This is a genomic window from Streptomyces sp. B15, from assembly GCF_018070605.1.
GTDB classification, from domain to species: Bacteria; Actinomycetota; Actinomycetes; order Streptomycetales; family Streptomycetaceae; genus Streptomyces; species Streptomyces smyrnaeus.
The window spans coordinates 1-55808 of the sequence record NZ_JAGPXJ010000023.1; the positions used below are offsets into that span (position 1 = coordinate 1).

The window sequence follows — 55808 nt, forward strand, 5'->3', positions numbered from 1 at the left end:
GAGTGCGGTGGCCCTCGGGCAGCGTCGGATGGGAGTGGTCGAGCAGGGCGAGTTCGTACTGCGGGGCGTCCGGGCGGTGGAGGCTCACGTACCAGTCCGCCTCGAAGGTCACCTCGAACCCGAAGTGGTGGACGTAGAAGTGGCGCGCCGCGGCGACATCGCGGGTGGCGATGACCGGGTAGAAGCTGCCGAGCTGGATCTGCATGACCTGTCTCCAGTTGTCCGTGGACCCGTTTCACATACCTCGGGTATGTGAAACGGGAGGTTAGCATACCGGGGGTATGTGAAACAGGAAGGTGGACCACGGATGGCTGTCACCAGGGCCGAGCAGCGAGCGGCGACTCGGCGGGCACTGCTGGCCGAGGGGCGGCGGCGGTTCGCCGCCGACGGCTACCACGAGGTGGTTCTCGCCGAGGTGGCGAAGGCGGCAGGGGTCACCAAGGGGGCGGCCTATCACCATTTCGAGAGCAAGGCGGGGCTCTTCCGGGCCGTGGTCGCCGAGGTGCAACGCGAACTCGGTGAGCGGGTCGCGGACGCCGCCGAGCAGTACGACGACCCATGGGAGCGGTTGCGGGCCGGCTGCCGGACCTTCCTCGCCGCCGGCGGCGACCCGGTCGTGCGCCGGATCGTGCTGGTGGACGCGCCGGCCGTGCTCGGCTGGGACGAATGGCGGGCCATGGACGAGGACAGCTCCGCCCGGCATCTGGCGGAGGCGCTGGAAGACCTTGTGCGGACCGGAGTCGTCGCCGAGCAGCCGCTGGAACCGCTGGCACGCCTGCTGTCCGGGGCGATGAACGAGGCGGCACTGTGGCTGGCCCGGTCGGCGGGGCCGGAGGCGGCGGCGCAGACGGAGCGGGCGTTGGACCGGTTGCTGTACGGGCTGCGCCGCGACGTCGATTGAGGTCGTCCGCCTTCTCGGCGAGGGCGCCTTCGGACCCTTCGCCGAGAACGCGGACCGCAGCTTGCGCCACCCCGGCCGGTTCCGGGCCTCGGCGGGGCACCGGGGCGTCGGCCTGCGCCGACACGCCCGTGACCACGGAGTTTCGACGGGGGAACGGTGTTAGGTGTCACCGCAGTGGGTTACGTGGGGTGCGGGACGGGTGCGCACTCCTGTGACCCGCCCTGTTGACTGAGACCGGCAGGAATCGACCGAGAGGGAGCGACGACCATGGCCAACGGAACCCCCGGCGGCGAGACGATGCAGGCGATGACCTACGACCGGTTCGGCGGGCCGGAGGTGCTGTCCGCGACGCGGCAGCCGCTGCCCAAGGTGGGACCGGGGGAGGTGCTGGTCCGGGTGCGGTGCGCGGCGGTCAATCCGGTCGACTGGAAGATCATGGCGGGCGGGCTGGAACCCCTGATGGACACCGTCTTCCCCTTCGTGCCCGGCTGGGACGTGGCCGGCGTCGTCGAGCGGGTCGGCATCGACGTGCCCGAGTTCTCCGTCGGCGACGAGGTGATGGCCTACGCCCGCAAGGACTATGTGCACGGCGGAACCTTCGCCGAGTTCGTCACCGTGCCCGTACGGTGCCTGGCCCGCCGTCCCTCCTCGTTCGGGTGGGAGCAGGCGGCGGGTCTGCCGCTGGCAGGTCTCACCGCATATCAGACGCTCACCCGCCTCGGCACCCGCGAGGGCGAGACGGTGCTGATCCACAACGCGGCCGGGGGAGTCGGCTCACTGGGGGTGCAGATCGCCCGCGCCCTCGGGGCCCGTGTCATCGGCACCGCCTCACCTGCCAACCACGACCGGCTGCGGGAACTGGGAGCCGAACCGGTCGCATACGGCGACGGCCTCACCGACCGGGTCCGCGAGCTGGCACCGAAGGGAGTCGACGTGGTCGCCGACTTCGTCGGCGGCGTCCTGGACGCCACATTGGGCGTCCTGGCCGACGGCGGACGGCATGCCTCCATCGCGGACAACACGGTCACCGAGTCCGGCGGCCAGTGGATGTGGGTGCGCCCCAGCGGCAGCGACCTGACCGCACTGGCCGAGCTGGCCGACGCGGGCAAGCTGACGGTCCGGGTGGCCGAGACGTTCCCGCTCACCCGGCTGGCCGACGCGTTCGAACTGAGCCGGTCGGGCCATGTGCACGGGAAGATCGTGGTGACCCCCTGACGAGGCGTGCCGTGTCCGCCCCCCGGCGGACACGGCACGCGACACGGACGAACCTGCAGCGGGACCTCAGCTGCCGTTCCCCCCGCCGGGCGCCGCGGGGAAGGTGCGGCCCACGGTACGGCGGCGTGCCGTCCAGACGGCGGCACCGCCGAGAACGGTCAGTGCGGCGGCCGAGCCCGCCAGCGCGCCCGAAGGCAGCCCGATGCCGGTCGAGGCCAGGGAGGCCGCGCCGTCGCCGCCGCCCACGCTGCCTGCGCCACCCGCCGCGGCCGGCTCGGAGCCACCGTCCGTACCGCCGTCGGTACCGCCGCTTCCGGTCTCCCCGCCCCCGCCCGCCCCGGGCAGCGCGGCGTCCTCGTCCAGGGAGACGGCCACCGTGACCGGATCCAGCGCGTCACCGGCCTGGTAGAAGCCACCGAACGCCTCGGCTCCGGCCGCCGTGAGCGTGGCGGGCGCCTTCTGCACGGAGACGATGTCCTCGCGCGGGGTCAGTGCGCCGCTGTCGAGCTTCAAAGAGGCGACGGTGACGGCCTTGTCCGTCGAGACCTTGCCGCTCGCGCGGTCCTTGGAGCGGACATCGGCGACCAGGCTGCCCTTGGCGCCCTTCGCCCGCACCTTCAGGTGGGAGAAGGTCAGATCCAGGCTGTAGGCGCTGCCTTCCTTGTGGCCGAGGAAGCGCACTCCACCGTCGAACGAGGCGTTCAGGGCGCCGTCCGCGAACGTGCCGCTGCCCTTGGGGAAGCGGTAGCCGCCGTCGGTGCTCCTGGCGCCGTCGGACGTCTCCACCTTGCCGTTGGCGATGGGGCCCGTGACGTACTTGCGGAACGACGCCTTGACGCCCCAGTCGAGGTTCCCGTCGGCGATGGCGCCGGAGGCAGGCTGCTTCGTACCGCTGCTTGCTCCTCCGGAAGCCGAACCCGAACCCGAGCCGGTCCCCGTACCGCCGTTGCCGTCACCTCCGGAGCCTCCACTCGCGGTGCTGCCACCGGAACCGGACCCCGACCCGGAGCCGCCCGATCCGGAAGTCGACCCGCCGGCTCCGGATCCCGCCGAACCCGAGCCCGAACCCGAGCCCGAGCCGGCCCCGGCGCTTCCGCCGCCCCTGCCCGGGGTGACCTTCAACGTCACCGGATCGAGCTTCTCCCCCTTCTGGTAGTAGCCCTCGAACGCGCCGGACCCCGCCTCGGTGAGCGTCGCCGGGATGTCGGCGAAGGCCATCGTGCCGTCCTGGCCCGAACCGGGTGTGACCTCCGAGAGATCGAGCGTGGCCAGCTGCACGTCGTCCTGGGTCCTGTCCGGCTTTCCGTCACCGTCCTCGCCCGTCCCCGTGGCGACATCGGCGCTCAGAGTGCCGCTCTTGCCCTTCGTCTCCATGGAGAAGTCGGAGAGCTTGATGTCGAGCGCGCCGTGATGGCCGTACAGATGGACGCTGCCGTGGAAGGAGGTGGTGACGGCGTGGGTGGTCATGTCGTAGCTGCCCGAACCGTCGGTGAAGCGGAACGAGCCGTCCGCGTTGGTCCGGGCGCCGTCCGCGACAGTGATCTTCCCCTTGGCTATCGGTCCGTTCAGGTAGTCGCGGAACGACTTCTTGATGCCCCAGTCCAGCGTGCCGTCCGTCAGCGGGATCGCGGGGGCGGCCTCCGGTGCGGCCGTCCGCGCGGTGCCGGAGGCCGCGACGGCGGGCAGCGCGCAGGTGGTGACCGCGGCGACGGTCGCCGTCGCGGTTGCCAGGAGGAGGGCGCCGGTACGCGGCCGACGGCGCGGGGGAGAGGTGGTGACGGTCATGACTGCTGTCTCCAGAAGTGTGTCGAGGTGTGTCCGGGGTGGCCCGGGGAACGGTGCGAGTGGTGTGGGAGGCGTCTGAGGCGCGGCACGGGGCGGGAAGCGGCGACCTGAACGCAAGGGGGCGGCCCGGGTGGGTCCGGCCCCTCCGGGCGGCGGTGCCGCTGTCAGCCTTTGCTCTGCTGCCGGGCACGCCGTTTGCGAACGACGACGAACACGCCCGCGGCGGCCAGGAGTACGGCCGCCGAGGCGCCGCCCGCGACCAGCGGGGTCGCGGAGGATGCGGCGGAGGCGGACGTGCTGCCGGCGGATTCGCCGTTCTCGGCCCGCTGCGGATCCGCACCGTGCGCGGAGGTGCTGCCGCTGCCCAGATCGGGCAGGGCGGGCAGGTCCGCCTCCTCGTCGAGGGCGACAGCCAGCGACACCGGGTCCATCCTGGTGCCCTTGGCGTACATGCCGTCGAACGCCTGGGCGCCCTGGGCGGTGAGTTCGGACCGCACCTCGGTGAGCCGCACCAGTCCGTCGTCGGGCTTCAGCGCCTTCTTCCCGGCGGGGAAGGTGACCAGGGGCTGGTCGCGAGCAGTGCGTCCGTCGCGGGTCACATCGGCGCTCAGGGTGCCCTTGCCGTCGGCGACCCGTACGGAGACGGAGGCCAGCCGCAGGTCGAGACGCTTGCCGGTGAAGCGGACCGCACCGTCGAATGCCGCGTCGAGGGTTGCCTCGTCCCGGTCGTAGTGGCCCTTCCCGGCGGGGAAGCGGAAGAGCGCCCCACCGTCCCGTGCCCCGTCGGTCAGCTTCCAACGGCCCCTGGTGACCGAACCGGTGACGTACTCGCGGAACGTGCGGCGTACACCCCAGTCGACGGCCGCGTCGGCGAACCGCCCCCGCTGTGGCGCACCGGCCTCTTCAGCCTTCTTCTCCCTCTTCCCCTTCTTCGCGCCGGAGGTGTCGCCCTTGTCGTCGCGCGGCGCGAGGTCCACGGAGAGGCTGACGGGATCGAGCGGGGTGCCCGCCTTGTAGTAGCCGGCGAAGGCGGTGGCGCCTTGGGTGGTGAGGCGTGCGGGGACCTGGGTGAGAGCGAGCGGTCCGGTGCCGCCGCGCATGTCGACCTTGCCGAGGTCGAGCGAGGCGAGCGGCACTCTGGCGGAGTCGGTGACCTTTCCGGTGCTCTTCGCCTTGCTGCGGATGTCGGCGTACAGGGTGCCGGTCCTGCCGGTGACACGCACGGCGGGTCGAGTGATGGTCAGGTCGAGCTGGTTGCCGCCGCCGGGCTTGCGGTGTCCGGTGAAGTGCACTCCACCGGAGAAGGAGGCGTCGAAGGCCCCGGACCCCGGGTCGTAGTCGCCCCGCGCCGAATGGAAGCGGAACCGGCTCTCGCCCACGGTGGCCGCGCCGCCGGTCAGGGACCAGCGGCCCTGGGCGATCGGCCCGGTGACATAGCTCTGGAACGAGGATTTGATGCCCCAGTCCAATCGTCCCCCGGAGACGGTGCGTTCGGCGGCCGGTGCGTTGGGCGCGTTCAGTGCGTTGTTCGGCGCGGACCGGGCACTTGGCGCGTTCGGCTTCATGGCCGCCGCAGGGGCCGTGGAGGCGGTCGCGCTCGTCGATACGGCGACTGACAGCGCGCTCAGCAACAGGGCCACCGCGAGGGCTCGGGGCCGGGCGCGGCGCACTCGGGTGCCGGGCCGGGGTCTGGAATGCATCGGTACGTCTCCAGAAGACCGGAGGGGATGGGGCGGGCGGGCGACGCAACTGGGCGTCGGGGCCCGGTGGTCCAGAGAAGGCGGGCTAGCATCTTAGGTAAGGCTAACCTAAGCCATATCGGGCTCGCCTGGAAGTCCCCACTTCCGACTTCCGTACGGCCCCGGCGGGCCCCGACCGGTGAAAGGCGCACAAGTGCCCCAACGAACCCGAGTGCCGGGCGTGTTCGTCGCCGCCCTCGCTCTGGCGCTCTCCCTCAGCGGCTGCGGCGACGGCCTCGGTCGGCAGTCCGACGGGACCGACTCCGCAGGCAAGCACGGCTCCGCCGGGGCCACACACGCCGACCGCGTGGAACCGCTCTCCGGCCCGCCGCCCGCTCCGGAGCTGCCGGTACGCGTCGAGTCCGCCGACGGACGCACCGTCACCGTCCGCAGTGCCGCCAGGATCGTGCCGCTCACCGGCTCCCTCTCGGAGATCGTGTACACCCTCGGGCTCGGCGACCGGGTGGTGGCCCGGGACATCACGGCGACGTTCGCGCAGGCCAGAAAGCTTCCGGTGATCACCCGCGCGCACGATGTGTCCGCCGAGGGCGTGCTCTCCCTCAAGCCGACCGTCGTGCTCGCCGAAACCACGACCGGGCCGGACGAGGCCGTCGACCAGATACGGGACGCGGGCATTCCCCTCGTCGTCGTCGAGCCGGCACGCGAACTCGCCGACGTGGACACCCGGATCGCCGATGTCGCCCGCGCCCTGGGGGTCAGCGCGACGGGTGAGCGGCTGCGAAAGCGGACGGGCAAGCGGATCGACGCCGTCCGCAACGACATTCCCCAAGGCGGCGGCGCACGCGGCGCCGAGGAGAAGGGCGGCGACCGACCACGGGTGGCCTTCCTCTATCTGCGTGGCTCGGCCTCCGTCTACCTCCTGGGCGGTTCGCGCTCCGGTGCCTCCTCCCTCATCGAGGCGGCGGGTGGCTTGGACGCGGGCAAGGAGTCCGGTCTGAAGAAGGACTTCACCGCCATCACCAGCGAAGCTCTCGCCAAAGCCGCGCCCGATGTGATCCTGGTGATGACCAAGGGCCTGGACTCCGTGCACGGCGTCGAAGGCCTGCTGAAGATTCCCGGCGTCGCGCAGACCCCCGCGGGCCGGCACCGGCGTATCGCCACCATCGACGACGGAGTGCTGCTCAACTACGGCCCGCGCACCGACCAGGTGCTGAGGGACCTCGCCGCCCAGATCCACGCGAAGGGCGGCCGGCCATGACCGCGCCGCCCCGGGCGCGGGCCGCAGGTGGGGCGGCGAAGTCGACCGGGGCGAGCGCAGCAGGGCCGAGCGCCGCGGGGTCGGGCGGGCCGGCGTCGAGTGTCGCCGCGCCGGGTGCCCCGCCGCGCACCCGGCGCGGTGCGGCCACCACGGTGACCGCCGCCCTCGTCGCCGCCCTCCTGCTCCTGGCGCTGCTGTCGGCGGGCATCGGCGCCTACACCATCCCCGTCAGCGACGTCCTCGGGTCCCTTCTGCACCGGGCCGGGGCGGGCGGTGCCCCGCTCGACCGCGTTGCCGAAAGCGTGCTGTGGAACGTCCGGTTGCCCCGTGTCGTGCTCGCCGTACTCGTCGGGGCCTCCCTCGGCTGCGCCGGTGCGCTGATGCAGGGGGTGTTCGGCAACCCGCTCGCCGAGCCCGGCGTCATCGGGATCTCGTCCGGCGCCGCAGTCGGCGCCGTCGCCTCCATCGCCCTCGGTCTGACCTTCCTCGGCAACTGGACGGTGACCGCCTGCGCGTTCGTCGCGGGCCTGGCCACGGTGCTGCTGGTGTACCTGCTCTCCCGCTCCGGCGGCCGTACGGAGGTCGTCACCCTCCTCCTGACCGGAATCGCCGTCAACGCGTTCGCGGGGGCGCTCATCGGGCTGAGCATCTTCTTCGCCGACAACGCACAGCTCACCCAGATCACCTTCTGGCAGCTCGGTTCGCTCGCCCAGGCCACCTGGCCCAAAGTGCTGGCCGTACTGCCCTGCGCACTGGCCGGACTCCTGGTCGCACCACTCTGCTCCCGCCGCCTCGACCTGCTGGCGCTGGGCGAACGGCCCGCACGGCACCTGGGGGTGGACGTCGAGCGGCTGCGGCTCACCCTCGTGCTGGTCGTGGCGCTGCTGACGGCGGCGGCCGTCGCGGTGGCCGGCATCATCACCTTCGTCGGGCTGCTGGTCCCGCATCTGCTGCGGATGGCCGCCGGTCCGGGGCACCACTTTCTGGTGCCGGGCAGCGCGCTGGGCGGCGCCGTGGTCCTGGTCGGTGCCGACCTGGCGGCACGCACCGTGGCCCAGCCCGCCGAACTCCCGCTCGGCGTCCTCACGGCACTGCTGGGCAGCCCGTTCTTCTTCTGGCTGCTGCGCAGAACCCGCCGCAGACAGGGCGGCTGGGCGTGACCCGGCCGATCAACTGCCCCTCCTGTTCGCTTCTTTCACCGACTCCGCCGACGCCCTTTCGGACGACGCCCCCGCCGAGACCTGCCCCACGGCCGACCCGAGGAATCCCATGCCCCGACTGCCCCTCAGCTCACGGCGCCGACAGGACCTGACCCGGATCCGCCCGGCCCCCGGAGAAGCCGCCGCCGAAGCATGCGCAGCCGCTGTACGGCTGGGTGGCAGGCGCGTGCTGGACGGCGTCGACCTCTCCCTGACGGCCGGTGAGGTGCTGGCTCTCGTCGGCCCCAACGGCGCGGGCAAGTCCACCCTGCTCTCCGCACTCGCCGGCGACCTGCCGCTGGAGTCGGGCACCGTTCGGTTGGGCGGGCGCGAGCTGGGTGAGTTCCCCCCGCGCCAACTCGCCGTCCGCCGCGCCGTACTGCCCCAGGCCGCCGCGCTGGCCTTTCCGTTCACCGTCGCGGAGGTCGTCCAGATGGGCCGCGCGCCCTGGGCCGGCACCCCGCAGGAGGACGAGGACGAGACGGCCGTCACCGAAGCGATGGCCCGGACGGAGGTCACCGCGTTCGCCGACCGGCCGTTCTCCGCGCTCTCCGGTGGTGAGCGGGCCCGCGTCGCCCTGGCCCGGGTCCTGGCCCAACGCACCCCGCTGCTTCTGCTGGACGAGCCGACGGCAGCGCTGGACCTGCGCCATCAGGAACTGGTCCTGGCCCTGTGCCGAGCCCGCGCCGCCGCGGGTGATGCCGTCGCCGTCGTCCTGCACGATCTGAATCTGGCGGCTGCCTACGCCGACCGCGTCGCCCTGCTCGACGCCGGCCGGCTGACCGGTGTCGGCCCGCCCGCCCGTGTGCTCACCCCCGAAGCGCTCACATCGGTCTACCGCCACCCGGTCGAGGTGCACGAGCATCCCACCTCGGGCGCCCCGCTTGTCCTCCCCACCCGTGAGCCGGGTGCGCATCAGGGGTAATTGCGAAGGCGTCGCACCTGGTCAGAGCCGGTAAGACAGCTGTAGCCGCAATCGGCTTTCTGTGCCACCGTGGCTGTCATGGAGGGGATGGAGCACCACCACACTCCGGGGCACCACCACGGGCCGGACGCCTCCCGGAGGCCCCGAACGGCCCGGCTGCGCCACCAGTTGGCCCATCTCGGCAAGCCGCACAGCCATGAGGCGGCGGACAAGGTGGACGCGGCCATGGAGACCTCTCGGGACGGGATGCGCACGCTGTGGATCTCGCTGGCCGTCCTCGGCGTCACCACCGTCGTGCAGGCGGTGATCGTCGTCTTGTCCGGGTCGGTGGCGCTGCTCGGGGACACGATCCACAACGCCGCCGACGCCCTGACCGCCGTACCGCTGGGAATCGCGTTCGTACTGGGGCGGCGGGCGGCCAACCGCCGCTACACCTACGGCTACGGCCGGGCGGAGGACCTGGCCGGCATCCTCATCGTCGCCACCATCGCCGCCTCGGCGGCCCTGGCGGCGTGGGCGGCGGTGGACCGGCTGCTGGAGCCCCGGCAGATCACGCACCTGTGGGCTGTCGCCGGCGCGGCACTGGTCGGGTTCGTGGGCAACGAGTGGGTCGCCCGCTACCGCATCCGCACCGGCCGGCGCATCGGCTCTGCCGCCCTGGTCGCCGACGGACTGCACGCCCGCACCGACGGCTTCACCTCGCTGGCCGTACTGCTGGGCGCGGGTGGTGCCGCGGTCGGCTGGCGGTTCGCCGACCCGCTGGTCGGACTGCTGATCACGGCCGCGATCCTGTTCGTGCTGCGGGACGCCGCCAGGGAGGTCTACCGGCGGCTGATGGACTCGGTCGACCCCGCCTTGGTCGCCACCGCCGAAACGGCCCTGGGCGCGGTGCCCGGGGTGCGGGGCGTGGGACAGGTGCGGATGCGGTGGGTCGGCCACGCGCTGCGCGCCGAGGCCGACATCGTCGTCGACGCGCACCTGACGGTGGTGGCCGCCCACCGACTGGCTGTCGAGGCCGAGCACGCCCTGATCCACGCGGTGCCCCGGCTGACCGCCGCGACCGTGCACACCGACCACACCCCACTCGGCAGCGACCCGCACGCCCCCCTCGCCCACCACGCCGCCCGCCCCACCGCGGCGGCCCACAAGGCTGCCGCCAGGACCTGAGAGGACACCGAACACGCAGGGAGGGGCAGGCCCGAGGCCCCGCGGCAGCCCCGGAGCCCGGCGGGGCGCTACCGAGTGGCCGTGTAGCGCCAGAAGGCGGGAACGGTGGCGACCAGCACCGGCATGGCGACGGCCACCACCACCGTGAACACTCCCTGCATACGGCCCCGCATCTCGTCGGTCGCCGCGGACTGCGAGATCGCGCCGCGGAAGACCATGGAGACCATGTCGGCGGCGCCCGCCACGGCGAGCAGCACGGCAGCGAGCCACAGCGGGCAGGAGAGTCCGAACCCGGCGATGGACAGTCCCCACACGGATATCGCGAGGACGACCATCACGCCGTGCCGGTGCACGCGCGAGTACAGCCCGGACAGCAGTCCGCACAGCAGCGCGCCCGGAGGGAGGGAGCCGTGCGCCCAGCGGCTCCACCCGCCGTTCAACGGCTCCGGCGGTGCAGTGCGCGGTCGGGGCGGCCGAACCTGTCGGCGGCCAGGGCCGCCTGGTGCCAGTGCGGGTAGATGAGGTCGGGGGCGCTCACCTTGTCGAGGCGTTCGAGGTCGGCGGGGTCGAGACGCACATCCACCGCGCCCAGGTTGTCCCGCAGTTGCTCGTCCTTGCGGGCTCCGACGACGAGGGTGGTCACGCCGGGCTGCGCGAGCAGATACGCGAGGGAGACCTGGGCGGGTGAGACACCGTGCGCTGCGGCGATGTCGACGACCGTCTCGATGGTGTCGTACAGCTTCTCCTCGTTGCGCACCGGCGGCTCCGACCACTCGGTCAGATGCCTGCCGCTGTCGGCCTGTTGTCCGCGCCGGTACTTGCCGGACAGCAGCCCGCCGGCCAGCGGGCTCCACACCATGATGCCGAGCCCCTGGTCGAGCGAGAGCGGCACCAACTCGTACTCGGCGTCCCGGGATTCGAGCGAGTAGTAGATCTGGTTGCTGACGAAGCGCTGGTAGCCGTGTGCGTCCGCGGCGCCGAGCGCCTTCATCAGCTGCCAGCCGGAGTAGTTCGACACTCCCAGATAGCGGACCTTCCCGGCGCGGACCAGGGAATCGAGTGCCTCCATGGTCTCTTCCGGCGGAGTGAGCCCGTCCCACTCGTGGACGTGGTAGATGTCCAGGTGGTCCGTGCCCAGCCGGCGCAGGCTGCCTTCGACCTGGCTGAGGATGTGGTGGCGCGACAGCCCCTGGTCGTTGGGGCCGTCTCCCACGGGCATGCGCACCTTCGAGGAGAGCAGCAGGCGCTCACGGCGCCCCGAGATCACCTCCCCGAGGATCTCCTCGCTGAGCCCCGCGGAGTACATATTGGCCGTGTCGAACAGGTTGACACCCGCGTCCAGACACATGTCGACCTGGCGGCGCGCCCCGGCGACATCCGTGGAACCGACGTTCCCGAAGAAGTCCCGGCCACCGAACGTCATCGTCCCCATCGTCAGGACCGACACCCGCAGGCCGGAACGGCCCAACTGCCTGTACTCCATCCAGTTCTCTCCACTCCGTGTGCGCTTCCGCCGTGCGGCGGCCGGCATTCGGCGTCTACCACGTCCGCACCCGACTCATTCGTTCAAGCTTCAAGTTCGCAGCCCGTAGGGCTGTCGGCGGGCGTGCCGCCGGGGCACCGCGCGGCAGTCGGCAAGAATTGCTCATGAAAGTCATTTCCATTAACCTGCCCGAGGTCGTCAACGCCTCAGGAGGGCTTCTCGTGGCTGTACCCAAGCGGAAGATGTCCCGCAGCAACACCCGGCACCGCAGGTCCCAGTGGAAGGCCGGGGCGCCGCAGCTCGTCCCGGTCGTGGTCGACGGCAAGGTCCACCGGGTGCCTCAGCGGCTGGTCAAGGCCTACGAACGCGGCCTGCTGCGGCCGGAGGGCTGAGCGGCGAGATCCCCGGCGGGGCCCGCCATGGCGATCAGGTCCGGTTCCGGCGGCCGTTCATCTCCAGCGCGAACCGGCCGGAGCGGCCGTTCGCCGGCAGGCGGGCTGCATGTGCGGCGCATCGGCGGGGTTCCCGCCAGGAACGCGGGGGTCCCGCCGTGCTCAGGTCGGGTCGGCCGGCAGGGCGGAGCAGGGGTGGACTTCGATCCGCATGGGCGGCTCGGCGGGAAGGCCGATGATCTCGTCGCGCAGTTCGTCGGCGAGAGGGCTGTTCTCGTAGGCGTCCTTCGCCTCGCGGCTGTGGAACACTTCCATGTTCCACAGCACGTCCGGGTCGGCGGACGCGCAAGAAGCCCGAGCGGGGCCCGGCCCTCTGACCCGCGAGCAGATCATCGAGGCTGCCATCGGCCTGCTGGACACGGCAGGCGAGAGCGGACTGACCTTCCGGGCGTTGAGCGAGCGCCTGGCCACCGGTCCCGGCGCGATCCATTGGCATGTGGCAGCCCGGAACCGACCGCGAGGCCTGCATGGACGCCGTGACGGCCATATGGCAGCAACTCGGCCCACAGGAACACCCCTTCACCCGGGCTGTCGCGGACCCCGGGCAGCTCGACCACGACGACCGCGCGCGATTCCTCGCAGGCATCGACCTCATCACCGCGGGCATCACGGCCGGGCACGCACACTGATCAACGTCTGCGTCGCCTGCCGACGTCCGGCCGTCGCGAGTGCGGGCGGCGGGCACACATCATCCCCGGCGGCGAATTGCGAGCCGGGGATTTCCTTGGCTATGCTCGGTTTTTCTGTGTGTCCACACAGAAAAAGCCCCTGAGAGGGGCGACCAATAGAAGCACCGTACCGGGCAGGGAGCCGTTTTGTCAAACCGGGGAAGCGCCGAGCTGCAGCACGAGCAGGAGTACATCGATCACCTTTACGCGCGGGTCGATGCACTGCGTGGGCAGGCTGCTTCGGCCGTCGAAGAGGCGCAGCGGCCGGACGGCAGCACCCAGCAGGCACGCGTCGAGCGGGACGTACGCGTCGCCGAACGCTCTGGGCTGCTCGCCGCGCTGAACGCCGTGGACGGCTCACTGTGCTTCGGCCGAATCGACCTGACCGACGGCGACTCGCACCACATCGGCCGCATCGGTATCCGCGAGGACGACGCCGAGCGTACGCCGGTCCTCATCGACTGGCGTGCTCCGGTGGCCCGCCCCTTCTATCTCGCCACCGGGCACACCCCCATGGGCCTGCGTCGGCGGCGGCACATCTCCACGTACGGCCGCACCGTCACCGAGCTGCACGACGAATTGCTCGACCTGGGCGACCAGGAGCGCACCGGACACGAGGACCCCAGCGGTGACGCCGTACTGCTCGCCTCTTTGAACGCGGCACGCACCGGCCGGATGAACGACATCGTGCGCACCATCCAGGCCGAACAGGACCGCATCATCCGCGCCCCGCACCGCGGTGTCCTGGTCGTGGAGGGCGGACCAGGCACCGGCAAGACCGCCGTCGCGCTGCACCGGGCCGCGTTCCTCCTCTACGAGCACCGGGAACTGCTGGCCAGGCGGGCCGTGTTGATCGTCGGCCCGAATCCGGCCTTCCTCTCCTACATCGGCGAGGTGCTGCCCTCGCTCGGTGAGACCGGTGTGCTGCTTTCCACTCCCGGCGAGCTGTACCCGGGCGTCGAGGCACGCGGCTCCGACACTCCGCGCGCCGCCGCTGTCAAAGGCGGCACCGAGATGGCCGAGGCGCTGCGACTGGCCGTACGCGACCGGCAGCAGGTGCCGGAACCGGGCGAACCCGTCGTGGTGCCGCACGACGACGGCGACCTCCTTCTCGACTGGCATCTGGTCGACGAGGCGCGCGAGGCGGCCCGCGCGACCCGGCTCCCGCACAACCTGGCCCGCCCGCACTTCGCCTTCCGCATCCTCGACGCGCTCACGGCGCAGCTCGTCGAACGTATCGGCACCGACCCCTACGGCGGACCCAATCTGCTGGGCCCGGACGACGTCGCGCAGCTGGGCAAGGCCATCGCCGCCAACCCCGAGGTGCACGAGGCCATCGCGCAGCTGTGGCCCGAACTGACGCCGACGGAGTTCGTCGCCGACTATCTGGCCGAGCCCACCCGTCTGTCCGACCAGGACGCGGCCGCGATCCGTCGCCCGGTCACCTCGCCCGTGGACTGGACGCCGGCGGACGTGCCGCTGCTCGACGAGGCCGCCGAGCTGCTGGGCGAGGACGACAGCGCTCAGCAGGCGGCGGCCGAGGCCGAGCGCCAGGAGCGCATCCAGTACGCGCAGGGAGTACTGGAGGTCGCCCGCGGTTCGGAGTCGTTCGAGTTCGAGGACGGCGAGTCCGAGATCCTCGCCGCGCACGACATCATCGACGCGGAGCGGATGGCCGAGCGCCACGAGGAGGCCGACCATCGGACGGCGGCCGAACGCGCCGCCGCCGACCGCTCCTGGGCCTTCGGCCACATCATCGTCGACGAGGCGCAGGAGCTGTCCCCGATGGCCTGGCGGCTGCTGATGCGGCGCTGCCCGTCCCGCTCCATGACCCTGGTCGGTGACCCGGTCCAGACCGGCGACGAGGCCGGGGTCGGTTCCTGGGAGGACATCCTCGCCGACTACGTCGGTGACCGCTGGGAGCACACCCGGCTCGGTGTCAACTACCGCACCCCCGCCGAGGTGATGGACCTCGCCGCAGCCGTCGTACGGGCCGAGCGTCCCGGTTTCGAGCCGCCTTCCTCGGTCCGCACCACGGGCGAGCGGCCGTGGGCCCGGCGGACGTCGGACGACCTGCCGGTCGCCGTCGCCGAGGCGGCGACCGCCCAGACCCCCGACGAGGGCCGCCTCGGTGTCATCGCACCCCGCCGCCTGCACGAGGCGCTGGCCGACCGGCTGCCCGGTGTCGTCGCGGGCGCCGAGCCGGACCTCACCCGGCAGCTCGTCCTGCTGGACCCGCGCCAGGCGAAGGGCCTCGAATTCGACCGCGTCCTGGTCGTCGAGCCCGCCGAGTTCGGCACCAGCGACCTGTACGTCGCCCTCACCCGGGCCACCCAGGGCCTCGGCATCCTGCACCGGGCTCCACTGCCGAGCGCACTGGCCGAAGCGCTGGGCGCTCCCGATGCGGAGCACCCCGCCTGACCCCTCGTCGGGGCGGCGAGCGTGGGCGTGGCGGGACAGGAGGGCGGGGGTTCGGGGCGGCCCGAAAATTTCGGTTCCGTCCCACTCCGCTGACCTGGCACCGCGTGGACCGTAGTCTCCCCACCGACCACGCCGCCTCCCCCGAGGAGTGACTCACGTGAAGAGCCGCAGAACCGTACTGAAAGGAGCGGCCGGTACGGCCGCCGGGATCGGGCTCACCGCGCTCGGTACGGCCCAGGAGGCCCGCGCGGCCGGCGGCGGCGCCGCACCCGCGTACCGCAACCCCCTGGTGCGGCAGCGTGCCGACCCGCACATCGTGCGGCACAGCGACGGCTACTACTACTTCACGGCGACCGTTCCCGAGTACGACCGGATCGTGCTGCGCCGTGCCAGGACCCTGGGCGGGCTCGCCCAGGCCCCCGAGACGGTGATCTGGGAGAAGCACGGCAGCGGCGAGATGGCCACCCACATCTGGGCGCCGGAGATCCACTTCATCGACGGGACCTGGTACATCTACTTCGCCGCCGGCCGCTCCGACGACGTGTGGGCGATCCGGATGTACGTGCTGGAGAACACCGCCCGCAACCCGCTCCAGGGCCGGTGGAGCGAGCGGGGCCGGATCGCCACCCGGTGGGAGAGCTTCTCGCTGGACGCCACCACCTTCGTGCACCGGGGCACCCGCTACCTCGCCTGGGCACAGCACGACCCCTCCCAGAACAACAACACCGACCTCTACCTCTCCGCGATGGACAGCCCCTGGAGCGTCACGGGCCCGCAGGTGCGCCTCTCCCGCCCGGAGTTGCCCTGGGAGACCATCGGCTTCTCCGTCAACGAGGGGCCCGCCGTGCTCCGACGCAACGGGCGGGTCTTCATGACCTACTCCGCCAGTGCCACCGACGCCAACTACTGCATGGGCCTGCTCACCGCGCCCGACACCGCGGACCTGCTCGACCCCGGCTCCTGGACCAAGAGCCGGCAGCCCGTCTTCACCAGCAACGACAGCACCAGCCAGTACGGACCCGGCCACAACTCCTTCACCGTCGCCGAGAACGGACGGACCGACGTCCTCGTCTACCACGCCCGGCAGTACAAGGAGATCGAGGGCGACCCGCTCGACGACCCCAACCGGCACACCCGCATCCAGACCCTGGGCTGGAACGCCGACGGCACCCCCCACTTCGGCATCCCGGTCGCCGACCACCCGGCAACGCGGCGCCCCGAGCAAGGGTGAGCGCGCCCGCCGGTCACCCCCCACCCCTCCCGGAAAGAGGGCGCCCCCCATGAGCCGTAGAGACAACACACACCGCCGCAACGGGCTGAGCCGTCGCCGTCTCCTCAAGGGCACGGCGCTCGGCGCGGGCGCGCTCGCCGTGCCCGGTGTCGCCTACGCCACCACCGTGGACAGCGGGGCCGGGAAGACCGGCACCCCGTCCCGGACCGGGGCCGCCGCACTCACCCACCCCGGCATGCTGCACGGCGCGGACGACTTCGCACGGATGGCCGAGAAGGTCCGGGCGGGCGCGGAACCCTGGAAGAGCGGATGGGAGCGGCTGACCGCCAACCCGCACTCGACCGCCGGATGGACGCCACGACCGTTGGAGACCGTCGTGCGAGGCGGCGACGGCCAGAACTACCCCCAGCTGTACAAGGACATCCACGCCGCCTACCAGAACGCCCTGCGCTGGAAGGTCACCGGCGAAAGGGCACAGGGCGACACCGCACGCGACATCCTCAACGCCTGGTCCGCGAAGCTGAGGACCGTCACGGGCAACGCCGATCGCTTCCTCGCCTCCGGTATCCACGGCTACCAGTTCGCCAACGCCGCCGAGATCATGCGTGGCTACGACGGCTTCGACCTGGCCCGCTTCCAGGAGATGCTGGCCGGCGTCTTCTACCCGCTGTGCGACGCCTTCCTCAGGAACCACAACGGTGCCTGCGTCACCAACTACTGGGCGAACTGGGACCTGTGCAACATGGCCGCCGTCATGGCCATCGGCATCCTCAACGACGACCGGGCCAAGTTCGACCAGGCGGTGGACTACTTCCACCACGGCGAGGGCAACGGCTCCCTCGCACACGCCGTACCCTTCCTGCACGAGGGCGGGCTCGCCCAGTGGCAGGAGAGCGGCCGCGACCAGGGCCACTCCCTCATGGGCATCGGTCTGATGGGCACCGTCTGCGAAATGGCGCTCAAGCAGGGCATCGATCTGTACGGCGCCGACGACAACCGCTTCATGAAAGCGTGCGAATACGTCGCCAAGTACAACCACGGCGAGAGCGTGCCGTTCCGTACCTACTCCTGGGGTACCGGGCAGAACTGCGCCCACCGCGAGCAGACCGTCGTCTCCGAAAGCGGCCGCGGCCAGACCCGCCCCGTCTGGGAGCGGGTCTACCACCACTACCACTACCGCAAGGGACACCGAACGCCGTATCTCTCGCTGCTGGCGCGCAAACAGAGCCCCGAGGGCGGTGGTGGCGACCACGGGCCCAACAGCGGTGGCTACGACGAACTCGGCTTCGGCACCCTCACCTACGTACTGAAGGCTTAGGAGTCACCGGGCCGGGCGCAGATGACGCCGGGTTCCGGCCCGGCCGTCCGACGTGCTCCGCTCGATCCGGGCCGCCGACGTGCGATGGACCTTGACCGACTGCCGCAGCAGAGGGCAACTCTCAGGACGGCGTTCGGTAGCGGGCGGCCATCGCCTCGGCGCGGACGCGCAGCGAGGTGCGCAACCACTGCGGGGCCAGGGCCTCCGCGTCCATGGCGAGCTGCCACAGTGCCCATTCGGCGTGTCTCGCATCCTGGAAGGCCACCTCCAGCCGTAGCCGGCCTTCCGAGTCGGTTTCTTCGGCGCGGACGGCCAGTGCGGTCTCCAGCAGTTCCTCCCGCCGCGCCGGGTCCATCCGTATCAGCACGGTGACCTGGTCGCCGCCGGCGCGGAACCGCGTGCTGCGTTCCTGCCAGGCGCGGTCCAGATCGATCCGGTCCGGTCGCTGCGCGGGTTCGTCGAGCTCCTCGGCGGCCAGGATCCGGGACAGCCGGTAGGTGCGGTCCGCGCCGGCTCTCGTGGCCAGTAGATAGCCCCGGTCGCGCACGGTGACCAGACCGACCGGGTCCACCGTGCGCCACTGCGGTGTCCGGCCCGTGGCCGCGTAGTGGATGCGCAGCTTGTGCCCGGCGAGCACGGCGCGCCGGACCTCGGCCAGCATCGTGTCGGGCACCTCCTCAGTGACCACGCGGCGCGAGAGGAGGTCGGTCTCCGGGTCGATGAGCAACCGCTCGGCCACACCTGCCGCGGTGTCCCGGTGGCTTTCCGGCAGCGCGTCGACCACCTTGAGCATGGCCGAAGCGAGCGCCGAGCCGAGGCCGAATGCCTGCGCGCCGCGCCGCGACCCGGCGATCACCAGGGCGAGGGCCTCGTCGTTGCTCAGTCCCGTGAGTTCGGTCCGGAAACCGGGCAGCAACCCGAAACCGCCGTGCCGACCGCGTTCGGCGTAGACCGGGACGCCGGCTGCGGACAGCGCCTCGATGTCGCGCAGCACGGTGCGGGTGGACACCTCCAGCTCGCGGGCGAGCGTGGCCGCGGACAACTGACCACGCTGGCGCAGCAGCAGCACCAGTGAAACCAACCGGTCGGCGCGCATGCGGCAAACCTATCGGAATACGTGACACAGGGCGTCACGGTTCGCTGGAAGGCTCACAACACGACGTCAACAGGGGCGGTCACCGCACCGATGGGCGTACGCACTGTCGAGGAATCGAATTGGAGCTGATGTGGCTGTGGAGCGAACGGCGGTCAACCCGTGGGCGTGGTCGGTGGAGATGGGGTACAACCAGGGTGAGATCGTCTCCGGGCAGACCCGGACCCTGTACTGCGCCGGACAGACGGCGATGAGCGGTGACGGCGAACCCCGTCATCCCGGCGACATGGCGGCGCAGCTGACGCTGAGCCTCGACAATCTGGAGGCGGTTCTCAGCGAGGCGGGCATGACCCTCGCGCATCTCGTCCGCCTCAATGTCTACACCACCGACGTCGATCTGCTTTTCCAGCACTACGCCGGGCTGGCGTCGCGGTTGGGCGCCGCCAAGGTGGCGCCGGCCACCACGATGCTCGGAGTGACGCGGCTGGCGATCCCCACCTTGATGGTCGAGCTCGAAGGGACCGCCGTCGCGCCCGTGGCAGTGTCGTGAAGCGGTGATCGGCTCTTCCACCGCTCCTCCCGCCCCGCAAAGGCAGCGGCTCGACCGTGCTGGAAGACTTGCGGCATGGACAGGGGGCGTGAGGCGCGGTGGGAGAAGGACGCGATGACGGTGGAGATCGTGTTCGCCCTGGTCACGGCCGCTTTGCTGGCCGCGGTGGTATGGGCTGCGGCACTGGGTCTCGCGCTGCTCCTCGGCCTCTCCGGCTCGACGCGTCAAGGCGTGCTGACGGGAGGCACGCTGGTGGGGGCAGCGTTCGGAGTGTGGCGTCTGGTGCGGGTGCTCCGTCGGTTCGATGTGCAACGCCGCAAAGGAAACTGACCTTTCCGGTCTTTGCCGGCCAGGTCCCCACCTTCGGTCGAGCCCCCGCCCGCGGCGCTCCCGGACACCGGGCCCACGAGCGCCGGACATGGTGGGTCGACCGTGTTGTCCGCTGATGTCGGCCGGTATTTCGAGCGGTTCGAAATACCGGCCGAGCGGTTCGAAATACCGGTCACAAAGAATTCTGGCGGTTTCCAGGACTACAACGCATACCGAAGCGGCCGTAATGTGTGGTGCGTTCGCCCAGCTGTCCGCTTTCCGCGCGCACCATCGAGTGCGTCGCACAGCGCTGCGCCCGTTCAGGGGCGGAAAGAAAAGAGAGGAGAGCGATAATGACGCGCACCGAGCCGCGCTCGGCGGGACCCACTCTCGCCGTGGTGGCGCGCGCGGCGGCCGTCTCGATACCGACGGCCTCCAAGGTGGTCAACGGCCGCGAGGACGTGGCTCCCGACACCCGCCGCCGTGTCACCGAAGCACTCCATGCGCTGGGATATGTACGCCGCCCGCGCCTCACCCCGCGCCGGCCGCCACCGGTCGTCGACCTGGTCGTGCACTCCTTGGACAACGCCCGGTCGGGTGCCGTGCTGCGCGGGGTGGAGGAGGCTGCGCACGAGGCGGGCCTGGAGGTGCTGGTCTCCGCGGGTCCGGCCCGCACCCGGGGCGGCAGACCGGAGCGCGGCTGGCTCGACAGACTGGCCCTGCGCGGTACTTCGGGAGTGCTCTTCCATCTCGCCGAGCCGGCCCCGACCCACCACGCCTGGCTGGAACAGCACCGGATCGCCTACGCCATGGTCGACCCGGTGGCCGACCCGCCGCCCGGTGTGCTCTCCGTCGGAGCGGCCGACGAACGAGGTGCGCTCGGTGCGGTCGAACACCTGCTGGGGCTCGGACACGCCAGAATCGCCGTGATCGGCGGCCATCGCCGTACGCGGTGCAGCCGCGCACGCGTGGCGGGCTACCGCACGGCGCTGGTCGCTGCCGGGGTGGGCCCGCGTCCCGAGTACGTCCGCTACGCCGACTTCGACACCGGCCTCGCGCGTCGGCGGGCCCGCGAGCTGTTCGCGCTGGAGCAGCCACCCACAGCGGTCTTCGCCTGCTCGGACCCGATGGCCCTCGGTGTCTACCAGGCCCTGACCGAGCTGGGGTTGCGGGTTCCACAGGACGTGAGTGTCGTCGGCTTCGACGATCTGCCGGAGGGGGAGTGGGTGACGCCCGCTCTGACGACCGTACGGCAGCCGCTCGGTGAGATGGCGGCCACCGCGCTGCGGCTGCTGCTGCGGGTGCGCGAGGGGCACATACCACCGGGCACCACGACCGAGCTGCCCACTCGGCTCGTGGAACGGAACAGCTGCGCGCCGCCCCCGGACGTCTTCGTTTGACCAGAATCTCGAACAATGACCGTCGAGCCGAACGGCACGGTGACACTTGTCCGGGCAGGGTCAGCCCTCGGCGCGGCGTGCGAGCAGTTCCGGGGCGAGTACGGTGACGGTGCGTCCCCGAAGCTCGATCAGCCCGTCCCGTCGGAGGCGGGCCAGCGCGCGGTTCACGGTGACCCGGGTGACCCCCAGCAGATCGGCGAGGGCCTGCTGGGTGCCGGGCAGCGGTACCCGCCCGCGGGGCAGGGCGGCGGCCTGCTCCAGCAGCCAGGCCGACAGCCGGGCCTGGGCGGGCAGGGTGGCGGTCGCGGCCAGCTGTCGCTGCTGCGCTCGGGCGTGCCCGGCCAGAACGCGCAGTACATGAGCCCGTACCGAGGCCGCGTCGTCGACCAGGCCCAGGAACCGGTCGCGCGGCAGGCTCCGTACGGCGCACGGCGTGAGCGCGTCGAGGGTGGCGGTGTGCCCCGCTCCGTCGATCACGGCGACCTTGTCCAACGCGCAGGGCCCCGCCCATTCCCCGAAGCGGAGCACGCGTCCGGCGCCCGTCGTGGCCGTGGCGGCCACCCGGCCGCGCAACAGCAGGAGGAGGTGAGTGGCGGGATCGCCTGCCCGGCGCAGCGGCTGCCCCGCCGGTGCGGTGTGCGGTACGGAGTCGGCCCACACCTGCCGCAGCGTGGTGTCCGGGAGGGAGGCGAGCAGGGGGATACGGCTCAGCGAGCGCCACTGCTCGGGTGTATCAGTCGATACATACAAGGTCACCTCCCGACCGTACCGTCAGCGGCATGCTGATTCTCGAACTGGCTTTCACCGACAGCGCGGTACGACTGGCCGCACGCCCCGCCCACCGGCAGCGCCTGACGGAACTGCACGCGCAAGGACAGGTACTGGCCGCCGGGCCGTGGGCGGACGACAGCGGAGCAGTACTGATCTTCGATGCGACCCGCGCCGAACTGGACGCGATCATGGCGGCCGATCCCTACTACACGACACCCGGCGTCCAGGTCGTGAGCATTCGGGACTGGACCCCGGTGGTGGTGCCGAGTACGCCGGGCACCGGGGGCGGCCCCGCACGGTGACGGGCCTCCCGTGGGCGACGCCGAACCGTTCGTCGCGTGCGCCGCCCGTGGCGCCCGGCGAAGTCCCGGCCCGGTGGGTCCGGCTACCGGTCGAGCAGTCGGTCGAGGACTCGGCCCCCGCCCGCCGGCCCACCAGGCGGGATACGGCGTTCGGCGTATCGACGCGGGTGCGCAGCCGGGGCTTCCAGCCGGCCGGGGACTCCAGCCGGTGCCCGGGGAACTCCGCGTTGTGTGCGGCGATCAGATCCACGGGGCGGCCGTTGACGACATTGCACTCGGCCGTGAGCGGCGCCTCGCTCCACTTCTTGAGGAGACGCCTCGCACTGACGCCGCCCGCCAGGGTGAAGGCGTCCGTCTCGGCGACGAGCCGCGACTCCTTGCCGATTCCCGGGCTGTAGCTGTAGGACGCGCGTCTCGCGTCGATCACATAGTGGTTGTTGTACACGTCGACCTTGCCGAGGCGCACCCGGGGTGCCCGCTCGACCAGGCCGGAGAACAGATTGTGGTGCAGTGTCACCCGCAGGCGGCCCCGGTCGGTGCCGGCGGCGCTGTCGCTGTTGCCGATCGTCAGCGTCTTGTCGTGGTCCGCGAAGACGTTCCACGGGACGGTGACCTGGTCGGCACCCCGGACGATGTCCAACTCGCCGTCGTGCTGCTGGTAGAGGCGGCCGTAGTAGGAGGGCAGGGCCCTGTCGGGGTAGCAGCCGTCGGTGAACGTGTTGTGGTCGAGCCCCACATGGGGGCGCCGTGCACCACGGCGCTGTCGTACTCGGAGTTCCAGTTGCCCGAGTCGCCGTCGGTGGGGTCCCAGGTCCTCCGTCCATGGGGCTTATGTGACGGATGGGGCTCGTGTGGCCCGTGGGGCCTGTGAGATAGGGCATACCGCTCAGCGGTGCAGGCTGTCCGGACGGCCGAGTAGTCTACGGAAGATTTTCGGAACCTTGTCCCTCGGTTGGTGCTGCGTGCACCAGCTGTGATCTTCCCGAGGACGCCGCGTGGATTCGCTCAACTCGTTCATATTGGACGTCAACGACGTCTTCTGGACCTACCTCCTCATCCCCCTGGTGGTAGGTGCCGCGCTGTACTTCACGCTCCGTTCACGAGGGGTGCAGTTGCGGCTGCTGCCCGAGATGGTGCGGGTGCTCGGCGACAAGAGTCAGCCGGCCCCGGACGGCCGCAAGCAGGTGTCGTCCTTCGGCGCCTTCACCATCTCCGCCGCCGCCCGGGTCGGCACCGGCAATGTCGCCGGCGTGGCCGCCGCGATCACCGCGGGCGGTGCGGGCGCCGTCTTCTGGATGTGGGTGATGGCCCTGCTGGGTGCCTCGTCCGCGTTCGTGGAGGCCTCCCTCGCCCAGCTGTACAAGGTCCGCAACCGGGACAGCGACGGCAAGGAGTCCGGTACCTACCGCGGCGGACCCGCGTACTACATGCAGCGGGGCCTCGGAAAGCGCTGGCTGGGCCTGGTCTTCGCGGTCGTCATCACCCTGACCTTCGGCTTCGTCTTCAACGCCGTGCAGTCCAACACCATCGCCTCGGTCGCCCAGGGCTCCTTCGGGGACGACTTCCCCGTGGCGGGCGCGGGCGTGGCCGTCGTGGTGCTGCTGGCCTTGGTGATCTTCGGAGGCGTCCGGCGGATCGCGACGGTCACCCAGCTCGTCGTGCCGGTGATGGCCGTGATCTATCTGCTGCTCGGCCTTGCCGTCGTCATCCTCAACATCACCGACGTGCCGCGCGTCTTCGGGGACATCGTGGGCGGTGCCTTCGGCTTCCGCGAGGTCGCGGGCGGTGCCGTCGGCGCGGCGATCCAGCAGGGCATCCGGCGCGGGATGTTCTCCAACGAGGCCGGTCTGGGCTCGGCCCCCAACGCGGCGGCGACCGCCGAGGTGTCGCACCCCGTCAAGCAGGGACTCGTACAAACGCTCGGTGTCTTCTTCGACACGCTGCTGATCTGCTCGATGACCGCCTTCATCATCCTCACCACGAACCCCTCGCTCTCCGAGCGCGGCGGCGCCGACCTGACGCAGTCGGCACTGGAGGACACGCTCGGTGGCTGGGCGGGACACGTGCTGACGCTGGTCGTCTTCCTGCTCGCCTTCTCCACGCTGATCGGCAACTACTACTACGGCGAGTCCAACATCCAGTTCATGACGGGGACGGCCAGCCGTTGGGTGCTGCCCGGCTACCGCGTACTGGTGCTGGGCGCCGTCTTCGCCGGGGCGCTGGGCTCGGTGGACGTGGTGTGGAATCTCGCCGACGTCTTCATGGGCGGTATGGCGCTGGTCAACCTGGTGGCGATCCTGCCCCTGTCGGCCATCGCCTGGAAGCTGCTGGACGACTACCTCACCCAGCGGCGCCAGGGCCTCGACCCCGCCTTCTTCCGGGACCGGCTGCCGGAGCTGCCGGGTGAGATCGAGTGCTGGGACGGAAGCCGCAGCACCGGCAAGGCGGGCAAGTCCGGCGAAGTGGCGTCCGGCGAAGCGGGTAAGAGCGTTCCGGTGCGGGAGGCGTAGGCCGCGTCCTCCCGGTCACCGCGCTCCGCGCCGCGTGGTGTCCGGGAGACGATCGATCGGTCACCACACCGTCGGGGCGGCAGCGCCCGGGAGGAACCCGGACCCTGCCGCCCCGACGGCGTTCCACGGGCGTCCTTCGGCGTAGCGGCCCGCGGAAGACTCGGACCGCTACGAGAGCTCGTCGGCGACCACGGAGGCGGCCTCGGACACCAGCTTGTCGTCGTAGTCGGCGTCCCGCTCCGAGCGCTTGGACATGACCGTCACCACGAGCGGAGCCTTGCCGGGCGGACGGACGACGGCGATGTCGTTGCGGCTCGCGTACCGGCCCGCGCCGCTCTTGTCGGCGACGGTCCAGTCCTTCGGGAAGCCGGCATTGATCAGCGTCTTCCCGGTGGGGCTCTCGCGCATCCAGGTGCTGAGCTGGGCGCGCTCCTTCTTGTCGAGGGCGTCACCGAGTGCGACGGCGCGCAGATCCTCGGCGAACGCGCGGGGCGTGGTGGTGTCCCGCTTGTCGCCCGGTGTCGCCTCGTTGAGCTCCTGCTCGTAGCGGTTGGCGTGGGTGACGTCGTCGCCGAGGTCTTCGAGGAAGGCGTCGAGTGCCTTGGGCCCGCCCAGCTCGCGCAACAGCAGGTTGTCAGCGGCGTTGTCGCTGTACCGGACGGTGGCCGCGCACAACGCCCGCAGGGTCATCCCCTCGTCCACATGCTTGCTGGTGACGGGGGAGTGCGGGAGCAGGTCCTTCTTCTTGTAGGTGATCACCTTGTCGAGGCCGCTGAGCGAGTGCTTGTCCAAGATGGCGGCGGCGGTGAACGCCTTGTGTGTCGAGGCGTAGGCGAAGCGCTCGTCCGCGTGGTAGGAGATCTCCTGGTTCGACCCGGTGTCGACGGCGTGGACGCCGAGCCGCGCGTCGTACTTCCGCTCCAGCTTCTTGAAGGCCGCAGCCACCTCGCCCCGTGTCTTGTCGGGCGCACCGGAGTCCGAGGACCCGGCGGACGACTCGGCGGACGACTTGGCGGAGGAGCCGGCCGGGTCGTCGCTGCCGCAGGCCGCCAGCGGCAGCAGGAGCGCGAGGCTGCCGAGTGCGCCCAGGGCGGTGCGCCGGGCTGTGGTGGTGCGCATGGTGGTCGATACCTCCGACTGTCCGAAACCGGTCTCCTTCGGGGCGCGGCGCGGCACGGCGAGCAGCGCTCGGTCGCGTGGCGCTGCGCCCTGCCGGTCGCCCGCCCCGGCCTCGCAGCCTGCCGCCTCGTACGTCATGCCGTCCAAGACCGGATCGCGCGGGTTGATGCGGGATCCGCATACCTGAGGCCGGGACATAGGGTGGCGTCGTGGATCTTGTGGGTGCCTGTCGTGCGTTCGTACATGTCAGTGAGCGCGGCAGCTTCACGGTGGGCGCGGCGGCCGCGCACATGTCGCAGTCGGTCGCCAGCCGCCGTGTCGCCGCACTGGAGCAGCGCCTCGGCGAGCGGCTGTTCGAGCGGAGCTCGCGCCGGGCCCGCCTCACCCCGTTCGGGCGTGAGCTGCTCCCCGCGGCGCGACGGCTGGTGCTCGCCGCCGAGGAACTGGAGCACGAGGCGGCGACAGCGCAGCGCAGGCCGGTCCGGCTCGCCGTCCCCGACACCTGTCCCGCGCCCGCCCTCGCCCGGCTCGCGGCGGCGGCGCTGGACCACGGCATCACCCTGGACCTGCGTACCGCGGCCCCCGGGGTACGCCCCCACCTGGTGCGCTCCCAGCAGGTGCGGGCCGCGCTCGTCGCGGTGCCGCCGGACCAGGCGCGCTGGCGCGTACCGCTCGGGCTCGCCGGTGTCGCCCGGCCCCGGGCCCGGCGCCTCTACCTGGAGACCCTCCGCCCCCGGCGCACCGACCAGGGTCCACCGCGCCGTGTCTGGCTGCAGCCCGAGGACGACGTGCCGCACATCCGGGACCGGGTGACGCGGCTGCGGGACGCCGTCGGGCTGCGCCCCGCGCAGCTCTCCGTCGCCACCAGCCTCACCCAGGCGGCCGCCGAGGTGTTCTCCTCGGCGGATCTGCTGCTGTGTTCGCCCCTGCAGGCCCGGGAATTCACCCTGCACTGGCGCCCGCTGGGGGAGATCGAAAGCCTGGAGCGGACGTTCGGCCTCCTCGCGGCGGAAGAGGGCGACGCCGAACGCCTCGACACCCGGCTGGGCGACGACCTCGCGCACTGCTTGGGGGCGGGCGGGGAAGCGGGGACGGCGCGGACAGCGGAGACGGAGAACGTATGAGGGCCGACCGGTTGCTGCGCGAACTGCGCCAGGACCTGCGCGACGGCGGCCTGACCGGCTCGTTCCTGGTCCGCGACCTGCGCACGGGACAGGAGCTGGGCATCGACCCGGACACCGAGCTGCCCGTCGCCTCCCTGGTCAAGGTCCCCCTCGCGGTCGCCACACTCGACCGTATCCGGCGCGGCGAACTCGACGGGGCCCGGCAGCTGGAGGTGTCGCCGGGCGGCGCCACCAGGCCCGGCCCCATCGGGATCACCCGGTTCCGGCACCCCGCCCGGGTCGCCCTGGAGGACCTGATCTATCTGAGCACCTCGCTCAGCGACAACGCCGCCGCCAACGCCCTGTTCGGCCTCACCCCGCCCGCCGCCGTGGACGCCGTGCTGCGCGGGATCGGCGTCAAAGGCATCACCGTGCGGCACGCCCTCGACGAGTTGACGGACACCCCCGCCGAGCAGCTGCGGGCGGACGCCACCCATCTGGCGCACTCCCTCGCCATCGCCGCCGGTACCGGCGGCCACGGCCACCAGCTGCCGCAGCTCGACGTCACCCGCACCAACGCCGGTACGGCGCGGGCGTTCGTGGACCTGCTCCAGGCCCTGTGGACCCCCTCGGCCGTCCACCCGGACGTGGCCGCACGCATACGCTCCCTCATGGCCGACAACGTGGTGCGCCAGCGGCTCGCCCCCGACTTCAGCTCCGACTCCGCCACCTGGGCGTCCAAGACGGGTACGCTCCTCAACCTCCGGCACGAGGTCGGCGTGGTGCAGCACGCCGACGGTGCCGTCTTCGCCGTCGCGGCGCTGACCGAGTCCCAGGTGGCCGCGGCGGCGCAGCCCGGTGCCGAAGCCCTGATGGCCCAGGTCGCCCGCGAACTGCGGGACCACCTCCGGCACGGCTGAACGCCGGCACCCGCCGGCGCTGCCGACCCGACCGCTGAGGGGCGCAACGGTACGGGACTCTCCCGAATTCTGCGCGAAGTTGCATCAAGTGGCGCTGTTTCGAGCAGTTTCGAGCTCTTGACACCGGGTGTTGGAGGTCGGTTTACTCCGTTGCACGTCGTAGGCGAGTTCTCGACGTCAGAGGTACGCCCAGCCGGTATGCGGTGCGCCGTGAGCCCGGACTGAGTCGCCAGGACCCCTGTGTGTCCGAGGCGGGGACGTGCCCTCCACCCCCTGGAGTTCGACGATGCATTCCGACCGTCGACGTCCGTACCGGGCTCTCGGCGCCGCCGCCGCTGCCGCGACCTTGCTGCTGGCGGCCGCGCAGGCGAACAGCTCCTCGGCCTCGGCCGACACCGAGCCCGTGGCCGAGCCCCGGGCGGCGCAGGACGTGACGCTTCCTCCGGCACACGCCGGGTTCGACTACCAGATCGGCGGCCCGTACACGCCCCCCGAGGGCGTGCGGGTGGTCAGCCGCGACCACTCCGTGCAGCCCGCCGAGGGGCTGTACAACATCTGCTACGTCAACGCCTTCCAGACGCAGCCCGGCGCCGAGGACAGCTGGGACTCCGACCTGCTGCTGCGCGACAAGTCCGGCGACGTCGTCTACGACGGCGAATGGAAGGGTGAGGCCCTCCTCGACATCCGGACACCGGACAAGCGCAAGCGGATCGCCAAAAAGGTCAACGCCTGGATCGACTCCTGCGCCGCCAAGGGCTTCCAGGCCGTCGAGCCGGACAACTACGACAGCTACGACCGGTCCAAGGGGCTGCTGACGACCGGTCAGGCCCAGGACCTCATCCGCAGGCTGTCCGGCCACGCGCACAGCAAGGGACTGGCGATCGGCCAGAAGAACGCCGCCGAACTGGCCACGTCCCGCAAGGACAACGGGCTGGACTTCGCCATCGCCGAGCAGTGCGGCGAATGGAAGGAGTGCGGCACCTACACCAAGGCGTTCGGCGACGAGGTCTTCGTCATCGAGTACACCGCCGACGGCCTGGCGACCGCGTGCGAGGGCTGGAGCGACCAGCTCAGTATCGTCCGCCGGGACCTGGACGTCCGCACCCCGCCGGACGACGGCTACGTCCGGGAGACCTGCTGACGGCTGCCGGTCGGCACCGCCGCGTACCTGTTCCCGGCCCCGGCCCACGCCCCGGCAGCGCTCCGCCCACGGCCTCGCCACGACCCTGCCCCCGCTGAGATGACGGGCGGCCGGGGCCCGCTGCGCCGAGGGCCGGCCACGCCCGCCCGCACCCGCCGCGGACCGTCCGGCGAACCGCGTCCGGCCGCGCCCGTACGCCTGCCGGCGACTGCGCCCGAGTACCCCGGGCCCGCGCCCCCGCACCGCGTGGTCCCGGCTCCCGCGTCGGGAACGCGCTCCCCTTCGCGTTCCCGACGCGGCCCCGCACTTCCCCGCATGTCCCGCGGCCCAGCCGCCGCCCGCACCCCTTCATCCGGAGGTACAGATGGCCGTACCCCTCAGCGCCCCCGCCCCGTCGCCCTCCCGTCGCCGGGTGCTGCGCCGAGGTGGCGCGCTGGCGCTCACGGCGCTGGCCGGGGCCGCTGTGCCCGGCTGCGGCGCCGGTCCGGACGACGGCGTCGGTGCCGACGGCCGGGTCACCATCGAGCTGTGGCACGGCCAGGCCGACACGGCACGGGCCGCGCTGCGACGCCTGGTCGCCGACTTCGAGCGCAGCCACCCGCGCATCCGGGTGGACATGGGGGGCGGGGTGCTGGCCGACTCGATGCTGCAGAAGATCACCGCGGCTCTCGCCTCGGGCGCCTACCCCGACATCGCCTACGTCTTCGGCTCCGATCTGGCCAACGTCGCCCGCAGCCCGCAGGTCGTCGATCTGACAGACACCGTGGGCTCCGCCGCTACGCCGTGGAAGAGCTACTGGGCCCCCGCCCGCGAGGCCGTCTCCCTCAACGGCCGGGTCCGGGCGGCGCCGGCCCTGCTGGACGCGCTGGCCGTGGTCTGCAACAAGAAGCTCTTCGCGCGGGCGGGCGTGCCGCTGCCCCGGGCCGGCTGGCGGTGGCACGACTTCGTCTCCGTCGCGCGGAAGCTGACCGACAAGGGGGCCGGCCACTTCGGTACCGGCTGGCCCGGCGCCGGTGACGAGGACACCGTCTGGCGGCTGTGGCCCATGGTCTGGGACCTGGGCGGAGACGTGATCGCGGACGACGGGCGCAGTATCGGCTTCGCGAAGGAGGGGGTGCGGGCGCTGGAGGTCGTCGAGGACCTGGTCAGGCACAAGAGCGTCTACGTCGACCCGAAACCCGGCGGCGAGCAGATGTACCAGGTCTTCCAGGGCGGCCGGATGGCCATGGCGATCACCGGCCCCTGGCAGCTCCCCGACATCCGGAAGGCGGGGATCGACCACCATGTGGTGCCGCTGCCCAGCTTCTCGGGCCGGCCCGCGACCATCTCCGGACCCGATACCTGGACCGTCTTCGACAACGGGTCCGCACGGGTGCGCGCCGCCCGCACCTTCGTGGACTGGCTGATGCGGCCGGCCCAGGACGTGCGCTGGGGTGCGGAGGCAGGCAGCCTGCCGCTGAGCAGGCATGCGCAGGAACTGCCGCGCTGGCAGCGCGAGACCCGCCGCAGCGAGGGCCTCGCCACCTTCACCAAGGCGCTGGAGGGCGCCAGGGTCCGCCCGAACCACCCTGCCTACCCCGAGATCTCCCAGGCGCTGGGGCAGGCCCTCATCTCCGTACTGCTCGGCCGGAGCAGCCCACGCGCCGCGATGCGCGCCTGCGCCGACGAGGCCGACGCCGCCCTCCTGATTCCCCGCTGAGGAGCCCCGATGCCACACCATCCCGCGCCGCTGACACTGGCGGACCCACCCACCGACCGGTCCGACCCCGGCCCCGGAGCCCCCGCACCCGGACCGGGGACCGCACACCGCGGATGGCGTACCGGCCGTCTGCGGGACGCCCACCGCAGGGAAGCGGCCACCGCATGGGCCTTCGTCTCGCCCGCGGTGCTGATCATCCTGGGGCTCAGCGTGCTGCCCGTGGTCTGGTCGCTGCTGCTGTCGTTCCAGGCCAACGACCTGGTCACCCCGAGCCGTTGGGTGGGGCTCGACAACTACCGGGCGCTCGCCGCCGATCCGCACTTCAGCCAGGCGATCCGCAACACCCTGCTGTTCACCGTGCTGTTCGTGCCGCTGAGCCTGGTCGGCGGTTTGGCGCTGGCCCTCGCGCTGAACCGGCGGATACGCCTCGTCGGCCTCTACCGCACACTGATCTTCGTGCCGTTCGTGGTCTCGGCGACGGCCCAGGGGGTGCTGTTCTCCTTCATCCTCGACCCCGAGTTCGGCGCCGCCAACTCGGTGCTGTCCCGGCTGGGCCTGTCCCCGCAGGGCTTCCTCACCGACCCCGGACAGGCGCTCGCCGTTCTGGTGGGCATCACGCTGTGGAGCGGCACCGGGTTCTGCGTCGTCGTCTACCTCGCCGCGCTCCAGGACGTCCCCGAGTCGCTGATCGAGGCGGCGCGGCTGGACGGCGCGGGCCGCCGGCATGTGCTGCGGCACGTCACCCTGCCCGCGCTCACGCCCGTCACCGTCTTCCTGGTGCTGTGGCAGACCATCCAGTCCCTCCAAGTGTTCGACCTGGTGTACGTCACGACCAAAGGCGGGCCCCTCGGCTCCACCACGGTGATCGTCTACTTCATCTGGGAGCAGGCGTTCAAGAGCTTCACCGCCGGATACGGCGCGGCAGCCGCCTATGTACTGGCCTTCGCGCTGTGTCTGATCGGTGTCGTGACGCGGGTCGTCCGTGGCCGTACGCACCCGCAAGGAGCCGCACGATGACCCTCGCAGCGCCCCGTCCCGGCACACAGCCGCGCAACGCGGCATCCGAAGCGGCACCGGGCCTCGGACGGCGGCGCCCGCGGTTGCCCTTCAGCGCGTGGCATCTGCTGCTGGCGCCGCTGGCCCTGCTGTTCGCACTGCCGCTGGTGTGGCTGCTGCTCAGCTCGGTGATGAGCGACGCCGAGATCAACCGGTTCCCCCCGGCACTGTGGCCCTCCGGCATCGACCTGGGCGGCTACCGGTACGTGCTGGGCAACGCGCTGTTCCCGCGCTGGTTCCTCAACTCTCTGATCGTCTCGGCCGTCGCGGTCGCCGCCAACCTGCTGTTCGGATCGCTGGGCGGCTACGCCTTCGCCCGTATGCGGTTCGCCGGTTCCAAGGTGCTGCTGGTCCTGATGCTGGCGACGATGGCCGTGCCGTTCCAGCTGACGATGATCCCGACGTTCCTGGTGATGAAGCGGCTCGGCCTCATCGACACGCTCGGTGCGCTGATCGTGCCGTCACTGGTCACCCCGTTCGCCGTCTTCCTGCTGCGGCAGTTCTTCCTCTCGCTGCCCCGCGAACTGGAGGAGGCGGCCTGGCTCGACGGCTGCTCACGGCTTCGCGTGCTGTTCACCATCGTGCTGCCGCTGTCCCGGCCCGCGCTGAGCACGGTGGCCGTACTGACGTTCCTGACCACGTGGAACGACCTCACCTGGCCGCTGATCGCCCTCAACCACGACACCCAATACACCCTTCAGCTCGGCCTCACCACCTTCCAGGGGCAGCACCACACCCGGTGGTCCGCCGTGATGGCCGGGAACGTGCTCACCGTGCTGCCCGTGCTGCTGGCCTTCCTCGGCGCGCAGAAGTCGTTCATCCGCTCCCTCACCTCCACCGGCCTCAAGGGGTAACAGCAACCATGCCGCACAGCCACGATCTGGTCGTTCTCGGCGACGCCAACCCGGATGTCGTCGTCGGACCGCTGGACGAACCCCTCGCCTTCGGGCAGCACGAACAGCTCGTCGACTCCGGGGCCCTCACCCTCGGCGGCTCCGCCGCGATCACGGCCTGCGGGGCGGCCCGGCTGGGGCTGTCGGTCGCACTCGTCGGCCGCGTCGGCGACGACGAGGCCGGGCACTTCGTACGGGACGCGCTCGCCGCACGAGGCGTCGACACCGCGGCGCTCGGCGTGGACCCCGAACTGCCCACGCCGCTGACCGTCGTCGTCACCCGCGGCGACGGGCCCGGCAGCGACCGGGCCATCCTCACCAGCCCGGGCACCCTGGCCACCACCAGCAGCTCCGATGTGCCGCCCGGGCTGCTGGCCGCCGCCCGGCACGTCCACGCCGCCTCCTACTTCCTCATGCCCCGGCTGGCGCGGACGCTGCCGGCGCTGCTGCGTACCGCCCGCTGTCACGGCGCCACCACCTCGCTGGACACCAACGACGATCCCGCCGGCCGTTGGGACCCGGACGGGATGGCCGCGCTGCTTCCCGTCACCGACTTCCTGCTGCCCAACGCCGCCGAGGCCGTCGCCCTCGCCGGTACCGGCAGCGGCGGCTCGCCCGCCGAGGCCGCGGCGCGGCTGGCCGCGCGCGGGCCGGTGACCGTCGTCAAGAACGGCGCGGACGGCGCCCTCGCGCACGACGGCCGCGGTCTGGTGCACACCGGCGGCATCACCGTCACCCCGCGCGACACCGTCGGCGCGGGCGACAGCTTCGACGCCGGGTTCATCGCCGCGAACCTCGCCGGCCTCCCGCTCCCCGAAGCACTCGAACTCGCCTCCGTGTGCGGCGCCCTGTCGACCCGCGCGCACGGCGGCACCCCGGCCCAGCCCACCTGGGAGGAAGCCCGTGCCCATACGGCGGCCCCTCTCGCCACCACCGACTGAGAGAGCATCATGACCACCAGCACCACCCCCAAGATCAGCTTCATCGGCGCCGGCAGCGTCGTCTTCACCCAAGGGCTGCTCGCCGACCTGTTCGCCTTCCCCGAGCTGCGCGGTGCGCGCATCGCCCTGCACGACATCGACCCCGAGCGGCTGGAGACGGCCGTGGCCGCCGCTCGGCAGATCGCGCACGCGCGTGGCGCCGACCCGCACATCACCGCACACGCCGACCGCCGCGCAGCGCTCACCGGCGCGGACTTCGTCATCAACAGCGTCCAGGTCGGTATGGGCGAGGCCACCCGCACCGACTTCGAGGTACCCGCACGCTTCGGGGTGCGGCAGACCATCGGCGACACCCTCGGCATCGGCGGGATCTTCCGGGGACTGCGTACCTTCCCGCTGCTCAAGGCACTCGGTGAGGACATCGCCGAGGTCTGCCCCGACGCCTGGCTGCTCAACTACACCAACCCGATGGCCATGAACGTCCAGTACCTCGTCCAGGCCACCGGGCTGACCCGGGTGGTGGGCCTGTGCCACTCGGTCCACTGGACCATGCACGGCCTGTCGGAGCTGGTGGGCGTCCCCCTCGAGGAGGTGACCTACCGGGCCGCGGGCGTCAACCACCAGGCGTGGGTGCTGGAGTTCCGCCACGGCGACACCGATCTGTACGCCAAGTTGGACGCGCTGATCGACCAGGACGCGCAGCTGCGTCGCCGCACCCGCGTCGACATGTACCGCAGGCTGGGCTACTACCCGACCGAGACCAGCGAGCACTCCGCCGAGTACGTGCCCTGGTATCTGCACCACGACAGCGAGATCGACCGCCTCAGGCTGCCCGTCGGCGCCTATCTCGACATCGTGGCCGAGAACGTCGCCGAGTACGAAAGGACCCGGGACGCCCTCGCCGCCGGGCGCACGCTGCAGGTCGAGGGGACGATGGAGTACGCGCCGCAGATCATCCACAGCATCGTCACCGGCACACCGCGCACCGTCTACGGAAACGTCCCCAACCGCGGACTGATCGGCAATCTGCCCGGCGAGGGCACCGTGGAAGTGCCTTGCCTGGTGGACGACTCGGGGGTCCAGCCCACCCGCACCGGACCGCTCCCCGCCCAGTTGGCCGCCCTCAACCGCACCTATCTGAGCACCACCGACCTGGTTGTGCGTGCCGCCCTGGAGGACGCACCGGCCTTTGTCCGGCAAGCCGCCATGACCGACCCGGCCACTGCCGCCACCCTGTCGCCGGACCGGATCTGGGAGCTGTGCGACGCCATGGTGGAAGCCCACGGGGACCGCCTCCAGCCGGGGCTGCGCACCCTGCTGGGGAGCTGACACACCGGCGCCCGGGGCGAGGTGCCCTTCTGCCGGGGGCACTCCCCATGGGGTCCGTCGGCGCGGTGCCCTAGCCGATTCCGCCGCCGACGGCGTATCCGCGGCCCTCAGCGGTGGCCGAGACCGTGTATGTGTCGTCCGCCGCGCTCCGCCTGCCCGAGCCGTGGTCGTACTGCCCGGCGAACACATGGGGTCCGGGCGGTACCGTACGGCCCTCCTTGAGCGTCCAGCGGTAGACGAGTGCGCCCTGGGTGTGCCGGACATCGACGTCGAAGTCCCGGGGCGGGCGGGTGCGCCAGGAGCCGGTGGAGGTGAGCGGCGACCGTTCGGCGATGCGCAGCTCCACGGTCAGCGCGGTGAGCCGCTTCTTCGTACGGATGGTGACCTCGGTCTGCGACCAGTAGTCGTTGCCGTCGCGGGCCGTCGCACCGCTCGACCGCAGCGGGCCGTCGACTGCCGGGGGTCCACCGGCCCCGCCCGTCCGGGCGTCTCCGCCGGGGGAGGACGAGGTGCGTACCGTCGGAGGCCGGCCGTCCCCGGCGGCGTGCCGGTCTCCCTGCTGGGCCCACAGCGCGACGGCGCCACCGGTGCCGAGCACCATGACGAGGGCGCCGACCACGGCCGCCACCCGTGGCCAGGAGCGGGGCGGCGCGGTGCGAGGTGATTGCTTCCGGGCGCCGGGCTCCTGGGTGGCTCGGGCGATCCGGGCGAGCATCCGTGCGCGGTCCGGCTGGTGAGCGTCGGCCGCGGCACGCAACCGGGCGTCGAGCCGCTGCCCCGCCTCGGTCTCCTCCCACTCCTCGCGCACGTTCATCAGGTGTACCGTCCTGCCTTCCTTCCGCGTAGCGCCAGAACGGTGCCCACGCTATGGCCCGCGCCCTGCTCGGCGGATGCCAGCAGCTGTGCCAACTGAGCCATGCCGCGGGATGCCTGGCTCTTCACGGTGCCGGTCGATATCCCCAGGATGCGGGCAGTTTCGCGTTCCGGGACGTCGAAGGCGTGCCGCAGCACCACACAGGCGCGTCGGCGGAACGGCAGCCGGGCGAGGGCCTCGCGGACGTCCAGGACGGCGGGGACGTCCGGGCCCTCGGTGGGCTCCTGGTGCCGGGACCAGAACAGCGCGATCCTGCGGCGTTCCCGGGCGCGGCTGCGTATTTGGCCGCGTGCGAGGTTGGTGACGACTCCGCGGGCGTACGCGAGGGGATGGTCGGCCGTGCACACCCGGTCCCACTGGTTCCAGATCGCGACGAACGCGTCCGCGGCGAGGTCGTCGGCTTCCTCCGCGTCGCCGAGCAACAGGTAGGCCAGCCGGGCGAGTTCAGCGTGGTGCCGCTCGAAGAAGGCGTCGAACCCGCCCGTTGGGGAATGCACGGAGCCCCCTCATGTTCGATATCCCGGCCACCTGCCGTCATCCCGCACACCCCCGTGCGGCGGTGAGGGTACCAGGAACTCCGGGGCGCGGGGGGTGCGTTGCGGTCGACGGCGGCCCGGCTCCGGCCGTCGCTCGCCTGACGGAGTCGCCGTCGGCGGTGGCCCGGATCTCGGCGGACGGGCACCCGGGCTTCTCCCGCAGGGACGCGCCCACTTGCCGGGCACGGTCGACGAACGCCCCGAAGTGCTCGGCGCGCGGTAGTGGAAGGCGACGAAACCCACGGTCATCTCTGGCTCCGATCAGTTATACGATGACGTATAAATGGGAGGCTGGTCCGCTTGCACGGTGGCGCGTACACGGCGGAGAAGTGAGGTGGAACACACCATGGGCGCTGTACGCACACCCCGTGACCGGTGGATCGAGGAGGGGCTGCGGGCGCTGGCCGTCGGCGGCCCGGACGCCGTCCGCGTCGAGGCACTGGCCAAACAGCTCGGCGTCACCAAAGGCGGCTTCTACGGGTACTTCGCGGACCGCGACGCGCTGCTGGAGGCGATGCTCGACACCTGGGAGCGGGAGAGCACCGACGAGGTGATCGACCGCGTCGAGCGCGAGGGCGGCGACCCGAAGACCAAGATCCAGCGCGCCGGGATGCTCACCTTCTCCAGCGACCGCCTGCTCCCGCTCGACCTGGCGGTCCGCGACTGGGCCCGGCGCGACGAGGCGGTCGCCGAGCGGCTGCGGCGGGTGGACAACCGGCGTATGGCGCTGCTGCGGGAGATGATCGGCACCTTCTGCTCCGACGAGATCGAGGTCGAGGCCCGCAGCCTGCTCGCCTTCTGTGTGGCGATCGGCGCGCACTTCATCGCCGCCGACCACGGCCACCGCACCCGGGCCGAGGTGCGCGCCGCCGCCGCCGACCTCGTGCTCGACCGCCGCCCCCGCGAGGACGACCGCCCCTGACCGCCCGGACGCCCCAGTCCTGCACCCCCCCGCCGCCCGTCCTCCGTCCCGTCGTCAGCCCTCGTCGGCCGCCTCCCTTTCGTCGGCGTAGATCACCAGCGTCTGCTCCGGCTGTCCGGCCAGGTGAAAAGCGGTGTACGCGAAACTGGTCACCCCGTGGCCCGGACGCCGCAGCCGTTTGCGTCCACCGCGCCGTGGCTCCACGTCGTACCGGGGCCACCAGGCCCGCACCTGTGCGCTGCCCGCGTGCAACTCGTCGATCAGCCCCGCATGGCGCGGATCACCGGGATGTCGCCCGGACAGTGTGCGCAACCGCGCGAGCAGCCCCCGCGCCTCCCGCTCCCAATCGACCAGCACCTCCCGCGCCACGGGTGCCAGGAAGACCCAGCGGGCGAAGTTCGGCGGGCGGTCCGCCTCCGCGGTCAGGGCGGGGAACAGCTCCTCGGCCGCCGGATTGTGGCTGAGCAGGTCGTAGGTGCCACCGATGATGTAGGCCGGGTGCGGTTGGAGCAGCAGCGGAACGGCCGCCACCTCGGCGGCGAGCGGCTCGGACTCCGCCGCCTCGGCCGCAGCCTCCGCCGCCGGGGCACGGCCGGCGAGCTGGAAGAGATGTCCGCGCTCGTGCCGGTTCAACCGCAGCACCGAGGCCAGCGAGGCGAGTACCTGGTCCGAGGCGTGGATCTCCCGGCCCTGTTCCAGATACGTGTACCAGGTGGCGCTGATCCCGGCGAGCAGCGCCAGCTCCTCCCGGCGCAGCCCCGGCGTCCGGCGCCGGGCGCTGCGCGGCAGGCCGACCTGTTCGGGCGTGACCCGCTCCCTCCGGCTGCGCAGGAAAGTGCCCAGCTCACGGCGTTGACCCGGATTCTTCGACATGGTGGGTGGCACTCCTGGTTCCAGAACGAACGGGCTCTGTATACCAGGGTGGGCCCTCCGCAGACTGATGCCGAAGCGGGGCGGCGGCGCCCCGCGAGGAAGCGAGAGGGAAGGCATCATGACCGGAATCGACGGCAAGGTCGTGGCGATCACGGGAGCCGGCAGCGGTATCGGCGAAGCCACCGCACTGCTGCTGGCCGAACGGGGCGCGCGACTCGTGCTGGGCGCCCGCAGGTCCGAGCGCCTCGCGGACCTGGTGTCCCGGATCGAGAAGGCGGGTGGCAGCGCCGTGCAGCTCCGCACGGACGTCACCCGGCGTGCTGATCTGCAGGCCCTGGTCGCCCTGGCCGCGGAGCGCTTCGGCCGGCTCGACGTACTGATCAGCAACGCGGGGGTCGGTACGATCTCCCCGCTGGACGATCTGCGCGTCGACGATTGGGACCGGATGGTGGACGTCAACATCAAGGGCGTGCTGCACGGTATCGGTGCCGCACTGCCGGTCTTCCGCGCTCAGGGCTCCGGGCACTTCATCACCACCGCGTCCACGGCGGCGTTCCGCGTCGTTCCCGCCATGGCCGTCTACGCGGGCACGAAGGTCGCGGTGCGCGCCATCTGCGAGGGGCTGCGGCAGGAAGCCGGCGACGCGCTGCGGGTGACGACGGTCTCGCCGGGCATGGTGGACACCGAGTTCGCCGAAGCGTCGACGAACCCACACATCCGTGCCGAGATCTCGCAGGTCCGGGACCGGATCGCCATCCCGCCCGAGGCCGTCGCCCGAGCCCTGGCGTTCGCCGTCGAGCAGCCGTCCACCGTCGATGTGAACGAGATCGTCGTCCGTCCCACCGCCCAGAGCTGACCCAGGGCCTGTTCGGCACGGCTTCGGTTTAGGCTCGGCGGATGGCGAAGTACTTCGACGTGCACCCCGACAACCCGCAGCGGCGCACCATCAGCACCGTGGTCGACAGCGTCCGGGCCGACGCGCTCATCGCGTATCCGACGGACTCCTGTTTCGCTCTGGGGTGCCGGCTGGGCAGCCGCGACGGCATGTCCCGCATCCGTTCCATCCGCAACCTCGACGAGAGGCACCACTTCACCCTCGTGTGCCAGAACTTCGCGCAGCTCGGCCAGTTCGTGCACGTCGACAACGACGTGTTCCGCGCGATCAAGGCGGCCACCCCGGGCCGCTACACCTTCATCCTCCCCGCGACGAAGGAGGTGCCCCGCAAGCTGCTGCACCCGAAGAAGAAGACGGTCGGAGTCCGCATCCCCGACCACGTCGTGGCCCAGGCGCTGCTGTCCGAACTCGGCGAGCCGCTGCTGTCCAGCACCCTGCTGCTGCCGGACGAGGAGGAGCCGATGACCCAGGGCTGGGAGATCAAGGAACGGCTCGACCACGTGGTGGACGCCGTGGTCGACTCGGGTGACTGCGGCACCGAGCCGACCACCGTGGTCGACTTCTCCGAGGGCGCCGCCCAGATCGTACGGGCCGGCGCGGGCGACACCGCGCGCTTCGCCTAGCAGCGCGTAGGGTCGCGGTCCCGACTGCCGAGGTGTCGTCCGGGTGCCGCAGCGGCACGGCGGCGCCCGGGCGGGCCCGATCGGTACGCCGTTCGGCCGCACGGCATGTTGCACAGAGCCCGAGCGGGGTACCTCGGCCGGGGCCGTGCAACCGCCTCCCGGAAGAGTCCCCGCACGTTCACGGAACCGAAGGAGCCGCAGTGAAGTTCGGTGTCTCGACCTTCCTCACCGACCAGGGCATCGCGCCGGCCGCGTTGGGACGCGCCGTCGAGGAGCGGGGGCTGGAGTCCCTGCTCATCGCCGAGCACACGCACATCCCGGTGGCTCGCCGCACGCCGTATCCCGGCGGCGGCGATCTGCCGGAGATCTACTACCGCACGCTGGACCCCTTCGTCGCGCTCAGCGCGGTCGCGGCGGTGACGCAACGGCTGCTCGTGGGCACCGGCGTCGCGCTGGTGGCCCAGCGGGATCCGATCACCACGGCCAAGGCGGTGGCCTCCCTGGACCTGGTGTCCGGCGGGCGGGCCGTCTTCGGCGTCGGCGTCGGCTGGAACCGGGAGGAGATGGAGAACCACGGAACGGACCCGCGCACCCGGGGTCGCCTCGTGGACGAGCGGCTGCGGGCCATCCGCGAGCTGTGGACGGCGGACAAGGCGGAGTTCCACGGCGAGTTCGTCGACTTCGAGCCCGTCCACTCCTGGCCGAAGCCCGTCCAGCGGCCCCACCCGCCCATCTATGTGGGCGGCGGCGAGGGCGCCTTCCAGCGGGTGGCCGCCCTCGGCGACGCCTGGCTGGCCAACAGCGTGCCGCCCGAGGAACTGGGGCCGCAGATCGACCGGATGCGGAACATCGCCGGCCGCGATGTTCCGGTGACCGTCTACGCGGTGTCGAAGAAGCCGGAGGTCATCGAGAAGTACACCCGGCTCGATGTGGAGCGTGTGTTGTTCTACCTGCCGACGAAGCCGGAAGCCGACACGCTCTCCTACCTCGACCAGCTCGCCGACGTGGCCGGGCGTTTCCGCTGAGCCGGCGGGAGCACCCGTGCCCGGGATGACAGGCAGCCGGGCGCGGGAGCGGTTCGCCGGGGCCCGTGTCGCCCACCTCGCGACGATCGACGGCTCCACCCGTCCGCACCTGGTTCCCGTGGTGTTCGCCGTGACCGGTGACACGGTGGTGTTCGCCGTCGACCACAAACCGAAGCGCACGGCCCGGCTGAAGCGGCTGGCCAACATCGAAGCCCACCACCAGGTGTGCCTCCTCGTCGACCACTACGACGAGGACTGGGACCTCCTGTGGTGGGCACGCGCCGACGGCACGGCCGAGGTGCTGCCGGCCGCCGACGCATCGTCGGCCTCCGCGCGGTATGTGCGCCTGCTGGGGGAGAAGTACCCGCGGCAGTACGGTACGCATCCGCCCGCAGGGCCGGTCGTGGCCATCGCGGTCGGCCGCTGGTCCGGCTGGCACGCCGGCTGACAGGACGCGACCGGAGGGGCCCGTCGGGCCGTTGCGGCCGGTACGGCCTTCTTGCGCGGGGCGACAACGATGTGATCCCGTCCTCAACCCCGGCGGCGGTGGCCGGATCCCCCTCACTGTCGGTGCCCGCCGGGTCCGTGGACAAGCTGCCCGTCGGCCTGCTGCTGATGGCCGGTGACCATCAGGACGCCGAACTGCTGGCGCTGGGCGCCGCGGTGGAGCGGCGGCTCGACGCCTGGCGGCCTCCCCGCTGTCTGCCGTAGTCCTCAGTCCTGCGAGGTGGGGCGGACGGCGAGGACCGCGATGTCGTCGGTGCTGTCGGCGCCGAGCCCGATGAGCAGCTCGTCGCAGAAGACGTCGAGGGGTTCGTGTGCCAGAGCGGCCGTGTGCTGCCGCAGCACGGCCATGGCGTCGCCGAGGGATTCGCCGCGCCGCTCGATCAGGCCGTCGGTGTAGAGCAGCACCGTCGAATGCGCGGGGAGCGGATCGACGGCGGTGGGGCGGTGCTGCTCGGGGTCCATACCGAGCAGCAGGCCCGCCCCGTTCTCCAGGTAGCGGGTCTCCCCGTCCGCGGTGGTCAGCAGCGGCGGCAGATGCCCGGCGGAGGAGTGCTTGAGCTCCCAGGATCCCCGCTCGGACCTCTTGACGAGAGCGTAGACGCAAGTCGCGGTGGCTTCGCGGTACAGGCTGTGGTTCGCCAGGTCCAACCGGCGCAGCACCGCTTCGGGCGGCTCCTGGCGGTCGACGGCGATCCCACGGAGCATGCTGCGCAGCTGGCTCATGGTGATGGCCGCGTCGAGGTCGTGTCCGGCGACGTCCCCGATGACCAGCGCCGTCTCGCCGTTGGGGACGACGAAGCAGTCGTACCAGTCGCCGCCGACCTGGGCGGTGCTGGAGGAGGGTGCGTAGCGGGCGGCCATCTGCAGGTCCTGGATGTCCGGCAGCGTGGGCAGGAGGGAGTGCTGGAGGCGTTCGGCGATGTCCCGGGTTTCCTGATAGAGGCGGACGTTGTCCACGCCGAGGGCGAGATTGCGGACCAGGTCGTCGACCAGGGGCAGATCCTCCTCGGTGAACGGCCTTCTGCCCTCGCCACGGGCGACGGTCAGGGCGCCGAGGATCTCCCGCCGGGCCCGTAGCGGGGCTACCACAGCACTGCTTCCGCCAAGTTGTTCGAACAGCTCCAGGTGACGGGCGTCCAGCGGGTTCTGTGCCTGATGTGCCGCCGGGATCTCGGTGAACAGCAGCGGCCCCGCACCCCGCAACACCCGGGCCAGCGCTCCCCGCGCCGCCTCCGTCACCGGAGGCAGCCGGCCCTCACGGACGTCGGGAGTCACTCGCCGGGGGTCGCGATGGGCCACACAGACGCGGTCCACGAGGCCGCGCTCGTCCAGCAGATCCAGGGCACACCAGTCGGCCAGCCGTTGGGTCAGGATGCGGCACGCCTTCCGCAGCCCCTCGAACAGATCCGACGTACCACTCAGCGCGCTGCGGGTGCCGGACAGCAGGGAAAGCCGCTCCAGCGCCGAGACATCCCCCTCGCCGCTCCCCACCGCCACCGGCTCCGCAGCTGCCTGCTCGTACTGGTCGGCCGGCTCCGAGGGCGCGGGCGCCCGGTCCTTGCGGGGAGCGGGTCCGGAGGGGCCGGCCGCGCGCGGCGAGAGCTGGGCGACGAACACGGTGCGCCCGTCGACCGTCTCCTGGGTCTGGATGAGCAGCCGCACGGGAATCAGGCTGCCGTCGCGGTGCAGCGCGGGCAGGGGTACGGAGCGGCCGAGGATGCGGGGCCGGCCGGTGAGCTGCAGGGACGTGAACGCCGCCAGGTGGCGCTCCCGCAGGTGCTCCGGGATGAGCACCGTCAGCTGCTGCCCGACGAGTTCGTCGGGTTGCCAGCCGAGCACGTCCGCCACCGGTTCGTTCGCCGCCAGGATCCGGTCCTCCTCGTCGGCGGCGACGGTCGGGACCCTGCTGTCCCGCACCTGGCGGGGGTCCCACGACGACAGCTCGGAGGGGCTCGCACCCGGCTCACGGGGCACCACCGTCCAGGCGGTGGGCTGCCCACCGGCGAGCTGACTGGTGATCTGGTCGAACAGCCACTGGTGGAAGAGGCGATTCTGCGGGAGGGGCGGCCGGGTGAGAAGCCGCTCGTCGCGGGCCGCCTCCTCGGCCAGCCCGAGTACCCGCCGCAGTGTGAACAGCGCGGGTGTGGCGTCCGCCGGGACCGACACCTGCAGGGAGCGGATGTCCGCGTCGGAAGGCTGGTTCTCCCGAGCGGCCGTCACACAGGTGCTGAGCACGTTGCTCATGTCGTGCGCCGTCTCCAGCTCGTGCGGCCGTACGCCGAGATCCGCTCCGGCAAAGACGGCGAGGGTCAGCTCGCGCAGCAGGGCGTGGCGGCGATATCGGGACGCCGTGAACAGGGCGTCCGGCAGGTCGACCAGCGTCACTGCGTCGTGGGGGCCGGCGGGCGGCGTCGCGGCCTGCCAGCTGGAGGGCGGTGCGGACGGGTCGGCGGGGCCCAGCTCGCACCACACGGTCTTGCGCCCCTCACCGGTGTCGACCCCGTAGCGTGACGCCAGTTCTTCCATCACGACCAGCCCCAGCCCCGTGCTGGGATACGGCCGGCGCTCCTGCGGCACCACTCCCCGGGACGGCAGGTGATCACCGACCCGCACCAGGACCCGGTCGGCGGAGCGGGAGACCGATACCTCCACTTCGGTGCGGGCGTGCAGTACGGCATTGGTCACCAGCTCGCTCACCAGCAGCTCAGCGGTGTCCACCACCTGAGACGCCAGACCGTCCAAGGCGGCCCGTGCGAAGTGCCGGGCCGCCGTCACGCTCTCCGGTCGTGGGGGGGAAGCGCCGCGTGGGCGCCTCCGGTGTTCCCGGTGTTCCGGATGGTTCCGGCGAGCTGGGGTTGCCCATGGCACCAGTCTGCTGCAGACCGCCCGCGCGCGGCGCGGCTCGCCACGCAGCCGCCGGTCGCCGTTTCGTGTGCCTCCGCCGATCGAGTGACGGTCGGCGAAGCGCTGCTCCCCCCGCTGCGGACCTTCGTCGCCGCACACTGTCGCCGGACGCCGGAAGCGGGCCCGCTGTCATCCCGATGCGCTCTTTCGACGTTCTCCGTCAGGTGGAGAGCCTGAGGTCCCGCTCCAGCCGGAACCGCTCCAGTACCACCGGCGTGCTGTCGTCCACGGTGAACGACGGGTCGTTCAGCTCACGGCGCATTTCCTTCCCGTGCCAGAACGTCTCGTGGGCCGCGCGCCACTCCGCGAGGGTGCTGTGGCCCTCGCCCTCGGCGAGGGCGTGCGCGGTGTCGACGTCGCCGAGGCCCACGACACGTACCGCCGTCACCTCGATGAGGGCGACAGGCCGCTCGTCGGAGTCGACCACGACGGCGCGGCGGCCCACCTCGGGCAGGGGTTCGTCCGCGGCCTCGTACGCCCGCAGGAGCCCTGTCGTGGCCGTCTTCCGGCCGGCGAGAATCGCCGCTACCAGCCGGTCGCGGAGCGGGCCGGGGAAGGCGAACTCCTCCCGGGGGAGGGCGGAGAGATCCATGTCTGCGGTCATGGTGCGCCAGCCTACGGCTCTCTCGGTGCCGTGGGGTGCCGTTGCGGAACTCGGCGGCCCTGAAGGCGGCCGTCCCGATGCGGTCAGCGGGGGAGGGACAGGCGGGTCTTCGAGGCGGCCACGAGTTCGGGAACGGTGGCCAGCTTGCTGCGCGGTCTGCCGGTCCGGCTGCCGCGGGCCTGCTCGGCGCGGTCGATGGCGGCCAGCCCGCGTGCGTCGACGACATGGCGGCTGCGGCGGCGCGCCAGGCGCCGGAACGCCTTTCCCGAGTGGGCGGGCGCCGGAAGAAGACCGCCGGCCGCGTCACCGAGCAGGGTGGTGACGGTCTCGGCGGCGCAGGCGCGGTTGGTACCTATGCCCCCGGTGGGGCCCCGTTTGATCCATCCCACCACATAGCTGCCGGTCCGGCCGGTCACCCGGCCCTTCTCGTGCGGGACCGTGCCGCTGTCCTCGTCGAACGGCAGCCCGGGCAGGGGCGCGCCGCGGTAGCCGATGGCTCGTAGCAGCATCCCTGTGCGGATGCCGGTCTCACCGGCGCTTCCGGTGACGCGAACGCCGACCACGCCTGGACTCGTCCGGTCCGTGCCGCCGTCGTGCTGCACCGCCACCGGCGCGGAGTGGAAGCGGAAGACCAGCCGGCGGCCGCCCGTCGGTACCGGCCCGGACAAGTCCACCCGCTCGCACGGGAGTTCCCGCAGCAGGGCGGCCTTGTCCCGTGGGCCTGCGGCGTCGATGGCCGCGCCGGTACGCGGGTCGTGGTCGTCGACCACCAGCTCGATGCCGGGCAGCTGGGTGAGGGCGAGGAGTTCGGGCCGGGTGCAGGCGGCGTCCTCGGGCCCTCGGCGCGCCAGCAGCACGACTTCCCGCACGGCGCTTGCCCGCAGCGCGTCGAGCGCGTGGTCGGCGATGTCCGTGCCGGCCAGCTCCTCCGGGTCGGTGAGCAGGATGCGGGCCACGTCCAGGGCGACATTGCCGGTTCCGACCACGACGACGCGCTCGGTGGACAGATCGACCGCGTCGGCGGGGACGTCGGGGTGGGCGTTGTACCAGGCGACGAAGGTGGTGGCGGGCAGGGAGCCGGCCGCCTCCTCGCCGGGGATGCCCAGCCGCCGGTCGCCGGGGGCGCCCACCGCGTAGACGACGGCGTCGTGGTGGGCGGACAGCTCGTCCGCGGTGATGTCCTCGCCCACGTCCACACCCAGCAGCATCCGCACCCGCGGATGGTCGTGGAACCGGGCGAAGGCGTCCCCGATCCGCTTGGTCGCCGGGTGGTCGGGCGCCACGCCGTACCGCACCAGCCCACCGGCCACCGGGAGCCGGTCAAGGAGCGTGACCTCGGCGCCGGTGTGCAGCAGCAGGTCCTCCGCGGCGTACATGCCGGCCGGCCCGGTACCGACGATCGCGACCCGGGGCGCGGTGAAGTCGGCGGGCAGGGTACGGGGGAAGGCCGGCTCGTCCCAGGAGTGGAAGATGGGGCTGTCGGCCGCGGGCTGCGGCGTCGGGGCGTCCGCGTAGTAGGCGGCGTTGATCTCGGCGTACGCCTGCTGCGGACCGGTGAGGCTCTCGACGGGGAAGACCGCGTCCACCGGGCAGGCGTCCGCGCAGGCGCCGCAGTCGATGCAGGTGGCGGGGTCGATGTAGAGCATCTCGGTGCTGCCGAAGTCCGGCTCGCCGGGGGCGGGGTGGATGCAGTTGACCGGACAGACGGACACGCAGGTGGCGTCGTTGCAGCAGTTCTGACTGATGGCGTACGTCATGGGACCAGTTCTGTGGGCGGCGTGCGGTGGTGGGCGGGCGGCGTCGGGGCGCGCGGTGGCGGTGCCCGGGCGGGCTGTGGCGGGCCGGGTCAGATCAGATGGGCGCGCTTGTAGAAGACCAGCGCCGGCCTGGTCAGCAGCCGTGCCGAGGCCAGGAACTCCATCAGCCCCGCGCAGCTGGAGCGCAGCATGGACTTGTGGTGCTCGTTCGCCTGTGCCTCGGCGAGCGCGCGCTTCTCGTCCAGCCCGGCGTGGGCGTAGACCTTTTTGTTCACCATGCTGGTGACGATGACGTAGGAGGCGACGGCGATCACGAAGGCGTTGATCTGACGGCGCAGCCACCCTGCTTTCGCCAGCCGCTTGCGGGTCTCGTCGCGGGCGAACTTCATGTGCCGCGACTCCTCGACGACATGGATGTTGTTGATGGTGCGGACGAACGGCACGACCCGCTGGTCCCGCATCCAGTCGCGCTGCATGACATCGAGGACTTCCTCGGCGACGAGGATCGCGGCGTAGGCGGCCTCCCCGAACGCGAGGGTCTTGAAGGCCCGGCCGAGCTCACGGGCGACGCGGCGCGGCTGATAGGCGGGCGCCCGGAGCTTTTTGGCTCCACGGGCGAACATGATCGAGTGCCGGCACTCGTCGGCGATCTCGGTCAGTGCCCACTGCACCGTCTCGTCGGACGGGTCCTTGGCGTAGATGTCCCGCAGGATCATCTGCTGCAGGATCATCTCGAACCAGATGCCGGTACCGGCGACCGACGCGGCCTCCTGCCGGGTGAGCTCCTTGCGCTGCGCGTCGGTCAGCTCCGCCCAGTAGGCGGTGCCGAACAGGGTGCTCCACTCCGGGCTGGTGCCGTGGAAGTCCTCGTCCAGCGGCGTGTCCCAGTCGACTTCGGTCTGCGGGTCGTACGACAGCGTCGCCGAGGAGTCCAACAGCCGTCGGGCGACGCCGGCTTCCTCGGCGAGGTGCGAAATGTCCGGCCGGGTGGTGCTGCTTGCCATGCTGCGACTCCTCGGTTCGGATAGCGGGCCGTTCCCGACTGGCCACGGGCGTGATGCGGCGTCCCGAGACGCCGCACGCCTCTTGTTAGACGGACTGTATAACAAGCGAAATGCCGTGCCTACCCTTCAGTAAGAAGCTCCGGCCGTCACCCGGCGGCCTCCCGTCAGGTGCCGGGGGACAGGCGCGGCCGGGGGGTGGGCGCGAGGGCGATGTTGTCGTATCCGGGAAGGGTCTCGGCTGTCAGCGGTGGCGCACCGTGGAGTTCCGCGTGCAGCAGCCACCGCAGCCGCCGGGCGCTGGCGTGGTAGAAGCGAAGCTGCGTCCCGCGTCCGAACACCGCGAAGCCGGCCCGGACGACGGGGTTCGCCATCGGCGCGCGCCGTGAGTAGCCGGAGATGCGGAACTCCACGGCTCCTGTCCGCAGGTGTTTGACGACCTTGTAGGTGAGTTCGCCCTGCTCCAGGTGGCCCTGGAGGGTCCGGTAGGCCCATCCCCACACCCGCGACGCGGCCTCGCCGCTGCCGTGCGTCTCGTCGATCACGGACGTCACCCGTACGCCCATGTCGAACCGGAGGCCGGCGAACCGGCCTTCCAGGAGCATGTCGCGGCCGAGCAGTGCGGAGTCGGTGCGGTACAGGGCGCGCAGGATCGCCGGTTCCGCGAACTGGTAGTCGCGCACCAGACGGCAGGCGATCTCCCAGGGGCCATCCCGCACGGGGTCACCGGCCGGTTCGTGGGCCAAAAGCCGGCGGAGCGAGTCGACGTGCCAGCCCGAGTTCCAGGTGGGCACCCGGTTTTCGGTCAGCGGGCCGTAGTTGACCTTGCGGTCGGACAGCGTGTGCAGTGCGGCGACAGCCGACGCACGGTACAGCCGTCGTTCACGCAGCATGCCTGCTGCCCCGTCGGGGGCGGCCCTCCGGCTGCGGGAGGAGCTTCTGCTCCAGCTCCGCCATGGACTGGCTCATGTTCCACAGCGTGGGTGCCCACAGACCGACGAACAGGGCGCGGCGCTCGGCGTTGCCGCGCTCGTCCTGGTCGAAGCTGGCGGCGCGCATCCAAAAGACGATGCAGAGTCCGACGGATCCCATCGACAGCAGTTGCAGATGCGCGCTGCGCAGCCCGATCCGGTACATCAGCTTTTCGAAGAGCACGCCGACCTCCTGAGCTGGGAGTGCGGGCATCACCGGTACGCACCTATGCCCCTTTCATGGTGTCATAGGTGTTATGTCCCTACAGGGTCGGATGCGGCTGGGAGCCGGCGGCCCCGTCCGGAACGGCTCGGACGGGCCTCCGGCCAGGCTGCCGGGCAAGCCGTCACTGCGACGGCGGATCGGCACGCTCCTGCGCTTCCCGGTGGGCGTCCGGCTGGTCTCCTGGGAGTACATGTGGCGGGTGACCGCGCTGCACCGCAGCGAGGTGGAGGGGGACGCCGACGATCTGCCGCCGCCGCTGCCGAGCGCATTCGTCGACGAACTCACCAAGCACCTCGTCGACGGTGTGGGCCCGATGTTCCACCGCCGCTTCAGCGTCCGCATCCACGGTGCGCGGCTGGGGCCCGAGGCGCTGATCGGCGCCATGGCGGCGGACCTGAACCGGCCCGCTCCCTCGACCGTGGCGGTCTTCCACAAGACGCGGGGCGAGGAGGGGCCCGCGCGCCCTGGTGACGAGTACCGCGTGCAGATGCCGGGCCCCTGGGACGGGCCCGTCCGGGTGCTCCACCGCGACCCGGTCACCATCCGGCTGGGCACGCTGCGCGGGCACCTGGAGGCGGGACAGATCCAGTTCGCGGCCCACGAGGCCGGGGGCGAGCTGCGGTTCGAGGTCGAAGCGTGGTCGCGCGCCGGTGACTGGTGGGCCGACCTGCTCTACAGCCGGCTGCGGGTGGCCAAGGAGATCCAGTTCAACATGTGGGTGCACGTCGCCCTCGGTGCCGCCGCCATCGCCGGAGGACGCCTGCGCGGAGGCGTCACCATCGAGACGCGCAGCATTCCGCCGGCCTTCTGCGAGGCGGCGCGGCACTGCTGAGGCCTGCTCGGCGCGCTGCGGCCCGCCGCGGCGCGAGCGGCCTGCGGTGCCGGCGCTCCCCTCCCGGCGGGCCGCTCACTCCCAGACGGCGACGCTGCGCCGGACCGGGACGGCGCCCGGGTCGCTGGCGAACAGCTGGGGGGAGTGGGCGCGGATGCGTTCGATATCGCTGAAGACCGCGCGCAGATGGGTGCGCATGGCCGTGCGGGCGCGGTCCGTGTCGCCGCTGAGGACCGCCTCGAAGATCTGAGTGTGCTGGTCGGCGAACGCGGCCGAGGAGGCGTGTTCGTGGAGCCCGAGCCGTCGGGCGCGGTCCAGGTGTCCCTTGGCGGCGGCGACGGTCGTCCAGGCGTTGGCGTGGCCGCTCAGCCGCAGCAGGCCCTGGTGGAAGGCCTCGTCCAGCGTGAAGAACTCCTCCAGGTCCAGCTCGGTGCCGCGCTGGTGCTCCAGGTTGTCCCGCAGTTCGGCGACGACGCCGGGGTCGAGTTCCTCGGGCAGATCCTCCAGTGCGGCCAGTTCGACCGCCTCGCGCAGGAACTGGGCGTCCGCGACCTGGGCCGGGTCGACCCGGGAGACGAAGGAGCCGATCTTGGGGAAGATCTGCACCAGCCCGTCCTGAGCCAGCATGATCAAGCTCTCCCGGACCGGGGTGCGGCTCACCCCGAGGGAGGCCGCCAGCTCGTTCTCGGAGAGGGCGGCGCCCGGGGGGAGCTCCAGGGTCAGGACCATCCGGCGCAGCCGGTTGTAGAGGGCGCGCCGGCTGGTCGTCCGCCGGTTCGAGTCAGCCATGCGGCCCATCGTATCGGGAGGGTGCGCGCGTGGGGCCCGGACAGAAGTACAGGTGAGCGCGGTGCACCTCTTGTCCATCTGGCCGACAAGTGCTTGTATACAAGCCCTGCCCGACCATTGGCCGCTTCACCCGACCGTTTGAAGGAGAAGGGACGCCGTGAGCAAGATCGAGCACGCCGAGGTGTTCGTCGCTTCCCCGGGACGCACGTTCGTGACCCTGCGCATCACCACCACCGACGGGGTCACCGGCCTCGGCGACGCCACCCTCAACGGACGGGAGCTGGCCGTCGCCGCGTATCTGCGCGACCATGTCGCCCCCCTGCTGATCGGCAAGGACCCGGCCCGTATCGAGGACATCTGGCAGTACCTGTACAAGGGCGCCTACTGGCGGCGCGGGCCGGTCACCATGACCGCCGTCTCCGCCGTCGACACGGCCCTGTGGGACATCAAGGGCAAGACCGCGGGGCTCCCCGTCTACCAGCTGCTCGGTGGCCGCTCCCGGGACGGCGTCCTCGTCTACTCGCACGCCAGCGGCACCGACGTCCCCGCCCTCCTCGACGACGTCGAACGCTTCCTCGAACTCGGCTACAAGGCCGTCCGGGCCCAGGCCGCCGTCCCCGACGTCGGCGGCACCTACGGGGTACGCAAGGGCAGGCTCTACGAGCCGGCCGCCACCGCGCTGCCCCAGGAGCAGCCCTGGGACACCGAGGCGTATCTGCGCTTCGCCCCCACCTATCTGGAGGCGGTGCGCGAACGCTTCGGCTTCGGCTTCCACCTCCTGCACGACGTCCACCACCGGCTCACTCCGATGGAGGCCGCCCGTTTCGGCAAGCGCGTCGAGGACGTCGGGCTGATGTGGATGGAGGACCCGACACCGGCCGAGAACCAGGAAGCCTTCCGCCTCATCCGCCGGCACACCACCACGCCGGTCGCGGTCGGGGAGGTGCTCACCTCCATCTGGGACGTCCAGCAGCTGATCACCGAGCAGCTCATCGACTACGTACGCACCACCGTCGTGCACGCCGGGGGCATCACCCACCTGCGCCGGATCTTCGACCTCGCCGCCCTCTACCAGGTACGCACCGGGTCGCACGGGGCCACCGACCTGTCCCCGGTCAGTCTCAGCGCCAACGTCCACCTCGACCTGGCCGTGCCCAACTTCGGCATCCAGGAGTACATGGGCCACCCCGAGGAGGCGGCCGAGGTCTTCCCAGGCGGCGTCACCTTCTCCGACGGCATGCTGCACCCCTCCGAGGAACCGGGCCTGGGAGTGGAGTACGACGAGACCGCCGCGGCCCGCTTCCCGTACGAACAGCGCTATCTGCCGGTGGCCCGCCGCCTCGACGGATCGGTCCACGACTGGTGACCGCCTCCGACCGCACCGACCGCGCGGTGCCGCCCCGCCTCGGCCGGGCGACCCTGCACCGGCTACCGCACGAGTGCCGTCCCGCCATCGACCCGGACGCGCTGCGCACCCGCGTCGTCCACTTCGGACTCGGTGCCTTCCACCGGGCGCACCAGGCCGTATGGACCGAGCAGGCCGCCGCGCGCTCAGGGGAACCCTGGGGGATCACCGCGGTCGCGCCCCGCTCGCCCGCGGCGGCCGGGCCACTGCGCGAACAGGACCTCCTGTACTCGTTCACCGAGCGCCGCCCGGACGGCGCCGCCACCCGGGTCGTCGCCGCGCTGACCGGTGCACTGGTGATGACCGAGGACGCCGCGCGGGTCGACGCGCTGCTCGCCGACCCCGAGGTCACGGTCATCACCCTCACCGTCACCGAGAAGGGCTATCACCGCCTGGCCGGACGGGACCCGCGCGAGGGGCCCGTCCTGGACCGGGCGGCACCGGCAATCGCCGCGGACCTGGAACGCACCGTGGCCGGAGCCGGGATCGGGGGCCGGGGCGGGGCCGGGAGTTCTGCGGGGCGGCTGTCCACCGTGGTCGGGCGGCTGGCCGCCGGGCTGGCCGCCAGGATGCGGTCCGGCGCGGCGCCCCTGACCGTCGTCTCCTGCGACAACATGGCGGACAACGGCGCCGTACTGGGCGCCGCCGTACGGGACTTCATCGCCGCGAGCGGCTGGCCCGACCGGCGGACCGTACTCGACCGGATGGCCACCGCCGTCGCCTTCCCCGGCACGGTCGTCGACCGGATCGTCCCCGCCACCACCGACACCGACCTGGCGCGCGCGGCCATGGCGCTCGGACAGCGGGACGCGGCCGCCGTGACCGGTGAGCCGTACCGCAGCTGGGTGCTGGAGGACTCCTTCGCCGCACCCCGGCCCCCCTGGGAGCTGGACGGCGCGCTGTTCGTCCCCGACACCACCCCCTACCAGCTCACCAAACTCCGGCTGCTCAACGGCTGCCACTCCGCACTCGCCTACCTCGGGTCCGCGGCCGGCCGGACCACCGTCGCCGAAGCGCTGGACACCGACTGGGGCGCCCCGCTGGTGCGCGGCCTGTGCGCCGAACTGGCCCCCACCCTGCCGCCTGGCGGACCCGATCCGGTGGCCTACGCCGCAGAACTCGTCACCCGCTTCCGCAACCCGGCCATGGACCACCAGCTGCGGCAGATCGCCACCGACGGTTCGCTCAAGCTCCCCGAACGCTGGCTGCCCGCGCTGCGCACACTGCGTGCGGCCGGCACCCCCACCCCCCTCCTCGAAGTCGCCCTCGCGGGCTGGGTGTACGCCACCCACCCGGACCGGCAGGCCGCCGACCCCGCGGCCGAAACCCTCGCCGACTGCTGGCGCGGCCACCCGGAGCCCACCGGCACCGTCCGCGCCCTGCTCACCATGCTCGGCGCCGCCGACCTCGCCGACGACTCCGCGCTCACCGGCGCCGTCGCGGCACGGCTGCCCGCGCTGCGGGCCGGCCGGATCGAGGTCTGACCCGAACGCCGGACATACGTCCCCCTCCCCACGAGCAGCCACGAACAACGGAGTTCCGATGACGCACAGCGCCGCAACCGAGCCCGCGGGCACCGGTCGTGTGCAGCGAACGACCCGCGACCTGACCAGAGCCGCCGTCTCCGGATGGCTGGGTACAGCCATGGAGTTCATGGACTTCCAGCTCTACTCGCTGGCCGCGGCGATCGTCTTCAACAAGATCTTCTTCCCGGGCGCCGGCCCGGCGTTCGGCCTACTGGCCGCCATGGCCACCTACGGCGTCGGCTACGTGGCCCGCCTCGTGGGTGCCGTCTACTTCGGCCGGATGGGCGACCGCGTCGGCCGCAAGAAGGTCCTGGTCCTCACCATCCTCATGATGGGCGCCTCCACGATGCTGATCGGCGCGCTGCCCACCTACGCCGAGATCGGGCTGCTGGCCCCCTCGCTGCTGGTGGCCCTGCGCCTGGTCCAGGGGTTCGGCGCCGGCGCCGAGATCGCCGGTGCCACCGTCATGCTCGCCGAGTACGCCCCGGTCCGCCGCCGTGGTCTGGTCGCCTCGCTGGCGTCGCTGGGCACCAACACCGGCACTCTGGCGGCGTCCGGGCTGTGGGCCGTGCTGCTGGCCGTGCTGTCGGAGGACCAACTGCTCTCCTGGGGCTGGCGGCTGCCGTTCCTGCTGAGCTTCCTCCCGCTGCTGTTCGCCCTGTGGCTGCGCCGCAACCTCAAGGAGAGCCCGGTCTTCGAGGAGCGCCCCGACGTCGTCGACGGAGTGGCCCTCGACAGCGGCCGACCGCGCTCCGCAGCAGCCGAGCCCACGAGCAGCGATGAGCAGTCCGCAGGCAGGGACGACAGCCCGCAGCCCGCGTACGCCGGAGAGCCCGCCGTTGGCGCTGCGGCCACGCTGGAGGCGGGGCTGCGGCAGCGCAAGGGCCGGGCCTTCTTCCTGACGCTCGGCCTGCGCTTCGGCCAGGCCGGCAACTCCGGTCTGATACAGACCTTTCTGGTGGGCTATATCGCCGGGACCCTGGCCGTCGACCGCTCCGTGCCCACCGACGCCATCCTCTACGGCTCGCTGCTCGGCTTCGTCACCGTGCCGCTGATCGGCATGGCCGGAGACCGCTGGGGCCGCCGGCCCGTCTACGTCGCACTGTCCGGCCTGACCATCGTGCTGGCGTTCCCGCTCATGCTGCTGATCGCCCAGGGGAACACCGTCGCGCTGACGCTCGGCATGATCCTCGCGCTGAACATCGGCGTCCTGGGCCTGTTCTCGCTGGAGAGCGTCACCATGGCCGAACTCTTCGGCTCCCGCACCCGCTTCACCCAGCTGGCGGTGGCCAAGGAGATAGGCGGTGTGCTGGCGACCGCGATCGGCCCGGTGCTCGCCGCCGCGCTGACCGCGGCGACCGGGAGCTGGTGGCCGATCGCCGTCATGCTCGTCGTCTACTCCCTCATCACCCTGCTGTCCGCCCTGTTCGCCCCCGAGACCCGCGGTCGCGACCTGGTCCGCGCGGAGGACGCCGTATGAAAGCCGTCGTGGTCCACGGACCCGGTGACGTACGGGTCGACGAGCGGCCCGTGCCCGCTCCCGGCCCCGGCGAAGTACTGCTCGCACTGGAATGGGGCGGCATCTGCGGCTCCGACATCGCCTACTGGAGACACGGGGCCTCCGGCACCGCCACGCTCGTCCATCCCCTGGTACTCGGGCACGAGGTGGCCGGCCGGATCGCCGCCGTCGGACCCGGGGTCACCGGCGGTGCCCGGATCGCCGAGGGGACTCCCGTCACCGTGCACCCCGCCCAGCCGGTCGGTGACACCACCCTCCCCGAGCGGCTGGCGGGCCGCACCAACCTACTGCCCCGCGTGCGGTACTTCGGCTCCGCCGCCTTCGACCCGCACACCGACGGCGGCTTCAGCGAATACCGCACCGTGCCCGCCACGCAGCTGCGACCGCTGCCCGAGGGCGTCTCCACCGAACACGGCGCCCTCGCCGAACCGCTGGCTGTCGCCATGCACGCCGTCCGCCGGGCTCCCGCGCTGCGGGACCGCGCCGTGCTGGTCAACGGGGCGGGGCCGATCGGCTCCCTGCTGGTAGCCGCGCTCCGGCACTCCGGAGCCGCCCATGTGACCGCGGCCGATGTGGCCCAGGGCGCGCTGGAGGTCGCCCGTGCGATGGGCGCCGACGACACCCGCGATCTGTCCGAGGGCCAGGAGCTCCCCGAGGACGTCGAGGTCGTCTTCGAGGCGTCCGGCGCGCCCGGGGCGCTCGGAGAGGTGCTGCGGGCCACCGCGCGGGGCGGCCATCTGATCCAGGTCGGCAATCTGCCCGGCACTCCGGCGCCCGCCGTGCTCGGCGATCTGGTGACCCGTGAGATCACCTGGAGCGGTTCGTACCGCTTCGTGGAGGAGATCGACGACGCGCTGGCGGCCATGCGGGACGGTCTCGACGTCACCCCGGTCATCAGCCACCGCTTCGATCTGGCGGAGGGCGCCCGGGCCCTGGCCGTCGCGGCCGACCCCACGGCGGGCTGCGGAAAGGTGATGCTGCGGCTCGGAGGACCGGACCGGCTGCCAGGACCGGACGGGCCTCAAGGAACGGACGGGCTCGGCGCGCCGGGCTGAGCGGCGTCCCGTCAGCCGCGGGGGAGGGGCGGAGGCTGAGCGGGATCGCGCGGCACGGGGCCGGTTCCGCCCCGGGTCACGGCTCCCGGTGCACCTTCGTGTTGG

Annotated in this window: 52 protein-coding genes and 4 pseudogenes (1 of these 56 running past the window's edge); 35 read left to right on the forward strand and 21 right to left on the reverse strand. The window is 71.9% G+C overall.

The annotated features are described in order from the left end of the window. Window positions 1–199, reverse strand: a 199-nt coding sequence (locus tag KBY19_RS13280) for a VOC family protein (RefSeq protein ID WP_368860989.1), incomplete at its 3' end; no start/stop codon positions are given. A 108-nt stretch (window positions 200–307) separates the two neighbouring features. Between KBY19_RS13280 and KBY19_RS13285 the strand changes: the two genes are divergently transcribed. Together KBY19_RS13285 and KBY19_RS13290 are read left to right on the forward strand one after the other, a co-directional pair. After that, on the forward strand, window positions 308–901 hold the full coding sequence (locus KBY19_RS13285) for a TetR/AcrR family transcriptional regulator (RefSeq protein ID WP_210956512.1): 594 nt from the start codon (window positions 308–310) through the stop codon (window positions 899–901). A gap of 297 nt (window positions 902–1198) precedes the next feature. Continuing rightward, window positions 1199–2116: an NADP-dependent oxidoreductase gene (locus KBY19_RS13290; protein ID WP_210965844.1), complete on the forward strand. Its 918-nt coding sequence runs from the start codon at window positions 1199–1201 to the stop codon at window positions 2114–2116. Between the two features lie 66 nt (window positions 2117–2182). On the opposite strand, the gene KBY19_RS13295 is transcribed toward KBY19_RS13290, so the two are convergent. Both KBY19_RS13295 and KBY19_RS13300 read right to left on the reverse strand, forming a co-directional pair. Further along, window positions 2183–3901, reverse strand: coding sequence for an HtaA domain-containing protein (locus tag KBY19_RS13295; RefSeq protein ID WP_210965815.1), 1719 nt, complete (start codon window positions 3899–3901; stop codon window positions 2183–2185). A 164-nt stretch (window positions 3902–4065) separates the two neighbouring features. Beyond that, window positions 4066–5601: an HtaA domain-containing protein gene (locus KBY19_RS13300; protein ID WP_247690939.1), complete on the reverse strand. Its 1536-nt coding sequence runs from the start codon at window positions 5599–5601 to the stop codon at window positions 4066–4068. Between the two features lie 193 nt (window positions 5602–5794). Between KBY19_RS13300 and KBY19_RS13305 the strand changes: the two genes are divergently transcribed. The 4 genes from KBY19_RS13305 to KBY19_RS13320 all read left to right on the forward strand — a co-directional run bounded on the left by KBY19_RS13305 (window position 5795) and on the right by KBY19_RS13320 (window position 10150). After that, window positions 5795–6859, forward strand: coding sequence for an ABC transporter substrate-binding protein (locus KBY19_RS13305; protein ID WP_307843502.1), 1065 nt, complete (start codon window positions 5795–5797; stop codon window positions 6857–6859). Then, window positions 6856–8019 (forward strand): iron ABC transporter permease, encoded by a 1164-nt coding sequence (locus tag KBY19_RS13310; protein WP_210965817.1) that lies wholly within the window; start codon window positions 6856–6858, stop codon window positions 8017–8019. The genes KBY19_RS13305 and KBY19_RS13310 overlap by 4 nt, the downstream gene beginning before the upstream one ends. Before the next feature lie 109 nt (window positions 8020–8128). Further along, window positions 8129–8983, forward strand: a complete 855-nt coding sequence (locus KBY19_RS13315; protein ID WP_210965818.1) for a heme ABC transporter ATP-binding protein — start codon at window positions 8129–8131, stop codon at window positions 8981–8983. A 78-nt stretch (window positions 8984–9061) separates the two neighbouring features. Then, window positions 9062–10150 (forward strand): cation diffusion facilitator family transporter, encoded by a 1089-nt coding sequence (locus tag KBY19_RS13320; protein ID WP_210965819.1) that lies wholly within the window; start codon window positions 9062–9064, stop codon window positions 10148–10150. Between the two features lie 68 nt (window positions 10151–10218). Here the strand turns inward: KBY19_RS13320 and KBY19_RS13325 are convergent. Beyond that, window positions 10219–10557: pseudogene (locus KBY19_RS13325) on the reverse strand (MFS transporter); the annotation flags it as partial. Between the two features lie 29 nt (window positions 10558–10586). Continuing rightward, entirely contained in the window at window positions 10587–11633 is a 1047-nt protein-coding gene (locus KBY19_RS13330) for an aldo/keto reductase (protein WP_185016127.1), read from the reverse strand. A 221-nt stretch (window positions 11634–11854) separates the two neighbouring features. On the opposite strand from KBY19_RS13330, the gene rpmF reads away from it, so the two are divergent. Beyond that, entirely contained in the window at window positions 11855–12025 is a 171-nt protein-coding gene (rpmF, locus tag KBY19_RS13335; protein ID WP_099877762.1) for a 50S ribosomal protein L32, read from the forward strand. 162 nt (window positions 12026–12187) lie between these two features. Here the strand turns inward: rpmF and KBY19_RS13340 are convergent, their stop codons facing one another. After that, window positions 12188–12340, reverse strand: a complete 153-nt coding sequence (locus tag KBY19_RS13340) for a hypothetical protein (protein WP_180289546.1) — start codon at window positions 12338–12340, stop codon at window positions 12188–12190. Between KBY19_RS13340 and KBY19_RS13345 the strand changes: the two are divergent. The 4 genes and pseudogenes from KBY19_RS13345 (at window position 12339) to KBY19_RS13360 (ending at window position 17723) form a co-directional block, all read left to right on the forward strand. Beyond that, window positions 12339–12714, forward strand: a pseudogene (locus KBY19_RS13345) (hypothetical protein). The gene KBY19_RS13340 and the pseudogene KBY19_RS13345 sit on opposite strands and share 2 nt — an antisense overlap. Window positions 12715–12924: 210 nt before the next feature. Continuing rightward, window positions 12925–15174, forward strand: a complete 2250-nt coding sequence (locus KBY19_RS13350) for an AAA family ATPase (protein WP_099886272.1) — start codon at window positions 12925–12927, stop codon at window positions 15172–15174. A gap of 157 nt (window positions 15175–15331) precedes the next feature. Further along, window positions 15332–16405, forward strand: a complete 1074-nt coding sequence (locus KBY19_RS13355) for a glycoside hydrolase family 43 protein (RefSeq protein ID WP_307843503.1) — start codon at window positions 15332–15334, stop codon at window positions 16403–16405. 49 nt (window positions 16406–16454) lie between these two features. Next, window positions 16455–17723: an alginate lyase family protein gene (locus KBY19_RS13360; RefSeq protein WP_099877756.1), complete on the forward strand. Its 1269-nt coding sequence runs from the start codon at window positions 16455–16457 to the stop codon at window positions 17721–17723. Between the two features lie 121 nt (window positions 17724–17844). On the opposite strand, the gene KBY19_RS13365 is transcribed toward KBY19_RS13360, so the two are convergent. Then, window positions 17845–18819 (reverse strand): YafY family protein, encoded by a 975-nt coding sequence (locus KBY19_RS13365; protein ID WP_099877754.1) that lies wholly within the window; start codon window positions 18817–18819, stop codon window positions 17845–17847. Between the two features lie 136 nt (window positions 18820–18955). Here KBY19_RS13365 and KBY19_RS13370 point away from each other — a divergent pair, with 136 nt between their 5' ends. The 3 genes from KBY19_RS13370 to KBY19_RS13380 all read left to right on the forward strand — a co-directional run bounded on the left by KBY19_RS13370 (window position 18956) and on the right by KBY19_RS13380 (window position 21075). After that, entirely contained in the window at window positions 18956–19366 is a 411-nt protein-coding gene (locus KBY19_RS13370) for a RidA family protein (RefSeq protein ID WP_099877751.1), read from the forward strand. 75 nt (window positions 19367–19441) lie between these two features. Next, on the forward strand, window positions 19442–19696 hold the full coding sequence (locus KBY19_RS13375; RefSeq protein ID WP_210965821.1) for a DUF6332 family protein: 255 nt from the start codon (window positions 19442–19444) through the stop codon (window positions 19694–19696). Between the two features lie 332 nt (window positions 19697–20028). Beyond that, entirely contained in the window at window positions 20029–21075 is a 1047-nt protein-coding gene (locus KBY19_RS13380; RefSeq protein ID WP_210965822.1) for a LacI family DNA-binding transcriptional regulator, read from the forward strand. A gap of 60 nt (window positions 21076–21135) precedes the next feature. Here the strand turns inward: KBY19_RS13380 and KBY19_RS13385 are convergent, their stop codons facing one another. Beyond that, window positions 21136–21831, reverse strand: a complete 696-nt coding sequence (locus tag KBY19_RS13385; RefSeq protein ID WP_307842647.1) for a Crp/Fnr family transcriptional regulator — start codon at window positions 21829–21831, stop codon at window positions 21136–21138. Window positions 21832–21854: 23 nt separating this feature from the next. Here KBY19_RS13385 and KBY19_RS13390 point away from each other — a divergent pair, with 23 nt between their 5' ends. Then, complete coding sequence (locus KBY19_RS13390) at window positions 21855–22148, forward strand: YciI family protein (RefSeq protein ID WP_099877746.1); 294 nt, start codon at window positions 21855–21857, stop codon at window positions 22146–22148. A gap of 112 nt (window positions 22149–22260) precedes the next feature. Here KBY19_RS13390 and KBY19_RS36455 read toward each other — a convergent pair. After that, window positions 22261–22958, reverse strand: a pseudogene (locus KBY19_RS36455) (pectate lyase); the annotation flags it as partial. A gap of 185 nt (window positions 22959–23143) precedes the next feature. On the opposite strand from KBY19_RS36455, the gene KBY19_RS13400 reads away from it, so the two are divergent. After that, complete coding sequence (locus tag KBY19_RS13400; RefSeq protein WP_185016121.1) at window positions 23144–24658, forward strand: sodium:alanine symporter family protein; 1515 nt, start codon at window positions 23144–23146, stop codon at window positions 24656–24658. A 168-nt stretch (window positions 24659–24826) separates the two neighbouring features. Here KBY19_RS13400 and bla read toward each other — a convergent pair whose 3' ends face one another. After that, window positions 24827–25777: a class A beta-lactamase gene (gene bla / locus KBY19_RS13405; RefSeq protein ID WP_210965845.1), complete on the reverse strand. Its 951-nt coding sequence runs from the start codon at window positions 25775–25777 to the stop codon at window positions 24827–24829. A 209-nt stretch (window positions 25778–25986) separates the two neighbouring features. Here bla and KBY19_RS13410 point away from each other — a divergent pair, with 209 nt between their 5' ends. The 8 genes from KBY19_RS13410 (at window position 25987) to KBY19_RS13445 (ending at window position 34859) form a co-directional block, all read left to right on the forward strand. Beyond that, entirely contained in the window at window positions 25987–26901 is a 915-nt protein-coding gene (locus KBY19_RS13410; RefSeq protein ID WP_210965823.1) for a LysR family transcriptional regulator, read from the forward strand. Next, entirely contained in the window at window positions 26898–27800 is a 903-nt protein-coding gene (locus tag KBY19_RS13415; RefSeq protein ID WP_210965824.1) for a serine hydrolase, read from the forward strand. Before KBY19_RS13410 ends, KBY19_RS13415 begins: the two co-directional genes overlap by 4 nt. Window positions 27801–28086: 286 nt before the next feature. After that, complete coding sequence (locus KBY19_RS13420) at window positions 28087–28941, forward strand: endo alpha-1,4 polygalactosaminidase (RefSeq protein ID WP_210956962.1); 855 nt, start codon at window positions 28087–28089, stop codon at window positions 28939–28941. Between the two features lie 364 nt (window positions 28942–29305). Then, entirely contained in the window at window positions 29306–30640 is a 1335-nt protein-coding gene (locus KBY19_RS13425; RefSeq protein ID WP_185016118.1) for an extracellular solute-binding protein, read from the forward strand. Window positions 30641–30649: 9 nt separating this feature from the next. Further along, window positions 30650–31657, forward strand: coding sequence for a carbohydrate ABC transporter permease (locus KBY19_RS13430; protein ID WP_099877731.1), 1008 nt, complete (start codon window positions 30650–30652; stop codon window positions 31655–31657). After that, window positions 31654–32550, forward strand: a complete 897-nt coding sequence (locus KBY19_RS13435; RefSeq protein ID WP_099877728.1) for a carbohydrate ABC transporter permease — start codon at window positions 31654–31656, stop codon at window positions 32548–32550. Before KBY19_RS13430 ends, KBY19_RS13435 begins: the two co-directional genes overlap by 4 nt. A gap of 8 nt (window positions 32551–32558) precedes the next feature. Next, window positions 32559–33530, forward strand: a complete 972-nt coding sequence (locus KBY19_RS13440; RefSeq protein ID WP_099877725.1) for a carbohydrate kinase family protein — start codon at window positions 32559–32561, stop codon at window positions 33528–33530. 9 nt (window positions 33531–33539) lie between these two features. After that, entirely contained in the window at window positions 33540–34859 is a 1320-nt protein-coding gene (locus KBY19_RS13445; protein WP_099877722.1) for an alpha-glucosidase/alpha-galactosidase, read from the forward strand. Between the two features lie 70 nt (window positions 34860–34929). Here KBY19_RS13445 and KBY19_RS13450 read toward each other — a convergent pair whose 3' ends face one another. Further along, window positions 34930–35673 carry a hypothetical protein gene (locus tag KBY19_RS13450; RefSeq protein ID WP_210965825.1) on the reverse strand — a complete coding sequence of 248 codons (744 nt, stop codon included), beginning with the start codon at window positions 35671–35673 and terminating at the stop codon, window positions 34930–34932. After that, on the reverse strand, window positions 35673–36230 hold the full coding sequence (locus KBY19_RS13455) for a SigE family RNA polymerase sigma factor (protein WP_210965826.1): 558 nt from the start codon (window positions 36228–36230) through the stop codon (window positions 35673–35675). The genes KBY19_RS13450 and KBY19_RS13455 overlap by 1 nt, the downstream gene beginning before the upstream one ends. A gap of 385 nt (window positions 36231–36615) precedes the next feature. Between KBY19_RS13455 and KBY19_RS13460 the strand changes: the two genes are divergently transcribed. Further along, on the forward strand, window positions 36616–37191 hold the full coding sequence (locus tag KBY19_RS13460; RefSeq protein ID WP_099886268.1) for a TetR/AcrR family transcriptional regulator: 576 nt from the start codon (window positions 36616–36618) through the stop codon (window positions 37189–37191). A gap of 54 nt (window positions 37192–37245) precedes the next feature. On the opposite strand, the gene KBY19_RS13465 is transcribed toward KBY19_RS13460, so the two are convergent. After that, window positions 37246–38064 (reverse strand): helix-turn-helix transcriptional regulator, encoded by an 819-nt coding sequence (locus KBY19_RS13465; protein WP_099877714.1) that lies wholly within the window; start codon window positions 38062–38064, stop codon window positions 37246–37248. 118 nt (window positions 38065–38182) lie between these two features. Between KBY19_RS13465 and KBY19_RS13470 the strand changes: the two genes are divergently transcribed. The 5 genes and pseudogenes from KBY19_RS13470 to KBY19_RS13490 all read left to right on the forward strand — a co-directional run. Next, window positions 38183–38920 carry an SDR family oxidoreductase gene (locus KBY19_RS13470; protein ID WP_099877711.1) on the forward strand — a complete coding sequence of 246 codons (738 nt, stop codon included), beginning with the start codon at window positions 38183–38185 and terminating at the stop codon, window positions 38918–38920. A gap of 41 nt (window positions 38921–38961) precedes the next feature. Beyond that, the gene (locus KBY19_RS13475) at window positions 38962–39582 is read left to right on the forward strand and encodes an L-threonylcarbamoyladenylate synthase (protein WP_099877709.1); all 621 of its coding nucleotides are present in this window, start codon (window positions 38962–38964) and stop codon (window positions 39580–39582) included. 200 nt (window positions 39583–39782) lie between these two features. Beyond that, a complete protein-coding gene (locus KBY19_RS13480; protein ID WP_099877706.1) occupies window positions 39783–40607 on the forward strand; it encodes an LLM class F420-dependent oxidoreductase in 825 nt (274 codons plus the stop codon). A 25-nt stretch (window positions 40608–40632) separates the two neighbouring features. Beyond that, complete coding sequence (locus KBY19_RS13485; protein WP_210965846.1) at window positions 40633–41055, forward strand: TIGR03668 family PPOX class F420-dependent oxidoreductase; 423 nt, start codon at window positions 40633–40635, stop codon at window positions 41053–41055. 53 nt (window positions 41056–41108) lie between these two features. Then, window positions 41109–41318 (forward strand): annotated as a pseudogene (locus KBY19_RS13490) (amidase); the annotation flags it as partial. Window positions 41319–41321: 3 nt separating this feature from the next. Here KBY19_RS13490 and KBY19_RS13495 read toward each other — a convergent pair. The 6 genes from KBY19_RS13495 to KBY19_RS13520 all read right to left on the reverse strand — a co-directional run bounded on the left by KBY19_RS13495 (window position 41322) and on the right by KBY19_RS13520 (window position 48565). Then, window positions 41322–43889, reverse strand: coding sequence for a SpoIIE family protein phosphatase (locus tag KBY19_RS13495; protein WP_307843504.1), 2568 nt, complete (start codon window positions 43887–43889; stop codon window positions 41322–41324). 289 nt (window positions 43890–44178) lie between these two features. Then, window positions 44179–44622, reverse strand: a complete 444-nt coding sequence (locus KBY19_RS13500; protein WP_099877698.1) for an ASCH domain-containing protein — start codon at window positions 44620–44622, stop codon at window positions 44179–44181. An 83-nt stretch (window positions 44623–44705) separates the two neighbouring features. Further along, window positions 44706–46379 carry an FAD-dependent oxidoreductase gene (locus KBY19_RS13505; RefSeq protein WP_210965828.1) on the reverse strand — a complete coding sequence of 558 codons (1674 nt, stop codon included), beginning with the start codon at window positions 46377–46379 and terminating at the stop codon, window positions 44706–44708. A gap of 89 nt (window positions 46380–46468) precedes the next feature. Next, entirely contained in the window at window positions 46469–47383 is a 915-nt protein-coding gene (locus tag KBY19_RS13510; RefSeq protein WP_210965829.1) for a diiron oxygenase, read from the reverse strand. 164 nt (window positions 47384–47547) lie between these two features. Then, the gene (locus KBY19_RS13515) at window positions 47548–48273 is read right to left on the reverse strand and encodes a DUF1990 family protein (RefSeq protein ID WP_210965830.1); all 726 of its coding nucleotides are present in this window, start codon (window positions 48271–48273) and stop codon (window positions 47548–47550) included. Next, a complete protein-coding gene (locus KBY19_RS13520; protein ID WP_099877687.1) occupies window positions 48263–48565 on the reverse strand; it encodes a hypothetical protein in 303 nt (100 codons plus the stop codon). Before KBY19_RS13520 ends, KBY19_RS13515 begins: the two co-directional genes overlap by 11 nt. A gap of 43 nt (window positions 48566–48608) precedes the next feature. On the opposite strand from KBY19_RS13520, the gene KBY19_RS13525 reads away from it, so the two are divergent. Further along, on the forward strand, window positions 48609–49409 hold the full coding sequence (locus KBY19_RS13525) for a DUF1990 family protein (RefSeq protein ID WP_247690940.1): 801 nt from the start codon (window positions 48609–48611) through the stop codon (window positions 49407–49409). A 75-nt stretch (window positions 49410–49484) separates the two neighbouring features. Here KBY19_RS13525 and KBY19_RS13530 read toward each other — a convergent pair whose 3' ends face one another. Further along, window positions 49485–50198 (reverse strand): GntR family transcriptional regulator, encoded by a 714-nt coding sequence (locus KBY19_RS13530; RefSeq protein ID WP_099877681.1) that lies wholly within the window; start codon window positions 50196–50198, stop codon window positions 49485–49487. A gap of 157 nt (window positions 50199–50355) precedes the next feature. Between KBY19_RS13530 and manD the strand changes: the two genes are divergently transcribed. The 4 genes from manD to KBY19_RS13550 are packed head-to-tail and all read left to right on the forward strand — an operon-like array spanning window position 50356 to window position 55703. Beyond that, window positions 50356–51564, forward strand: a complete 1209-nt coding sequence (gene manD / locus KBY19_RS13535) for a D-mannonate dehydratase ManD (protein ID WP_099877678.1) — start codon at window positions 50356–50358, stop codon at window positions 51562–51564. Continuing rightward, complete coding sequence (locus KBY19_RS13540) at window positions 51561–53087, forward strand: mannitol dehydrogenase family protein (RefSeq protein ID WP_210965831.1); 1527 nt, start codon at window positions 51561–51563, stop codon at window positions 53085–53087. Before manD ends, KBY19_RS13540 begins: the two co-directional genes overlap by 4 nt. A gap of 58 nt (window positions 53088–53145) precedes the next feature. Continuing rightward, window positions 53146–54609, forward strand: a complete 1464-nt coding sequence (locus KBY19_RS13545) for an MFS transporter (RefSeq protein ID WP_210965832.1) — start codon at window positions 53146–53148, stop codon at window positions 54607–54609. Then, entirely contained in the window at window positions 54606–55703 is a 1098-nt protein-coding gene (locus KBY19_RS13550; RefSeq protein WP_185016110.1) for an L-idonate 5-dehydrogenase, read from the forward strand. The genes KBY19_RS13545 and KBY19_RS13550 overlap by 4 nt, the downstream gene beginning before the upstream one ends. A 76-nt stretch (window positions 55704–55779) precedes the next feature. On the opposite strand, the gene KBY19_RS13555 is transcribed toward KBY19_RS13550, so the two are convergent. Then, window positions 55780–55808, reverse strand: the 3' portion of a protein-coding gene (locus KBY19_RS13555) for an SDR family NAD(P)-dependent oxidoreductase (protein ID WP_210956955.1). The gene runs 748 nt beyond the window's last position; the window shows 29 of its 777 coding nt (coding positions 749–777); its start codon lies beyond the right edge, outside the window — the gene reads right to left on this strand; it ends in the stop codon at window positions 55780–55782.

What these genes read in the sequence shown, in the direction of transcription:
- KBY19_RS13375 (WP_210965821.1), top strand. Translation starts at nt 19,442, where the DNA reads ATGGACAGGGGGCGTGAGGCGCGGTGGGAGAAGGACGCGATGACGGTG.
- KBY19_RS13425 (WP_185016118.1), top strand. Translation starts at nt 29,306, where the DNA reads ATGGCCGTACCCCTCAGCGCCCCCGCCCCGTCGCCCTCCCGTCGCCGG.
- KBY19_RS13485 (WP_210965846.1), top strand. Translation starts at nt 40,633, where the DNA reads ATGACAGGCAGCCGGGCGCGGGAGCGGTTCGCCGGGGCCCGTGTCGCC.
- KBY19_RS13545 (WP_210965832.1), top strand. Translation starts at nt 53,146, where the DNA reads ATGACGCACAGCGCCGCAACCGAGCCCGCGGGCACCGGTCGTGTGCAG.
- KBY19_RS13505 (WP_210965828.1), bottom strand. Translation starts at nt 46,379, where the DNA reads ATGACGTACGCCATCAGTCAGAACTGCTGCAACGACGCCACCTGCGTG.
- KBY19_RS13360 (WP_099877756.1), top strand. Translation starts at nt 16,455, where the DNA reads ATGAGCCGTAGAGACAACACACACCGCCGCAACGGGCTGAGCCGTCGC.
- KBY19_RS13460 (WP_099886268.1), top strand. Translation starts at nt 36,616, where the DNA reads ATGGGCGCTGTACGCACACCCCGTGACCGGTGGATCGAGGAGGGGCTG.
- KBY19_RS13515 (WP_210965830.1), bottom strand. Translation starts at nt 48,273, where the DNA reads ATGCTGCGTGAACGACGGCTGTACCGTGCGTCGGCTGTCGCCGCACTG.
- bla (WP_210965845.1), bottom strand. Translation starts at nt 25,777, where the DNA reads ATGCGCACCACCACAGCCCGGCGCACCGCCCTGGGCGCACTCGGCAGC.
- KBY19_RS13450 (WP_210965825.1), bottom strand. Translation starts at nt 35,673, where the DNA reads ATGAACGTGCGCGAGGAGTGGGAGGAGACCGAGGCGGGGCAGCGGCTC.
- KBY19_RS13290 (WP_210965844.1), top strand. Translation starts at nt 1,199, where the DNA reads ATGCAGGCGATGACCTACGACCGGTTCGGCGGGCCGGAGGTGCTGTCC.
- KBY19_RS13465 (WP_099877714.1), bottom strand. Translation starts at nt 38,064, where the DNA reads ATGTCGAAGAATCCGGGTCAACGCCGTGAGCTGGGCACTTTCCTGCGC.
- KBY19_RS13420 (WP_210956962.1), top strand. Translation starts at nt 28,087, where the DNA reads ATGCATTCCGACCGTCGACGTCCGTACCGGGCTCTCGGCGCCGCCGCC.
- KBY19_RS13415 (WP_210965824.1), top strand. Translation starts at nt 26,898, where the DNA reads ATGAGGGCCGACCGGTTGCTGCGCGAACTGCGCCAGGACCTGCGCGAC.
- KBY19_RS13440 (WP_099877725.1), top strand. Translation starts at nt 32,559, where the DNA reads ATGCCGCACAGCCACGATCTGGTCGTTCTCGGCGACGCCAACCCGGAT.
- KBY19_RS13525 (WP_247690940.1), top strand. Translation starts at nt 48,609, where the DNA reads ATGTCCCTACAGGGTCGGATGCGGCTGGGAGCCGGCGGCCCCGTCCGG.
- KBY19_RS13310 (WP_210965817.1), top strand. Translation starts at nt 6,856, where the DNA reads ATGACCGCGCCGCCCCGGGCGCGGGCCGCAGGTGGGGCGGCGAAGTCG.
- KBY19_RS13550 (WP_185016110.1), top strand. Translation starts at nt 54,606, where the DNA reads ATGAAAGCCGTCGTGGTCCACGGACCCGGTGACGTACGGGTCGACGAG.
- KBY19_RS13530 (WP_099877681.1), bottom strand. Translation starts at nt 50,198, where the DNA reads ATGGCTGACTCGAACCGGCGGACGACCAGCCGGCGCGCCCTCTACAAC.
- KBY19_RS13520 (WP_099877687.1), bottom strand. Translation starts at nt 48,565, where the DNA reads ATGCCCGCACTCCCAGCTCAGGAGGTCGGCGTGCTCTTCGAAAAGCTG.
- KBY19_RS13430 (WP_099877731.1), top strand. Translation starts at nt 30,650, where the DNA reads ATGCCACACCATCCCGCGCCGCTGACACTGGCGGACCCACCCACCGAC.
- KBY19_RS13380 (WP_210965822.1), top strand. Translation starts at nt 20,029, where the DNA reads ATGACGCGCACCGAGCCGCGCTCGGCGGGACCCACTCTCGCCGTGGTG.
- KBY19_RS13285 (WP_210956512.1), top strand. Translation starts at nt 308, where the DNA reads ATGGCTGTCACCAGGGCCGAGCAGCGAGCGGCGACTCGGCGGGCACTG.
- KBY19_RS13330 (WP_185016127.1), bottom strand. Translation starts at nt 11,633, where the DNA reads ATGGAGTACAGGCAGTTGGGCCGTTCCGGCCTGCGGGTGTCGGTCCTG.
- KBY19_RS13435 (WP_099877728.1), top strand. Translation starts at nt 31,654, where the DNA reads ATGACCCTCGCAGCGCCCCGTCCCGGCACACAGCCGCGCAACGCGGCA.
- KBY19_RS13475 (WP_099877709.1), top strand. Translation starts at nt 38,962, where the DNA reads ATGGCGAAGTACTTCGACGTGCACCCCGACAACCCGCAGCGGCGCACC.
- KBY19_RS13340 (WP_180289546.1), bottom strand. Translation starts at nt 12,340, where the DNA reads ATGGAAGTGTTCCACAGCCGCGAGGCGAAGGACGCCTACGAGAACAGC.
- KBY19_RS13365 (WP_099877754.1), bottom strand. Translation starts at nt 18,819, where the DNA reads ATGCGCGCCGACCGGTTGGTTTCACTGGTGCTGCTGCTGCGCCAGCGT.
- KBY19_RS13300 (WP_247690939.1), bottom strand. Translation starts at nt 5,601, where the DNA reads ATGCATTCCAGACCCCGGCCCGGCACCCGAGTGCGCCGCGCCCGGCCC.
- KBY19_RS13320 (WP_210965819.1), top strand. Translation starts at nt 9,062, where the DNA reads ATGGAGGGGATGGAGCACCACCACACTCCGGGGCACCACCACGGGCCG.
- KBY19_RS13510 (WP_210965829.1), bottom strand. Translation starts at nt 47,383, where the DNA reads ATGGCAAGCAGCACCACCCGGCCGGACATTTCGCACCTCGCCGAGGAA.
- KBY19_RS13295 (WP_210965815.1), bottom strand. Translation starts at nt 3,901, where the DNA reads ATGACCGTCACCACCTCTCCCCCGCGCCGTCGGCCGCGTACCGGCGCC.
- KBY19_RS13445 (WP_099877722.1), top strand. Translation starts at nt 33,540, where the DNA reads ATGACCACCAGCACCACCCCCAAGATCAGCTTCATCGGCGCCGGCAGC.
- KBY19_RS13470 (WP_099877711.1), top strand. Translation starts at nt 38,183, where the DNA reads ATGACCGGAATCGACGGCAAGGTCGTGGCGATCACGGGAGCCGGCAGC.
- KBY19_RS13315 (WP_210965818.1), top strand. Translation starts at nt 8,129, where the DNA reads ATGCCCCGACTGCCCCTCAGCTCACGGCGCCGACAGGACCTGACCCGG.
- KBY19_RS13390 (WP_099877746.1), top strand. Translation starts at nt 21,855, where the DNA reads ATGCTGATTCTCGAACTGGCTTTCACCGACAGCGCGGTACGACTGGCC.
- KBY19_RS13500 (WP_099877698.1), bottom strand. Translation starts at nt 44,622, where the DNA reads ATGACCGCAGACATGGATCTCTCCGCCCTCCCCCGGGAGGAGTTCGCC.